The following is a 57,671-nucleotide window of genomic DNA, read 5'->3' as shown; positions in this document are numbered from 1 at the left end:
AAGTGCTAGCAATTTTAAGAAAGAAAAAGCCTGATAGGACAAGGATCCTATGAAATTTGTCGTGTACAGAGAATAGAAAGTATAAAAACCGCGCTTTCGCGCGGTCTTTTGTTAAAGAGACAAATTATTTTTTGTCATCTTTCACCTCTGTGAACTCAGCATCTACAACGCCATCGTCAGCTTTTTGTTGTTGACCCGCATCACCACCTTGGAATGCATTTGGATCAAAACCTTCTGCGCCGCCAGCACCTTGTGCTTGTTCATAAGCACGTTGGGTGATTGGCATCAAGATGTTTTGTAAAGCTTCAGTTTTCGCTTTGATGTTTTCAACATCATTTTCTTTGGTTGCTGCTTCAAGCTCAGACACCGCAGTAGCAATCGCAGTTTTTTCATCTTCAGTGACTTTATCACCAAGATCTTTAACTGCTTTATTCGAGCTAGAGACTAAAGCATCTGCTTCGTTACGCGCTTTCGCTAACTCTTCAAATTTACGGTCTTCTTCAGCATTCGCTTCAGCATCTTTAATCATTGCTTCGATTTCAGCATCAGACAAACCTGAGTTCGCTTTAATCTGGATTGATTGCTCTTTACCCGTGCTCTTATCTTTAGCCGATACTTTTAAGATACCGTCAGCATTGATGTCGAAAGATACTTCAATTTGCGGTACGCCACGTGGAGCAGGTGGGATATCGCCTAATTGGAAGTTACCCAACAATTTGTTTTGTTGAGCCATTTTACGTTCACCTTGGTAAACCGAAATATCTACTGCAGGTTGATTGTCAGCAGCTGTAGAGAACACTTGTGATTTCTTCGCAGGAATCGTGGTGTTCTTCTCAATGATTGGTGTTAATACACCACCCATTGTTTCAATACCTAAAGTTAAAGGTGTTACGTCTAATAAAAGAACGTCAGTTTTGTCACCAGACAATACCGCACCTTGAATCGCAGCACCGATCGCAACTGCTTCGTCAGGGTTCACGTCTTTACGTGGCTCTTTACCAAAGAATTCTTGTACTTTTTGTTGTACAAGTGGCATACGAGACTGACCACCAACCAAGATCACGTCAGAGATGTCAGAAGTCGAAAGACCAGCATCTTTAAGCGCAATACGGCAAGGCTCAATCGTACGAGCTACTAAGTCAGCAACTAAACCTTCAAGTTTTGCACGCGTTACATTGATCACCAAGTGTTTAGGACCAGTTGCATCAGCGGTGATATATGGAAGGTTGATTTCAGTTGCATTTGATGAAGAAAGCTCGATTTTTGCTTTTTCAGCAGCTTCTTTCAAACGTTGTAACGCAAGTGGATCATTTTTCAAGTTCACACTTTGTTCTTTCTTGAACTCTTCAACCAAGAATTCAATCAACGCGTTATCAAAGTCTTCACCACCAAGGAACGTATCACCATTAGTTGATAACACTTCGATTTGTTGGTCGCCATCAAGGTCTGCGATTTCAATGATTGATACGTCGAATGTACCACCACCTAAGTCGTAAACCGCGATTTTACGGTCACCTTCTTTTTTGTCCATACCGAACGCAAGAGCCGCAGCAGTTGGTTCGTTAATGATACGTTTAACATCAAGACCTGCAATTTTACCTGCATCTTTAGTTGCTTGACGTTGCGCATCGTTAAAGTAAGCAGGAACGGTAATAACAGCTTCAGTAACGGTTTCACCTAAATAGTCTTCTGCAGTTTTCTTCATCTTTTTCAAGATTTCAGCAGAGATCTGTTGAGGTGCTAATTTTTTATCGTTTACTTCAACCCAAGCATCACCATTGTCTGCTTTGATGATTTTATAAGGTACAAGACCGATATCTTTTTGTACCGCTTGGTCTTCATAGCGACGACCGATTAAACGCTTAATCGCGAATAATGTATTTTTCGGGTTGGTTACAGCCTGACGCTTAGCACTTTGACCCACTAAGATCTCGCCATCTTTATAAGCGATGATCGATGGAGTTGTACGTGCGCCTTCAGCGTTTTCGATTACTTTTACTTTATCGCCTTCAAGTACAGCAACACATGAGTTGGTAGTACCTAAGTCAATACCAATAATTTTCGCCATTTGGTGTGTTCCTCTAAAATTTTGTTGCAATGTTTTGCTTGTTATTTGATATGAGAGTCAATTGGTTTTTTTCAAGCATTTTTATGAAAAAAAATCAAAAAACTTTCAAAATTCTACATTTTTGAGCAAATAAATACTTTGCTCTGTGGATTATTGACCCACCATCACCATCGCTGGGCGGAGTAAACGTCCATTCAGGGTATACCCTTTCTGCAACACTGTACCAATCTCATTGGCCTTGGCATTTGGATCAATACCTACTGCCTGGTGTAAGTCGGCATTGAAGCCATTTTGGGTATTCGCCTCAACCACGCCAAATTTTTCCAGTGTGGTCAAAAGGGATTTCAGGGTCAGTTTCACGCCTTCGAGTACAGGTGTCTGTTCTTCGCCAGCGGCTTGAATTGCGCGTTCAAGATTATCGACAGAATCCAGTAATTCTTTGGCAAACTTTTCCAGCACCGTATCTTTGTGCTTTTCCGATTCACGCTGGATACGCTCCACACTTTTTTGTGCTTCATACACAGCATTTGCGGTACGCACCTTTTCAAGTTTTAGGCTTTCTTCAAGCTTGCTAATCTGAGCCTGTAAATCTTCAACGCTAAGCTCGTTTGCCTGCTCTACACTTTCAGCTTGAGTTTGTTCAGTTTGTTGCTCATTTTGAATGTCTTGAGCTTGCTCATTGTGCTCATTAGCCATTGATGATCTCCGTTTAAAAAAGTTCTCAAACATGTACAGTCCTTTTGGCATAAGTGCTCATCGGGTTAAACCTGAACTGCCACATATTGGTCATTCATAGATACGGATGAGGTATGGGCAACACGACAAAATTCAAGCGTTCAGGTTCATTTAAATCTTTTAATTATGCTGATTGAAGTAAAAATTTAAGTTTTCGATGACAAAAGCAATAAATTCTTGTGTGATTTTCGGTAAATGTTGCCTTGATGATAGACTAACGACAAGGTTAGGTGCAGAAAAATCTGTAAATACCTGTTGCAAACGTTGTTGTGCAATATGCTGTCGCACCAGCAGGGTGGGCAGCATGGCAACGCCCTGCGCCTTGAAGCAGATCTGATGAAGTGGAATCACATCATTGCTTTTGAACGTAACATTTAATGGATAGTTTTGCGGTTGCTGATCTGTATCAAACAGGGTCCAGTAGTGGTTATGGGTATCATGGCAATCCAGACAAAGACCTGAATGGCTTTTAAGGTATCCGTGTTTATTATGATTGTTGTAAGATGTGCAACATTTTATCTTAATCCAGGGTGTTTATTCAGCAATAATTGCAATTTAAAGTGTTTCCTATTAGAGGAGACAAACAAATCAATACTAAGCCTTAATAGGCAAAACCGCAATGATGTTGCCCTACAGACAAAAAGTTTGTATTCGATGTTATTGAGGGAAAATATATGAAGCAAATCACTTTTATTGACATAAAAAGCAAGTATGGATAAGCAAAATGGTTAATGACTTTTTCAGATATGACCTTTAGTTTACAAGATGTTTTTTAAATGCTTGATCTTGATCTATGACTTTATTCAGGCATATAGTCAAAGAGGATAAGAACAATGGACAGAGCGGAACAGGGGAAAAACGTGTCAGCATTACCTCAGAAAATTCAAACATTTTTAGATAAAAGACAAGGTCCTGCTGCACGAGCGCTTGATAAGCTGCCCAAGATTGTACAAGAGTCGATAGCCAGGATTTTAGGATACCCTTACCAATACCCAGACTTGGACGCATTTACCAAATGTATTGTGGCCGCTCAGATCAAGCAGGGACGTATAGGCTTTATTGGTGATGATCCGATTGAATCAAGACGACAGTTCGATGCACAAATGCTTGCGATCCTAAATAAACCAACCTCTATTGAATCTGTTGAAGATATCCGCCTACCTTTACAAAGCGGAACCGTATTTGCGAGACACTACCATCCCGCACCCAATGAAAAACTCCCAATGATTGTCTATTATCATGGAGGTGGGTTTGTGGTGGGTGGCTTGGATACCCATGATGAAGTCTGTCGCCTTATTGCCAAGTATGCAAAAGTACAAGTGCTCAGTATTGACTATCCCCTTGCCCCTGAGGCATCACCACAACAATTGATTCAATCCTGTGAGGACGCCTTGGCGTGGGCTTACCAGAACCGCCGTCAACTTAAAATTTATAAAAACCGTATTGCTGTGGCGGGCGACAGCGCAGGGGGTAATATCAGTACCGTCGTTGCACAGCACGCTGCTGGAAAATCCTATGCACCACAGGCACAATTACTCATCTATCCTACGGTTGACTTCAAAAGTCGTCACCCATCTTTCTATGCCTATGGTCAGGGCCTGGTCCTTACCAGCAAGGATGTCGATTATGTGACCGAATACTATGCAACCCAGCACAATGTTGCTTTGGATAATCCCCTTGTTTCTCCCACCTATGGCAATCTTAAAAAACTGGCGCCTGCCTATGTCCTTACTGCTGGACATGACTTGCTGCATGATGAAGGTGAGATTTATAGCCACAAACTCAGACAGAATGGCGTCAAGGTCCAGTATGTGGACTACCCAGACCAGAGTCATGGCTTTATCAACATCACGCCAATTTCCAGCAAGGCAAAACGCAACACCATCGAGATTGCGAAAAACTTCAGGAAGTTTTGGGATAAGCATAGTTAATTCATGTATGAACCCATGTTCCACGTGGAACATGGGTGTTTTATTGTAGACAGCAAATAAAAATAGCAAAAATGGATTTGCAAAACATAAGATGATGGGCTACAACAAATCTATTTTACAGGTCGAGAAAAGCAATTATGAAAAAGCTGTTCATTGCAACAAGTCTAATTCTGGCAAGTGGTTCTTTATTTGCAAATACGCTGGTCGATATGAAAACCAGTATGGGGACGATTGAAATAGAGCTATATGATGATCAAGCACCTATATCAGCAAAGAACTTTGAAAATTATGTGAAGAGTAACTTCTATTCAGGAACAATTTTTCATCGCGTTATTCCAGGTTTCATGATTCAGGGTGGCGGCATGGATGTAAACATGATTGAGAAGACCACAAAGGCCCCTATTGTAAATGAAGCGAGTAATGGCCTGAAAAATAATCGTGGTACTTTGGCAATGGCACGTACCAGTGATCCCAATTCTGCAACAAGCCAGTTCTTTATTAATGTCGCTGACAATAACTTCCTCAACCGTTCAACGATGGATGCAGGTTATGCGGTATTTGGTAAAGTCACCAAGGGAATGGACATTGTCGATAAAATTGTAAAAGTACCTACTGGAAACTATGGAATGCACCAGAATGTACCAAAACAACCAATTAAAATTATCAGTGTTCAGATAAAACACAAAAAGTAAAAAGCAAAACAGAAATATAAATAAAATATTTCTGCTTTATTTTCATATAAATGAAATAAAATAGCGGTAAATATAAACATTTTTATGAGTAAAAAAACAACACTCAATAAAACAGTGCTTTGAAAACACTTGCGCACCAAAAAAAATCTCCTATAATGCATACATCCCAACGCAATGAAGCAAAAGAACTTAGCTTTAACGGTTAAGTTGCTAGATATTCATTGCGTTTACTTATCGCTGACGAAGCGGTGAGAAGATCATTAAGAGAATAGAAGAACAACTTGTGTGGATTTTTACTGATTGATTGATCGATATATTATCATTGATTGAATGGTAGAAATTACTCGAAGTTTATTTGAGCGAATTTTTAGTCAGAAAATTGATGAGCCAGATTTGGTGCTTAGAATAAAGCACAAATGATATTAAACTGAAGAGTTTGATCATGGCTCAGATTGAACGCTGGCGGCAGGCTTAACACATGCAAGTCGAGCGGGGATTGGGTGCTTGCACCTAATCTTAGCGGCGGACGGGTGAGTAATGCTTAGGAATCTGCCATTTAGTGGGGGACAACATTCCGAAAGGGATGCTAATACCGCATACGCCCTACGGGGGAAAGCAGGGGATCTTCGGACCTTGCGCTAAATGATGAGCCTAAGTCGGATTAGCTAGTTGGTGGGGTAAAGGCCTACCAAGGCGACGATCTGTAGCGGGTCTGAGAGGATGATCCGCCACACTGGGACTGAGACACGGCCCAGACTCCTACGGGAGGCAGCAGTGGGGAATATTGGACAATGGGCGCAAGCCTGATCCAGCCATGCCGCGTGTGTGAAGAAGGCCTTTTGGTTGTAAAGCACTTTAAGCGAGGAGGAGGCTACTTGGATTAATACTCTGAGATAGTGGACGTTACTCGCAGAATAAGCACCGGCTAACTCTGTGCCAGCAGCCGCGGTAATACAGAGGGTGCGAGCGTTAATCGGATTTACTGGGCGTAAAGCGTGCGTAGGCGGCTTCTTAAGTCGGATGTGAAATCCCTGAGCTTAACTTAGGAATTGCATTCGATACTGGGAAGCTAGAGTATGGGAGAGGATGGTAGAATTCCAGGTGTAGCGGTGAAATGCGTAGAGATCTGGAGGAATACCGATGGCGAAGGCAGCCATCTGGCCTAATACTGACGCTGAGGTACGAAAGCATGGGGAGCAAACAGGATTAGATACCCTGGTAGTCCATGCCGTAAACGATGTCTACTAGCCGTTGGGGCCTTTGAGGCTTTAGTGGCGCAGCTAACGCGATAAGTAGACCGCCTGGGGAGTACGGTCGCAAGACTAAAACTCAAATGAATTGACGGGGGCCCGCACAAGCGGTGGAGCATGTGGTTTAATTCGATGCAACGCGAAGAACCTTACCTGGCCTTGACATAGTAGAAACTTTCCAGAGATGGATTGGTGCCTTCGGGAATCTACATACAGGTGCTGCATGGCTGTCGTCAGCTCGTGTCGTGAGATGTTGGGTTAAGTCCCGCAACGAGCGCAACCCTTTTCCTTACTTGCCAGCATTTCGGATGGGAACTTTAAGGATACTGCCAGTGACAAACTGGAGGAAGGCGGGGACGACGTCAAGTCATCATGGCCCTTACGGCCAGGGCTACACACGTGCTACAATGGTCGGTACAAAGGGTTGCTACCTAGCGATAGGATGCTAATCTCAAAAAGCCGATCGTAGTCCGGATTGGAGTCTGCAACTCGACTCCATGAAGTCGGAATCGCTAGTAATCGCGGATCAGAATGCCGCGGTGAATACGTTCCCGGGCCTTGTACACACCGCCCGTCACACCATGGGAGTTTGTTGCACCAGAAGTAGGTAGTCTAACCTTAGGGAGGACGCTTACCACGGTGTGGCCGATGACTGGGGTGAAGTCGTAACAAGGTAGCCGTAGGGGAACCTGCGGCTGGATCACCTCCTTAACGAAAGATTGACGATCGGTAAGAATCCACAACAAGTTGTTCTTCGAGATATATCGAATGAAAGATAGAAAAAGTATTGTTTCTCTTTTTTAATTTTAGAGATAAGTCGTGCACTACGCGCTGCGCTTGTCTTGCGAAATAAAAGAAGAGATCAACGATCTCTTCTTTTATTTCTCAGGGTCTGTAGCTCAGTTGGTTAGAGCACACGCTTGATAAGCGTGGGGTCACAAGTTCAAGTCTTGTCAGACCCACCACTACTGACGAAGTGATGAATAATCACAAGCTACTAGATGAGAAGATATATCGTTCATTATGATTGTAAGCTGGGGACTTAGCTTAGTTGGTAGAGCGCCTGCTTTGCACGCAGGAGGTCAGGAGTTCGACTCTCCTAGTCTCCACCAGAGCTTCGATCAGCAAAGCAACGCTTTGCCGAAGCGCAAGACAAGCAGCTATGCTGCGCGTAGTATCTGATCTAATATGGTAGTGAAAGATATTTTTAAATTATAGAACTTAATAAATAAGGTGAATCAAGAGATTGATTTAGATTTATTAACTTCTGTGATTTATCACAGTTTACTATTCGCTGACGAGGCGGTAGTTAATCATTAACAGATTAGAATTTGAGTCTGAAATAAATTGTTCACTCATTTGTTCGAAAGAACAAAATGAGAACTAGCAAAAACACTGAATCAAGCGTTTTGGTATATGAATTTAGATTGAAGCTGTACGGTGATTAAATTCACGAAGCAACAAACTGGATGAGAGCGATGTAAGTTGAAAAACGAGCATAGCAATCTGTCCTAACCTTACTTGTAAGGGTTAGCGACTGTTTGGGGTTGTATAGTCAAGTAATTAAGTGCATGTGGTGGATGCCTTGGCAGTCAGAGGCGAAGAAAGACGTGATAGCCTGCGAAAAGCTCCGGGGAGGCGGCAAATATCCTGTGATCCGGAGATATCTGAATGGGGGAACCCACTTACCATAAGGTAGGTATTGCAACATGAATACATAGTGTTGCAAGGCGAACGAGGGGAAGTGAAACATCTCAGTACCCTTAGGAAAAGAAATCAATTGAGATTCCCTTAGTAGCGGCGAGCGAACGGGGAGTAGCCCATTAAGTTATGTGTGTTTTAGTGGAACGCTCTGGGAAGTGCGAACGTAGAGGGTGATATTCCCGTACACGAAAGGGCACACATAATGATGACGAGTAGGGCGAGGCACGTGAAACCTTGTCTGAATATGGGGGGACCATCCTCCAAGGCTAAATACTCCTGACTGACCGATAGTGAACCAGTACCGTGAGGGAAAGGCGAAAAGAACCCCTGTGAGGGGAGTGAAATAGATCCTGAAACCGCATGCATACAAGCAGTGGGAGCCGACATGTTCGGTGACTGCGTACCTTTTGTATAATGGGTCAGCGACTTATATTCAGTAGCGAGGTTAACCGAATAGGGGAGCCGTAGAGAAATCGAGTCTTAATAGGGCGTTTAGTTGCTGGGTATAGACCCGAAACCAGGCGATCTATCCATGAGCAGGTTGAAGGTTGGGTAACACTAACTGGAGGACCGAACCCACTGTCGTTGAAAAGCCAGGGGATGACTTGTGGATAGGGGTGAAAGGCTAATCAAGCCTGGTGATAGCTGGTTCTCCCCGAAAGCTATTTAGGTAGCGCCTCGGACGAATACCATTGGGGGTAGAGCACTGTTTCGGCTAGGGGGTCATCCCGACTTACCAAACCGATGCAAACTCCGAATACCAATGAGTACTATCCGGGAGACAGACTGCGGGTGCTAACGTCCGTAGTCAAGAGGAAAACAATCCAGACCGCCAGCTAAGGCCCCAAAATCATAGTTAAGTGGGAAACGATGTGGGAAGGCATAGACAGCTAGGAGGTTGGCTTAGAAGCAGCCACCCTTTAAAGAAAGCGTAATAGCTCACTAGTCGAGTCGGCCTGCGCGGAAGATGTAACGGGGCTAAAACTATGTGCCGAAGCTGCGGATGTAACTTTTAAGTTACGTGGTAGGGGAGCGTTCTGTAAGCCGAAGAAGGTGTATTGAGAAGTATGCTGGAGGTATCAGAAGTGCGAATGCTGACGTGAGTAACGACAAAACGGGTGAAAAACCCGTTCGCTGAAAGACCAAGGGTTCCAGTCCAACGTTAATCGGGGCTGGGTGAGTCGACCCCTAAGGCGAGGCCGAGAGGCGTAGTCGATGGGAAATTGGTTAATATTCCAATACTTCTGTGTAATGCGATGAGAGGACGGAGAAGGTTAAGTCAGCCTGGCGTTGGTTGTCCAGGTGGAAGACAGTAGGCATGCATCTTAGGCAAATCCGGGGTGCTCTATGCTGAGAGTCGATAGCAAGCTGTACTTGTACAGTGAAGTGGCTGATACCATGCTTCCAGGAAAAGTCTCTAAGCTTCAGTTACACAGGAATCGTACCCGAAACCGACACAGGTGGTCAGGTCGAGTAGACCAAAGCGCTTGAGAGAACTCTGCTGAAGGAACTAGGCAAAATGGTACCGTAACTTCGGGAGAAGGTACGCTGCTGACGGTGATGGGACTTGCTCCCTGAGCGGTTGGCAGCCGCAGAAACCAGGCCGCTGCAACTGTTTATTAAAAACATAGCACTCTGCAAACACGAAAGTGGACGTATAGGGTGTGATGCCTGCCCGGTGCTGGAAGGTTAATTGATGGGGTTAGCGTAAGCGAAGCTCTTGATCGAAGCCCCAGTAAACGGCGGCCGTAACTATAACGGTCCTAAGGTAGCGAAATTCCTTGTCGGGTAAGTTCCGACCTGCACGAATGGCATAATGATGGCGGCGCTGTCTCCAGCAGAGGCTCAGTGAAATCGAAATCGCTGTGAAGATGCAGTGTACCCGCGGCTAGACGGAAAGACCCCGTGAACCTTTACTGCAGCTTGACATTGAACTTTGACCTTACTTGTGTAGGATAGGTGGGAGGCTTTGAAGTTGGAACGCTAGTTCCAATGGAGCCGTCCTTGAAATACCACCCTGGTAATGTTGAGGTTCTAACTCTGCCCCGTAATCCGGGGCGAGGACCATGTCTGGTGGGTAGTTTGACTGGGGCGGTCTCCTCCTAAAGAGTAACGGAGGAGTACGAAGGTGCGCTCAGCGTGGTCGGAAATCACGCGTAGAGTATAAAGGCAAAAGCGCGCTTAACTGCGAGACCCACAAGTCGAGCAGGTACGAAAGTAGGTCTTAGTGATCCGGTGGTTCTGTATGGAAGGGCCATCGCTCAACGGATAAAAGGTACTCTGGGGATAACAGGCTGATACCGCCCAAGAGTTCATATCGACGGCGGTGTTTGGCACCTCGATGTCGGCTCATCTCATCCTGGGGCTGAAGCAGGTCCCAAGGGTATGGCTGTTCGCCATTTAAAGAGGTACGCGAGCTGGGTTTAGAACGTCGTGAGACAGTTCGGTCCCTATCTACCGTGGGCGCTGGAAATTTGAGAGGATCTGCTCCTAGTACGAGAGGACCAGAGTGGACGAACCTCTGGTGTACCGGTTGTGACGCCAGTCGCATCGCCGGGTAGCTATGTTCGGAAGGGATAACCGCTGAAAGCATCTAAGCGGGAAGCCTACCTCAAGATAAGATTTCCCTAGGACTTTATGTCCTCTAAAGAGCCGTTCGAGACCAGGACGTTGATAGGTTGGGTGTGGAAGCACGGTGACGTGTGAAGCTGACCAATACTAATTGCTCGTGAGGCTTGACTATACAACACCCAAACAGTTGTTGTATTCAAGATAAGTTCAATACATAACTTGATTTAGTGTGAAAACTAGTTAAAATGCTGAACACAAAGTTAGACTCAATATCTAATCCGTTAATAACTCTTTGGTTCGTAAGTAAGGCAGACATGAAGTGAAAACACAACATGATCAATAAGACCCCAAAACACCACAACAGTTTGCTGGCGACAATAGCAAGAGTGAACCACCTGATCCCTTCCCGAACTCAGAAGTGAAACCTCTTCGCGCTGATGGTAGTGTGGCGTTTGCCATGTGAGAGTAAGTCATCGCCAGCTTTTAAATACTAAACACCCCCTCCGCAAAAGCAGAGAGGGTGTTTTTTTATGCGAAAAGAAAATACAGAAAAGTATAAACAAAGAAGATTGTGAAATTCCTCAATATTATTTGATTTCTAGGTTAAAAATGCAAAAGCAGGAAAAGTGTAGGGTTTTCATCGGCGAATTGTATCTCGATGGATACCCTGTCAAATTCTGTTACAGGGTGAGAATAATAAAAAAAAGAAGCCCGATCATCCTGACAGGGCTTCTTTTATATTCAGTTTATTGTCGTTTATTTCCTATAAGCAACCACATCCTGTGCATCTTGTTGTTCTGAATGAGACTTCCTGTCTCTCTATGTTTTATATGATAGTGAAAATCTCCAGATGGGTATATTCGCCAATCTCTGCGATTGTTGTAGGTTTCGGCTTACATTGAGGTTTAGGAATCTATATAGCTAAATTCTAAAAATATTAGCACATGGAAACATCTGTAAAACCTCATTTCCTATAGTTTTAGGTGTGATGATAAATTAAGTATTCAGCTATAGTTTTAGATATAAAAAACGGAATCACTTGATTCCGCTTTTTAATCTGGCTTGATATTTAGAAATGGATATCTAAGCCAATATAAGGACCCTTGAAATTAAATTTAAGGTCATTTTTTTCGTAGTCGTCCAATTTAATGTCCAGAATACGGTAACCTGCCTTTAAGCCCACATCAACCAGTAGGTTATCGATAAAGTTGTACTGTAGTTCTGCCTGGGCATCGGTGATCTTAGCATCATTGAAGTTGCTATACAGCACCTCGCCCTTGGCACTTAAACCTGTAAATGGAAGTTTTGCACCTGCTGTTGCATAGATCACAGGAACGGTCTTATCAATATCTGTTTTCCTGAGAGCAAGAGTGGTGACATGACCGTTCAGGGTGGTTGCACCCACACCAACATCTGCATTTACGATATTATCCAGAATTTCATAGTATAGAATGAAGTCTGCATGATCCATGTTAATGTCATAGACTGGTTGTCCAGCAACTTCATTTTCAGTTTGGGTTTTTAAATTTACATAGCGAATTTTGGCATTGGGAATAAGTGGAACAGGATGCTCGATTGCCAGTGATAGTTGGGCTGCACCTTTACGCTCAAGGTCCTGATCACTTGCCGCTGTCTGCGCAGCCATGTTGGCCTGACCATCGTAAGCCCAGTAACTTAGGTCACCCTTGACACCAATGACATCTGCCTGTGCCAAACCGCTTAAGCCCATTCCTAGAGCAAGCAGTGATAATTTTAATACTTTCATTGAATTTTCCTAATTAAGTCGCTAAAAAAGTAATGAATTGTTGTGAATTCATCTAAGATTGGGCGAATCATATAGTGATCCAGAAAAATATGCAGTAATCTAAATTTAATTTTTTAAAAAGGAAATAAAAAGGACAAATGCAAAAGGCGTAGGTGGAAGAGGATTTCACTTGAATATTTTATATGCTGGACGGCAATAATTTGACTATACGGTTAAAATAACATTCAGTTGAAAAATAATCAATTATTTAAAAAACATAATTTTTCAGACAGAAATTACAGTAAAAAGAAATAAAAACAGGTATTGTTCGGCTATTAAAAAGCAGAAAAACAAAATCCAATCTTTAAGGAAGATGGTTTGGTTTTTGCTTGTTTGTTCATGAAAATGAGAGGCCCACAAGGTTGAAATTTCATGCAAGCAAAACAGGATTTTTATGGCACTTTTCATGTCTGTTGGATAATAAAACCTAACGCAGTATGAAAAATGCCAGCGGTATATATTTAGGTGTCATATGGCAGATTCTCGTGAAAACTGGACATCACGATCTGGTTTTATTATTGCAGCCGTTGGTTCGGCTGTAGGTTTGGGTAATATTTGGCGTTTTCCTTATGTTGCCTACGAAAATGGTGGTGGTGCGTTTCTTATCCCCTATTTACTCGCACTGATTACAGCTGGTTTACCTCTTTTATTCTTGGATTATGCAACTGGTCATCGTGCGCGTAATTCACCACCCAAAGCCTACCGTGCCCTGTTTAAAGGCGGCGAGACGCTTGGCTGGTGGCAGGTGTGTGTCTGTATCATTATTGGTTTGTACTATGCCAGCGTCCTGACCTGGGCGGGAAGTTATATCTATTTCTCAGTCGGTCAGGCGTGGGGCAGTGATCCAGAAAGTTTCTTCTTCAATACTTATTTACAGACTTCAAAGGCAACGGGTTTTGATTTTCAGTTTGTCAGTCACCTGTTTTGGCCAATTGTGGGAATCTGGGCGCTGACCTTGGTCATTCTATATGGTGGTGTAAAAAAGGGTGTTGAATTATCCAACAAGATTTTCATGCCGTTGCTGTTCGTACTGTTCACCATTCTTGTGATTCAGTCACTACGTTTGCCTGGTGCGGTTGAGGGCTTAAACGCATTCTTTACTCCGAACTGGTCTGCGATGATGGACTATAAAGTGTGGCTGGCGGCGTATGGCCATACATTCTTCTCGCTATCCGTTGGTTTCGGGATCATGGTGACCTATGCCTCCTATCTCAAGCCTAAAACCAATTTGACAGGTTCTGGCTTAATCGTTGGCTTTGCCAATGCGTCAACTGAAATTCTGGCGGGGATTGGTATTTTTGCGGCATTGGGTTTTATGGCGCATACCGCAGGCAAGGAAGTGCAGGATGTGGTCAGTGGTGGTATTGGCCTTGCATTTATTGCATTCCCAAAAATCATTTCAAGTCTGGGTGCGGGTGCTGACCTATTTGGTCTATTGTTCTTCTCCTCACTGTTTGTGGCGGGTATTTCTTCCATGGTCAGTATTCTGGAAGTGCCAATTGCGGCAATGCAGGACAAGTTGAAATGGGGTCGTAAGAAAGCAGTAACCATCATTGGTGGGGGCAGTGCACTGGTTTCAGTGATCTTATTCTCAAGTGTGAATGCGATTAAACTGGTGGATATCGTCGATCACTTTATCAATAACATCGGGATTATTGGTGGTGCATTGATTTCAATTATCAGTATTGCGTGGTTTAAACGTTCAGCCCTGCTTGAGCTTCGTGACCATGTCAACCGTATTTCAACGATTCAACTCGGCAAGGGATGGGATTTTACCCTCACCGTGATTACCTCACTGATCCTGCTCACCACCTTAAGCATGACGGTATTTAATCTGGTGAAAAATGGTTACGATACCTACAGTATGAGTTTACTGGGCATCTTTGGATGGGGCAGTGTGATTTTCTGTGCTGTGGTTGCAATGGTGCTCAGCAAGATGAAAGATCGCTAGGAGTGTAGAATGAATACTTCCGCTATTATTATGATGATTATTTCAATGGGTTTTATTTGGGGTGGGCTGGTTTTGTCCATTCTGCATCTGATGAAGCATCCAGAAGAAGCAGATGATGTTCTGGAAGATGTAAAAGACCAGCATACGCTTTAGTAAATGAGTAAAAAAACAGCCCTCAATGTAGGGCTGTTTTTTATACGAATTCAAATCAGCTGGAGATTTACAAGGGAATCGGCAGGACACAGCAACAGAAAGCATTCATGGGCTGGGTGGGATATGTAGCAAGGGTTTTTGCAGCCTGATGGCAACTGGAAAATTGTCGGTAGATCGCAGGCAGGCCTGAAATCAGTCCCTGTTTCTGGACAATATTTTTGACTGCACCTGAACAGGTCGTGCCACCATAAAGCTGACCCGCGGCGCATTTAAATCCCTTTATGGGTGAGAGGTGTTGCTGATAGGCTTCAATTGTTTTAATTGCCAGTGTATCAGTGAGTTTAGACAGAATCGCCATTTAAAATACCCATTATAATTGTATTTGAGCTATCCAAATTAACTGATTTTCTGAAATAATTAGGTTAAAGCCTGTTTGCTTTTTATGATGAAAATGCTGCGAAATAGCAGCAATCGTAACCATTTAAATTGTTTGAATTAAATCAATAAAAAAAGCAGGCTTTGAAGCCTGCTTTTTTATTAGCCTAATTTCTTAATCTGACAATAGTAGAAACCATCACCTGATTGTGCAGTTGGTAATAATTGACGACCATAGGTCTGTTCAATGCCCCAATTGGCTTCGATTTTGATTTCCTCTGCATCTGCATGTTCCGCAAAGAATGCAGCCATTTGCTGTTCATTCTCAGCTTTTAGAATGGAGCAGGTGATATACAACAGCGTTCCACCAACTTTGAGCTGTTGCCACATCTGTTGAAGAATCTGTTTTTGTAATTCAACTGTCTGTGCGATATCAGTCGATTGTCTGAGCAGGCGAATATCGGGGTGGCGACGAATCACACCTGTTGCAGAACAAGGCGCATCCAGCACGATACAATCAACGGGTTCTGGTGCCTGCCAAGTGGTTGCATCAGCTGTCACGATCTCAACATTATGTTGATCTAATACAAGACGTTCTAAATTTTCAGAAACTCGCAGTAAACGTTTGGCATCATGATCCAGCGCAATCAGTTTTTTCGGGTTAAATCGCTCAAGAATATGCGCAGCTTTACCGCCTGGCGCAGCACAGGCATCGACAACCACTTGGTTATCTAAATTGGGTAAAAGCATCGCGCACAATTGGGCATGTTCATCTTGAACAGAAAAACCACCTTCTTCAAAACCTGGTAAATGGGTAATATTGCCTGTTTGTTCCAGAACAATACCCACATCTGAAAGCGTGCAAGGACGGGCGTCAATCTGTTCTTCATCTAAAATATCAAGATACTCATCACGACTGATTTGACGTTCATTGACACGCAGGGTCAGAGGGGCCACTTGTTTTAAGGCTTGGCATAGAGTTTCTGCTTGCTCAGGCCAATCTTTTTTAAGTCGCTTGAATAACCAGCTTGGTAAACCATGCGTATTATTCAAAGCGCTTTCAAATTCAGCTGTTTCACGTGAAACACGACGCAGAATTGCATTGACCAAACCACTCATGGGTTCGAAACCGAGTTGCTTAGCTGCATTTACCGTTTCTGAAATCGCAGCATGTAAAGGAATACGCGTACATAAAATTTGATATAAACCTAGATATAAACAACTTTCTAGCGCTTCATTGTCCAATGGCTTCGTAAGTAAGGGTAAGGTAATTGCTTTTAAAGAAAACCATTGGCGTAAACAACCTAAAGTAAGTTCGTGATATAAACCACGGTCACGTTCAGAAACGATATTGATATGTTGATTTAAAACAGAAGCCAAAGATTGCCCGTTTTGAACCGCCAAAAGTGTTTTGACCACTTGTGCGCGCAGATTCAAATTTTTTGCAGATGATTGATTCGATTGGCTCATGGGAGAATTTGTCCAAGATGTAATTTTTGAGTTTGGGCAATTTGTACAGGATTTAGCGCTTTACCACCTGACCACTGTAAACTGGTTAAGCACACGACACTGTTTTCACCACAAGCGACATGTACGCCTTGCTTATCAATTGCAAGAATTTCACCTAATTGAGCATTTGCTTTACTGATCTCGGAGCGCATTGAACTCCAAACACGTAAGGCGTTATTTTCATCCAATTGAATAAAAGCCACAGGCCAAGGGTTGAACGCACGAATATTGCGGTCGATTTGGATTGCAGTTTGTGTCCAATCAATACGTGCTTCTGATTTTACTAATTTATGTGCATAAACCGTCAGGGATTCATCTTGAACTTCACGTTTGGCAATAAATGATTGCAAACTTTGCTCTGACTCAAGCACGGTACAAATGGCTTCAGCACCTTGAGTTGCCAACTTGTCATGCAAGGTTGCAGAGGTATCTTCTGCAGTAATTGGGCAATAGGTTTTGTACATCATATCGCCTGTGTCCAAACCTGCTGCCATTTGCATGATGGTGATACCTGTTTCAGCATCTCCTGTTGCGATTGCACGTTGAATCGGAGCTGCTCCACGCCAACGAGGTAATAGAGAACCGTGAATGTTTAAACAACCATATTTAGGCATATCTAACACTGTTTGTGGCAAGATCAGACCATAAGCGGCGACTACCATGACATCAGCGCCTAGAGCAGCAAGTTCTTGTCGAGCTGCCAAACCTTCTTCAGTAGACGCTTTAAAATTCAAAGGTTGATAGACAGGTAAACTGTGTTCAAGTGCCAATTGTTTAACAGGCGATGGTGTTAATTTTTGTCCACGTCCTGATTTACGGTCAGGCTGGGTATAAACCGCAATGATCTGGTGTGATGTTTTTAATAATGCCGCCAATGCGGTTGCCGCAAATTCAGGCGTACCAGCAAAAATGATTTTCACAAATGGAATCCAAATAAAACTTATCGCAAATTATAAGCGAAAAAGCCACTAGCCCCTAATTAGGTGAAAGGAATTGTCTTTGAACAAAAAAAGATAGGTTCGCTGGTCATCAGTTAAACGATAACTTGTAGTATGATGGGAAAAGCTCAGTATCATTTCGCCAGAGAGAATGTTCTATTCTTCTCGAGCACAAACTTGTTGGGAATAAAAAATGCCTGATTATCGTTCGAAAACATCAACACATGGAAGAAATATGGCTGGCGCGCGCGGTTTATGGCGTGCGACAGGTATGAAAGATGAAGATTTTGGCAAACCAATTATTGCGGTGGTCAATTCATTTACCCAATTTGTTCCTGGACATGTGCATCTTAAAGATTTAGGGCAACTGGTTGCACGAGAAATTGAAGCTTCTGGTGGTGTCGCAAAAGAATTTAATACCATTGCCGTTGATGACGGAATTGCCATGGGTCATGACGGGATGCTGTATTCACTACCATCACGTGATTTAATTGCCGATTCTGTAGAATACATGGTGAATGCACATTGTGCCGATGCAATGGTGTGTATCTCGAACTGTGACAAGATCACACCAGGAATGCTGATGGCTGCAATGCGCTTGAATATCCCAGTGGTGTTCGTATCTGGCGGTCCGATGGAAGCGGGTAAAGTCAAATTCCGTGGTGATGAAAAGGCAATCGACTTAGTTGATGCCATGGTCGTTGCAGCAGATGAAAGCTATACCGATGAAGAAGTTGCAGCATTTGAGCGTTCGGCATGTCCAACGTGTGGTTCATGTTCGGGTATGTTTACTGCAAACTCAATGAACTGTTTAACTGAAGCTTTAGGTTTATCATTGCCGGGTAATGGTTCTATTGTTGCAACTCACGCTAACCGCAAAAAACTATTCCTAAAAGCAGGTCGTTTAGTCGTTGAACTTGCGAAGCGTTATTATGAACAAAATGATGACAGCATTCTGCCACGTTCAATTGCAACCAAAGCCGCTTTTGAAAATGCGATGACTTTGGATATTGCAATGGGTGGTTCTACCAATACCGTATTGCATTTGCTTGCTGCTGCACATGAAGCAGAAGTTGATTTCACTATGGATGATATCGACAATTTATCTCGTAAAGTACCTGTATTGTCTAAAGTTGCACCTGCAAAGTCGGATGTGCATATGGAAGATGTACACCGTGCTGGGGGTATCATGGCGATCTTGGGTGAACTCGATCGTGCTCACTTACTGAACACCTCTTGCCCAACGGTACATGAACCTACTCTCAAAGATGCTTTAGACAAGTGGGATATTATCCGCACTGAAGATGCAGATGTTTATGAGTTTTATCGCTCATCACCAGGTGGTGTTCCAACTCAAGTGGCATTTTCACAAAACCGTTATTATTCAACTTTGGATGGTGACCGTGAGAAAGGTGTGATCCGTAATGCTGAACATGCTTTCTCTAAAGATGGTGGCTTGGCAGTCCTTTACGGCAACATTGCTTTAGATGGTTGTATCGTGAAAACTGCGGGTGTGGATGATTCGATTCTTAAATTCACGGGAACGGCTCGCGTGTTTGAAAGTCAGGATTCAGCGGTTGAAGCGATTCTAGATCATAAGATTGTGGCGGGTGACATCGTTGTCATTCGTTATGAAGGCCCACGTGGTGGTCCAGGCATGCAGGAAATGTTGTACCCAACCAGTTACTTGAAATCAAAAGGTTTGGGTAAGGATTGTGCCTTGATTACCGATGGCCGTTTCTCTGGCGGTTCTTCAGGTCTATCCATTGGTCACGTTTCCCCAGAAGCGGCAGAGGGTGGCGCGATTGGTCTGGTTGAAGATGGTGACACCATTCAGATCGATATTCCGAACCGTAGCATTCACCTTGATGTAGATGATGCAACGATGGCTCACCGTCGTACGGCACAGGAAGCCAAAGGCTGGCATCCAGTGGAAGAGCGTAAACGTAAAGTTTCTAAATCCTTGAAGATTTATGCGATGCATTCAACCAGTGCCGCAAAAGGTGCGGTACGAGTTTTGTAAGCCCATTCAGTCCCTTTTGATAAAAAAGGGACTTTTTTCTCATTTTATAATATAAGATACTGAATACACTTGATTCTCATTTGCCAGTAAACTTGAGAATATAATCTACTTTTCTATAAATTCATTACGCTTAGAGGCGATTGACATGTCTTTGTTACGTCGTTGGTTTGATCCCATCCGATCGAGTTGGTTCTATCAAAAACCCTCTCGTCAGGCGGTGTTACCCACGGAACAGGGTTTAACGATTTACCTCCGTTTGGATGATGTTTATAGCTATCTGGCAGTGCAGCAGCTTGATCAACTCAATGAGATCTTGAGTGATGAACTCAAACCCCTAAAAGTCATTATCTCAAGACAGGATGCAGAACCCCCGAATGGCATGTCCAGACAGGATTGGCAAAGTTACTGTCTAAATGATGCAAAAATCCTCGCCAAACAGCACCGTTTTGGTTTTGATGACACCCCAGAGATTCCTAGTGCAGAAGCTTTACAGCAGGCTGAGACAATTTTAAGAAATACCCCATTACGAGAACAAAATTTCCTGCATTTGCTTGAAGATGTGTTTCATATGCTGTGGCAGCAGCAATATGGAAAGTTGCGTACCCTGTATGCCATGGCAAGCCAGCATCAGGCGCCACAGGATTATCCTGAGCGTATCTTTAAAGATGTACCTGTAGCCGCCAGCTATTTCGAATTTGGCGAACGTAAATATCAGGCTGTAGATGATTTGCTGCGTCTAACCCGCCGTCTTAAACAGCAAAAACTGCTGACGGGCAATCCAATTTTCCTGATCAACCATATTGAATGGCGTGAACATCTGATCAATGATGGTGAGGCACTGGCAGAAGTTCAGGCATTGCAACCAGAGCTGGATTTGTATATTGCGCTTGAAGACCCGATGAGCTGGCTGTTGCTGGCCTATATCAAGGAAGAGCTGGCCAATTATTATAATATTCAATTGAGCGTTTATCCGCTGAGCTATCATGGGCGAGACTGGTTTGACTGGAGTCTCGCGACTCGTGTTTCCAAACGTACACAGGTGGCATTCACCCCATTCTGTCGTCCAACCAAAGAAGCCACCTATGAAATGGCGAAGCTGTTTTACAGTGTTGCAGAGGAACAGCAGGTGGATGTGATCCACCAGATTTTGGAAAGTGTATGGACACGAGGCAAGGATTTATCCTTTAAGGCGCATTTTCAGCGGATGCAAAAGCGCTTGCAGATTGAGCAGGTCACCGAACAGGATGTTGAGGTCTTATTAAAACAGAATGATGAGCTATGCCAGCAGAAGCACCAACCCGACTTTCCTGTACTGGAATTACGGATTGATGGGCAAAGCTATGTGTTTAATAGCCTGTATCGAGTTTGGATGATTGAAAGTATTATCAGTAATGTACTGGAAGAAAAATATAAGCAGGAAAGCCAAGAATAAATAAAAAAGGCAGCCTAAGCTGCCCACGATTTTAGTTTTTATCTTTTAAGCTAAACAACAAATTCAGGAAAATCGCTGCAAACGTTGCTGTGCCAATCCCACCCAGATTAAAGTTGCCAAATAGCAGTTCAAAATTGCCTGCACCTAAAATAATGGTCACTGAAGCCACAATCAAGTTTTTATTGTTGGAGAAGTCAACCTTGTTTTCGATCCAGATTTTCGCTCCAGCAATGGTGATCAAGCCAAACACCACGATGGAGGCACCTGTCAGAACCGCTGTTGGAATGGTGCTAATCACCGCGCCAAACTTTGGTGAAAGCCCCAGAAAAATGGCGAACACACCAGCGATTACAAACACAATGGTTGAATAGACACGGGTAACGGCCATCACTCCAATATTTTCACCATAGGTGGTCATGCCAGGCGCACCGACACTACCTGACAGGGTGGTGGCTAAACCATCGGCAACAAAGGCCTTGCCCAATTGTGGGGTCAGGTTTTCGCCTGTCATCGCTCCCACTGCCTTGATATGGCCTAAATTCTCGGCAACCAGAATCAGTGCCACAGGGGCAATAATCAGAATTGCATTCATGTCAAACGCTGGATGTGAGAAGCTTGGAATACCGAACCATGGTGCGGCTGCAATCTGAGAAAAATCAATGGCTTTACCTAAGCCGAGCACATTGGTTGCAACAGCATAAAGTCCGTATGCAATCAATAAACCCACCAATAAAAGTAAACGCTGTAGCAGGCCTTTGGTAAACACCGCGATAATGCCCATACACAATACTGTGATCAGTGCCATCCACATGTCAAACGGCTGTCCCGCCACACCCTTGATGGTCACAGGGGCAAGGTTGAGACCAATGATCATCACGATTGCGCCTGTCACCACAGGTGGCATCAGTTTTTCAATCCAGCGTGTGCCAGTCAGCATCACGGCAAAGCCAATCAGGGCATAGAAAATACCACAGGCCACAATGCCGCCGAGTGCAACTGCAAGGTTTGGATTTGCCCCCGAACCTGTAACATGACCTGTTGCGGCCGCCACCACACCAATAAAGGCAAAACTTGAACCCAGATAACTTGGTACACGTCCACCCGTGATCAGGAAGAAGATAATGGTACAAATCCCTGACATTAAAATGGCAAGGTTGGGATTGAATCCCATCAGCAATGGGGCAAGTACAGTTGCACCAAACATTGCAAATGCGTGTTGAACCCCGAGCACCGCACTTTGTAAAGGCGGTAAATATTCGTTTGTCGCAACAGGGCGATGATCAATCTTTCCCTGATACGGCTGCCATTTTGGAAACCAACTTGACATAGATAAACTCTTGATCAGATAAATCAGCCGCTATGATACTCTGCCTGATCTGCAACTTTCATCTGGTCATGTTGGGCAATGGCTGCAATATCGTGGTTTTAAATACTTATTTTTATCATTTGGTAAAATAAATTTAAAGCTAAGCACCCATATTCATTGTGGATTTACACAAAGTTGACTATTTCACTCAACAAATAAAAAAGATGGGTTTTTAGCAATAAAAAATGACTGAATAGACATGCGGCATCTGCAAGTGACTTTACAGGTGCCGCGCCAGCTTAAATGATTAACCTGTATTTCTTAACCCTGCCGCAATCCCAGCAATACTGACCATCAAGGCATGATCGACAGGGCTATGTTCAGTTTGGTGCTGTGCCAGATACAGACGACGACGCTTCATCAATTCTGCCTGTAATAAATGCAATGGCAATAAATATGGTTTACGCACCTGCATGGACTGGTCCAGCACTTCATTATTACTTAAAAGCTTAGACTCACCTTTTAGACTCAGCAGGGTATCCACCGCATTTTGCAGGCGTTGGCGTAGCTCAATCCCTAGAACTTTTAAGTCCTGATCTTGGGTGAGATGAGATTCATAGTACAACGCAATATCTGCATCAGATTTGGATAAAACCATTTCCAGCATATCAATTAAAGTTTGGAAATACGGCCACTGTTCAAGCATTTCATTTAAGGTGTTTTGGTGTTGTCCATGTACCTGATTGATCGCCGTGCCTGTACCCAGCCATGCAGGCAGCATCAGGCGAATCTGGGTCCAGGCAAACACCCACGGAATGGCGCGTAGTGATTCAATGCCACCGCTAACCTTGCGCTTGGCTGGACGTGAACCGAGCGGTAACATTTGTAGCTCCAGTTCAGGGGTAACGGTACGCAGGTAGCTGACAAAATTTGGATTTTCACGCACAGTTTGTCGATAAACCTGTACCGATAAATCAGTCATTTGATTCATTAAGTCTCGCCATTCTTTCTTTGGCTCTGGCGGTGGTAGTAGTGTTGCTTCTAATGTTGCCGCTGTATAGATTTCCAAATTTTGTAGCGCGATGCCTTCTAAACCAAATTTAAAGCGAATCATTTCACCCTGTTCAGTAACACGAATTGCTCCAGAGATTGAACCTGGTGGCTGGGAAAATAAGGCTTGCTGGGTCGGTGCGCCGCCACGGCTGATCGAACCACCACGTCCGTGGAACAGGGTCAGTTGTACGCCATGATTTTTGGCAATCGCGGTCAGTTCCTCCTGAGCGCGATATTGCGCCCAGTTGGCCGACATAAAGCCCGCGTCCTTGGCTGAGTCTGAATAGCCAATCATCACTTCATGTTTACCCTGAATATGCTGTTTGTACCAATGCACATTAAACAGGGTGTTCATGGTTTTGGCTGCGCCATCCAGGTCCTTTAATGTTTCAAATAAAGGCACCACACGAAGCGGATGCTGAATCCCAGCTTCTTTTTGTAAGAGTAAAACAGCTAAGACGTCGCTTGGATATTCTGCCATCGAAATAATATAGGCACCCAAGCTCTCAGCTGGTTGTTCAGCCAGGGTACGCATGGTGGCAAACACTTCCAGCACATCTGGATGCCGAATCAGGCTGCCCTCTGGTTCATTCAGATATTTAGGGAGTAAAGGACGTTTGCTCTGCAGCTCTTGGATCAGGAAATTTTGACGAGCCTGTTCAGTCCACGATTCAAAATTGCCTAGACCTAGATATTCAGTAATCGCTGAAATGGCTTGACGATGTCGACCTGATTCCTGGCGGATATCCAGTTTCAGCAGTTCTATGCCAAAGCAATTGACACGGTAAATGAAATCAAGCAACTGGCCATTGGCAATTTCGGCTAGATTACTGTCAATCAGGGAGCGATAGCACAGCAATAAAGGCTGTAATAGTTCATCTTTAGTTTTGATGATTTGACTGTCATCCGCATCCAGTCCATGTAAACGTTGTGTCAGCCAGTGACGGGTGGCTTTCAGGCGTTCACGGGTTTCACGTAAATATTCACGATAGGGTTCAGGGTGTTCATAACCTAATGCTTGAGTGAGTTCATCTGAACAGGTTTGAATCGACAGTTCCCAACGCAGGTTTTCAATATCACGTAGATAGAGGTCGGCCGCCTGCCAGCGCGACAGCCACAACACCTCCTGTGTCACCTGATGGGTAACATTGGGGTTGCCATCACGGTCGCCACCCATCCATGAGGCAAAACGAATCGGGGCAATATCCAGAGGCAGGGATTGCTGGCAATGTTGCTGGGTCAGTTCATTCAGTTCACGGATAAATTTTGGAACTGCATTCCATAAACTCTGTTCAATGGTGGCAAAGCCCCATTTCGCTTCATCCACAGGAGTAGGGCGATGCTGGCGAATCTCATCGGTTTGCCAGGCTGAACTCACCAGTTGCTTGAGTGTGGCAATGGTCTGCTGGCGTTCTCTCGGTGTGAGTTTCTGTTGATCAAGCTGTGATAGGCAGTCGGTAATATCATCATATTTCTGGATCAGGGTACGGCGGCTGACTTCGGTCGGATGTGCGGTGAGCACCAGCTCGATGTTGAGGTCGCAGATCTGCTGGAACAGGTGCTGTTCACTAATCTGTTGGGTTTTGAATTTTTCAAAGAGATGCGTCAGTGGGTTTGGACTGGATGTCTGCTCGTCAAACTCAGCCTGACGGCGGTTACGCACCACATGGTACTGCTCAGCGATGTTGGCAAAGTTGAGAAAATATGAAAATGCACGGGTCAGGGGCAAAATTTCTTCATCTTTTAGGCCGAGGAAAAGTTGTTCGAGCTGTTTTTCCGCCTCGATTTGACCATCACGGGCACCCTTGGCCAGGGCACGAATCTGCTCAACCTGATTAAACAAATCCTGTCCTGCATGCTGCTTTAAGGTTTCGCCCAGTAAATTACCCAGTAAACGAACATCTTCTCGTAATGGCGCAGTGATTTGTTGTGTCATTATGCTTCTCCTCTGCTCATGTCTTGACTATAACCTGATTGTCAGACATTCCAAGTGGAGAACGTAAGGAAATGTGAAATTTCTTTAAAATTTAGGTTGATATTTAAGCAAAAAAAGTTCAATGGCCTGTTCAATCATCTGCTCAATTTCAACCGTGGTTGGCACCGAATCCAGACCCAGTAAAACCTTGTGATGACGTGTGCCGAGCATCAGCGCCACGATCAGTTCGGTCTGTTTGAGGGGATCATCTGCCTGAATAAAGTTGAGTGTGATGGCCTGCTCAAAAAAACCACACCAGACATTACACATACGTGTGTGTGAGGCATCAAAAAACTGCTGGGTGAGGGGGCTTTGTTCAGCAGCAAGTTCAAACAGCACCCGATCCAGCTTCAGCGCTTCAGGCAGGTAAATAATGCCCAGGGCGCGCTGGCACATTAAATACAATGCCTGCCTAAAGTCGGACTCAGGTGTGAGTTCAAACTGTTTCGCCCGAATGGGCTCTTCACAGCTTTCCTCGATCGCACAGATAAACAGGTTAGCCTTGTCCTGAAAATGGTTGTACACCGTGAGCTTGGTGACACCCGCCTCTTTGGCAATCTGGTCCATGCTGGTGGCATGATAACCCATTTTTAGAAAAATAGATTTTGCAGCCTGCAAAATTCTGGCTCTTTTTTCTAAATCTTTGGGACGACCACTGGTTGTCTGCACGTTATCGTTCTCTTTTAATTCAATTAAAAAATCAGGTTGCTAGATTTAATTTTTATTTAATGTACTCATGAGTATATTAATTAAAAATTAAACAATTTATGATAATGCCCATATCACGCCCTAAAAATCAATTTGAATAAGAGCGCAAAATAGATGAATCAGATCAATCGTATCATATTGGGGTTAGTCATTGTCAGTAGTGTCATCCTCAGCGCATGTCAGAAAGAGGTGCCCAGAACTGAGGAAATTCCTTATGTCATGGTGACGCAGCCGAGTAGCAACCATATTGACCAGAAAAGCTATGCAGGTGATGTGCAGGCCAGACAGCAGACCGCACTGGCATTCCGTGTCGGGGGCCAGATTACCGAACGTTATGCCGATGTTGGAGATCGGGTTAAGGTTGGGCAGGTGTTGGCAAAACTGGATGTGAAAGATGCCCAGTTGCAAATGAATGCGGCCAAAGCCCAACTAGACAGTGCACAGGCCGCCGCAAAAATTGCATTGGAAGAATATAAGCGTTATCAACAACTTTTGCCTGTCAATGCGGTCAGCCGTTCACAATTTGATGCTATTAAAAACCAGTATGAGTCGGCACAGGCAACACTGCAACAGGCCCGTTCAAACTATGAGGTTTCCTCCAACCAAACAAGCTATAACCAGTTGGTCTCCAATAAAAATGGCGTGATTACCCAGCGCAACATTGAAACAGGACAGGTGGTGGCGGCAGGACAGGCAGCCTATCAACTGGCGATTGATGGCGAGCGTGAGGTGGTATTTGGTGTGCCTGAACAGGCGGTCAGTACCCTCAAGGTGGGGCAGCCTGCCTGGGTCACCTTATGGTCACAGCCAGATACACGTTTTGCCGCAAAAGTCCGCGAGGTGTCACCCGCTGCAGACCAATCGCGAACATTCACCGTGAAAGTTTCATTGCTTGAGGGGCAGTCCACGATTCAACTTGGACAAAGCGCACGAGTGTTCTTTGTGGCAAATGAAAACAATGTCCTGAGCGTGCCTTTATCCAGCGTCACTGCCAATGATCAACAAGCTTATGTCTGGGTGGTCAATGCCAATCAAACCTTACGTAAAGTTCCTGTGACTTTGGGAACTTATGGCCGTGACAGTGTGCCTATTCTTTCAGGTCTAAAAGCTTCAGATTGGGTTGTGGTCGGTGGTGTGCACCTGTTGCGTGATCAGCAAAAAATTCATCCTGTAGACCGTGATAATCGTGAAGTCACGGTAAAAGCGGGAGGTTAAGCATGAAATTTAACCTTTCAGAATGGGCGCTGAAGAATAAGGGCATTGTTCTGTATTTTATGCTGTTACTTGGCATTGTTGGGGTGATGTCCTATTCCAAGCTGTCACAGAGCGAAGACCCACCTTTTACCTTTAAAGTGATGGTGGTGCAGACCTATTGGCCAGGAGCAACGGCTCAGGAGGTTGCAACCCTGGTGACAGATCGCATTGAAAAAGAACTGATGACCACAGGGCAATATGAAAATATTCGGGCATATTCACGGCCTGGGGAATCTATGGTCACGTTTATTGCTAAGGATTCCTATCGTTCTGAGCAGATTCCTGACGTTTGGTACAACGTGCGTAAAAAGGTCAATGACATTCGCTCGCAACTGCCAAGCGGTGTGCAGGGGCCGTTCTTTAATGATGAGTTCGGCGATACCTTCGGCAATATCTATGTCCTGACGGGCAAAGATTTTGACTATGCGGTAATGAAAGAATATGCCGATCGTTTGCAACTACAATTGCAACGGGTCAAGGATGTCAGCAAGGTGAATCTTGTTGGTCTACAAGACCAGAAAATCTGGATTGAGCTGTCCAATACCAAGGCGGTGCAGCTTGGCGTCCCTGTCACAGCCATTCAGGAAGCGATTCAAAAGCAGAATGACATGGCAGGTGCGGGCTTCTTTGAAACAGGCACAGACCGTATTCAAATCCGAGTTAGCGGACACTTACATAGTGTCGATGACCTTAAAAAAATGCCGTTATTGGTGGGTGATAAAACCATTCAACTTGGTGATGTTGCTGAGGTCTATCGCGGCTTTAGTGAGCCTGCGCAGCCACGTATGCGTTTTATGGGCGAAAATGGGATTGGCATTGCGGTGTCCATGCGTAAAGGTGGGGACATCATTGCATTGGGCAAAAATTTAGAAACCGAATTTAACAGTCTACAAAAAAGCTTACCTTTGGGCATGAAACTGCAAAAAGTTTCAGACCAACCTGTTGCAGTACAACGTAGTATTCAAGAGTTTTTAAAAGTTTTAGCTGAAGCGGTCATCATCGTATTATTGGTCAGTTTCTTCTCGCTTGGTTTCCGTACTGGCTTGGTGGTGGCGTTTTCGATTCCATTGGTTTTAGCAATGACCTTTGCTGGGATGAGTTTATTTGACGTTGGCTTACATAAAATCTCATTAGGCGCATTGATTCTTGCGCTGGGTTTGTTGGTTGATGATGCCATTATCGCCGTGGAAATGATGGCGATCAAAATGGAGCAAGGCTACAGTCGACTCAAGGCCGCAGGCTTTGCTTGGCAAACCACCGCCTTTCCAATGTTGACAGGAACCTTGATCACCGCGGCAGGCTTCCTGCCGATTGCCACGGCCCAATCAGGTACAGGTGAATATACTCGTTCCATTTTCCAGGTAGTCACCATTGCCCTGATTGTGTCGTGGATTGCGGCGGTATTGTTTGTACCTTATCTGGGTGAGAAGCTACTGCCTGACTTCACCAAACAACAGCAGAAAGCGGCATGGTATCTACGCCTATGGGCGCGACTGCGTAAGCAACCTGAGCCTGTGGTTGAGGCACATGGAACGCATCACGATCCTTATCAATCCAGGTTTTACCAGTCTTTCCGTAATGTGGTGGAAATCTGTATTACCTATCGTAAAACGGTAATTGCTATTACGGTGGGTATCTTTGTGTTGTCTGTTGCGATGTTTAAGTTGGTACCGCAACAATTCTTCCCCCCATCGAATCGTGCTGAAATTTTAGTGGATTTAAAGCTGGAAGAAGGGGCTTCCCTAACAGCGACAGAACAAGCAGTACATAAGGTAGAACAATTCCTATCCAAACAAAAAGGGATTGATAACTATGTGGCTTATGTCGGCACAGGTTCACCACGTTTCTATCTGCCTTTAGATCAACAATTGCCACAAGCCAGTTTTGCCCAGTTTGTGGTGCTTGCTTCTTCTCTGGATGACCGTGATGAAATCCGCCGTTCTTTAGAGACACAAATTAAGCAGTTGTTGCCTCAGGTGCGTACTCGTGTGTCTTTACTCGAAAATGGTCCACCTGTGGGTTATCCATTGCAGTATCGGGTCTCAGGTGAAGATTTGGCAACGGTTCGGGCAGAGGCTCAGAAAGTGGCTAAAGTGCTGAGCGAAGACCCAAACACCACTAATGTACATCTGGACTGGGGTGAACCAAGCAAGATTATTGCCATTGAGATTGATCAGGACCGTGCGCGTCAAATGGGCGTTTCCAGTGTTGATCTGGCCAATTTCCTCAATGCCTCAGTGACAGGCGCGGTGATGAATCAATATCGTGAAAAACGTGAACTCATTGAAATTCGTTTACGTGGTGATAAGTCAGAACGTGTCGAAGTGGCTTCGTTAGCAAATTTAGCCGTGCCAACCACCAAAGGAACCACTGTACCTCTAGCACAAATAGCAAAAATTGAGTCACGTTTTGAAGAAGGTTTAATTTGGCATCGTAATCGTTTACCGACGATTACCGTTCGCGCGGATATTCGTACCCATTTACAACCTGCAACAGTGGTTCAGCAATTGGCGGAAAAGATGCAGACTCTACGTGCCGATTTACCAAATGGCTATTTACTTGAGGTGGGTGGTACAGTTGAGGAGTCGGCCAAAGGTCAAAATTCTGTGAATGCAGGTATGCCACTGTTCCTTGCGGTGGTCATGACCCTGTTGATGATTCAGTTGCGTAGCATGTCTCGCGCGACCATCGTCTTGCTGACCGCACCGCTTGGCCTGATTGGGGTGGTGGCGTTCCTGTTGTTGTTCAATAAACCGTTTGGTTTCGTGGCCATGCTCGGAACCATTGCCCTGTCTGGCATGATCATGCGTAACTCGCTGATCCTGATTGACCAGATTGAGCAGGACATTCAGGCAGGGCATGAACCGTGGGACGCGGTGATTGGTGCCACCATGCGCCGCTTCCGTCCGATTGTGTTAACCGCACTTGCCGCAGTACTTGCGATGATTCCATTATCACGCAGTATTTTCTTTGGTCCGATGGCGGTTGCGATTATGGGTGGCTTGATTGTTGCGACCTTATTAACCTTATTTTTCTTACCTGCACTCTATGCCGCTTGGTTTAAGGTCAAGAAAGCAACACATCTATCGTAATTATTTTGTGAATAAAGGTGCGAAATATTGAAAATTTTAATATAGTAGCACCTATATTTTAAGACCAAAAAATAATTGAATTTCATTGCATGACTGTTTTGGCAAAATGCGGTGAATGAGGTGATCTAGAGCATGGGGCAAGACAGTATTGAGCAGCATCGCCGCTATGTGGCGATATCTTATGTGTTCATGTTTCTTGCATTATTTACAATCGTGTTTGCAGTGTTTGCGTATCTGCTGGCACGAAAAGTTGCGACTGCGAATAATGCTGAAGTATGGATACACGCGCATGCACTGTGGATTATGCGTAATGTGCTGCTGTTTATTCTGATGGCTTTCTTTGCTGCCCTGTGGTTTATTCCACTGTTCTTTTTTGTCTGGAACAGCGCCCTCTGGGTGACCGCCATGACGGTTGTGGGTGTGGTGTTTAGCTCGATTGCATGGCTATTTCTGTTGAATGCATGGCTGAAAGGTATTGCCAGATACTTTAGAAATAAAGCGGTTTTCTAAATTTATCGCTTTTTTTATCACAATCACTCTTGTAAACGTATTGTACAGGCCCTATTAAGGCTTTGTTGACTTTAGAAATAAAATGTCAGCAGAGCCTATTTGTTTTTTCAAGTTTGAATAAATTCCGTGAGGAGCATCGCCAACCATGGCTAAACGTGATTATTATGAGGTTTTAGGCGTTTCGAAAACCGCAAGTGATGATGAGATTAAAAAAGCCTATCGTAAGTTGGCGATGAAGTATCATCCAGATCGTAACCCAGATAACGCTCAGGCGGAAGAAAAGTTTAAAGAAGCAGCAGAGGCTTACGAAGTACTTTCTGATGGCGAAAAACGCAGCATGTATGATCGTGCTGGTCATAGTGCCTTTGAGGGTGGTTTCGGTGGCGGTGGTGGTTTTAGTGCGGAAGACATCTTTAGCCAGTTTGGTGATATTTTTGGTGGTGCTTTCGGTGGTGGTGGTCGCCAGCAACAACGCCAGCGCCGTGGTTCAGACCTCCGCTATGTGATGGAATTGACGCTTGAAGAAGCAGTCAAAGGCGTGAAAAAAACGATTACTTTTACTGCACCAGCGCCGTGTGAAACATGTGATGGTAAAGGTTCTAAGAATCCAAATGATGTGGAAACCTGTCGTACCTGTCATGGTGCTGGTCAAGTACGTATGCAGCAAGGTTTCTTCTCGGTTCAACAAACTTGTAGTACTTGCCGCGGTCAAGGCAAAATCATCAAGAATCCATGTAACACCTGTCATGGTTCAGGCGTTGCAGACCGCCAGCAAACGCTTGAAGTCACTATTCCTGCAGGTGTGGACAATGGCGATCGTGTTCGCTTAACAGGTAAAGGTGAAGCGATTCGTGATGGTCAGGCGGGTGATTTATACGTTGAAGTCGTAGTTCGTGAACATGAAGTCTTCCAACGTGACGGTGCAGACCTGTATATGGATGTGCCTGTCAGTATTGCAGATGCTGCATTAGGTAAAGAAATCGAAATCCCGACGCTGGATGGTCGTGTCAGCTTAAAAATCCCAGAAGGTACTCAAACAGGTAAGCTATTCCGCTTACGTGGTAAAGGTGTTCGTCCTGTACGTAGCAGCATGGTCGGTGACTTATTGTGCCGTATCGTGGTAGAAACCCCTGTGAATTTAAACAGTCGCCAACGTGAATTGTTGAAAGAGCTGCAAGCGTCTTTTGATGGTGATGGTCATGCTTCATCGCCAAAGAAAAAATCATTCTTTGATCGCTTATTTGATTAATAGACGGCAACAGAAAAACCTGCTGCGGCAGGTTTTTTTATGGGAAATTTTTAGCGTAGGCACAGAGTTTTGCTATAGTAGCGGAATTGTTTAAATAAAAGACTGGGAAAAAATTATGTCAACTTCTCCACGCATTGGAATCTTGGGTGCAGGCGGACGCATGGGGCGTATTCTGATTCAAGCAGTACAACAAGCAGGCTACCAACTGGCAGCAGCTGTTGAACGTCCAGAAAGCAGTTTGGTGGGTGCAGATGCAGGGGAACTTGCGGGTGTGGGAAGTCTGGGCATCAAGGTGGTGGGAAGTTTAAGTGAAGTTTTAAAAGACTGTGATGTGGTGATTGACTTTACTGCACCAGCCGCCACCGAACAGCACTTGAAACTGTGCCGTGAAGCGGGTGTGGCCATGGTGATTGGCACCACAGGCATGAATGATGAACAGAAAGCATTTCTGGATGAAACGGCGACACAAACACCAGTCGTGTATGCCGCGAACTATTCTGTGGGTGTAAACGTTTCCATTAAATTACTGGAACTGGCGGCAAAAGTGTTTGGTGATACCGTTGATATTGAAATCATTGAGGCACATCACCGTCATAAGGTGGACGCGCCGTCTGGCACCGCGTTTATGATGGGTGAGGCAATTGCTGATACCTTGGGTCGTAACCTCAAGGAAGTGGCGGTGTATGGTCGTGAGGGCTATACAGGTCCACGTGATCGCCAGACCATTGGTTTTGAAACCATTCGTGGAGGTGACATCGTCGGTGAGCATACGGTGATGTTTATTGGTGAAGGGGAGCGTGTGGAAGTCACCCATAAAGCCACCAACCGTATGAACTTTGCTTCAGGCGCAGTACGTGCAGCCGCCTGGGTAGTGGGCCGTGAAGCTCGTAAATATGACATGAAAGATGTTCTGGGCTTTAACGATATTCAGGTATAACACATCAATTTTCGCACTATCCAGCGCCTGGCGAGCCTCCATTTGTAGGGGTGAAACAGGCACTCACGACCATTAAAATAAATTGAGCATGACATGAAAAAAAAACATCTTGTTGCCGCACTTCTCAGTATCACCAGCCTGACAGCCACGGCTGCAACAGACGCAGCCAAACTCAGCCTAAACCGCAATAACATTAAAGTCTGGACCTATCAGACAGAGAATAATCCTGTCTTTCAGTACAAAGCAGAAACGACTTTTGATGTACCTTTGGAACGGGCAGTTGCAGTAGTACTTGATGTTGAACGCACACCACAATGGGTACCTTATGTTGCTAAGGCACAGCTTTTGTCTCGGGATGAAAAGAAAGGGGAATTTACCCTGTATATGCTGTTAGATTTCCCATTTCCTTTGAAAGACCGTGACTTGGTCATTAAAGGCAAAATGAATAAAAATGCTGATGGGAGTATTAGTATTAAGAATAACGCGATTAAAAATAGTTACCCTGAACAACCTGATGTGATTCGTTTGAATCAATATACAGGAGATTGGACGTTCCAAAGACTTACCAATAATAAGGTTAAAGTCATGACTACTGGTTATGCCGACCCAGCAGGTTCGATTCCATTGAGTTTTGTGAATATGTTTGTGCAGCAGCAACCGTATCAAATGCTGATGAAGATGAAGAAAGAAATTTACAATCCATTATATGCGCAGCCACATCTACCTGATTTGCTTAAATAAATAAAAAAGCCTGATTCAATCAGGCTTTTTTTATTGGCATTTAACTCTGAGGACATTGCTGTAATGTTGAATCTGCCTTGGAGGATAATTTGATCTGGATAAACACCAAGATTAAACCAATCGCTGCCAACACCGCCCCAATCCCTGGATGCTTTTGATAGTGCAGTATTAAGAAAACGAGGAACGATTGCAGCTCCATTTCATCTGATGAAAAGCCAGTTTGATCTTGAACATACTCGCCACAGATCAAAAATAGGGCTACTGACTACAATATTTGCTGCTTTAACATTATATGCTTTGATGCTTGTAAATGGATATAAGTCTGGGATTCAGCAGATTTTAAAACCGATTGAATTAAAATCTGCTTAAACCGAATTCACTTTAATCAAAGTCTGCTTTAAGTACAATACGATAACGTGCTTGACCTGAATGGAGTCGTTCAATGGCTTCATTGAGTTGAGACATTGGAAATAGCTCAATTTGTGGCGCAATATTTTTACGTGCGGCAAATTGTAGTAATTGGCGCAGTGCTAAAGGTGACCCAGTTGGTGAAGCTGTAACAGATTTCGCTCCACTCATGATAGTACCTACAGAAACTGGAATAGGCTCTAAGGTAATACCCAAGAAATGCATACTACCATTCGGTGCCAAGGTATTGAGATAGGCTTGCCAATTCAGGGTTACATTGACGGTGCTAAGCAATAGATCAAATTTGCCACGTTGCGCTTTGATCGCTTGAGCATCACGACTATTTACCACATGGTCAGCGCCCATGGCTTTGAGCTCTTCAGTTTTGTCTGGATTTGAACTAAAGGCGGTAATCTCACAACCCCAAGCCTTAAGTAACTTGATGGCCATATGCCCTAAACCACCAATCCCAATCACACCGACATGATGTGTTGCTTGGATCTGATGTTTAAGTAAAGGATCAAACACGGTAATGCCGCCACAAAGCAATGGTCCTGCACTTTCAGGATCCAAACCCTCTGGTAGAGGAATGACCCATTGCCAACCTGCGCGAACTTTTTCTGCAAAGCCACCCGCATGACCAACGATAGTCGCAACGCTGCCACCCGTACATAAAACTTGATGACCACCAATACATGGATCGCATGCTTGGCAACTTTCAGCTGTCCAACCAATGCCAACACGTTGACCAAGTTTCAGTCCTTTGGCTTCTGAACCGAGTGCGATAATTGTGCCAATAATTTCATGTCCAGCGACAGCAGGATAAACGGATGAACGCCATTCATTATTGATCACAGACAAATCAGAATGACATAAACCGCAGTATTCAACTTTAACTTCAACCTGATGTGGCTTTAATTCACCTGCATCAAATTGATAAGGAACCAATTGCTCGCCTGCCTGCATGGCAGCATAAGCACGAATTTGGTTATTACTCATTATTATTTTCCTTTTATAAAGAATGGATTATTTAAACTCACAATGATTTTCGTGATCGTTAACCATTCCCACTGCCTGCATAAACGCATAACAAGTTGTGGGACCAACAAACTTAAAACCACGTTTTTTTAAGGATTTGGACAATTTCTGGCTCATTTCGGTTTGTGCAGGTGCATCACGGTAATTCAGCACATCATTATTTGGTGTTTGATGATCGACAAAACTCCAAAGCCAAGAGGAGACATCATCTACCTCATCCTTAAGCTTGAGCCATGCAATCGCATTATCCCGAATGGCTTTTAATTTACCTAAATGGCGGATAAGGCCTGCATGACTAAGCTTATTTTCCAGTTGCTCATCGCTGAGGGTGGCAATCTGCGTGATGGGATATTGAAAGAAATGTGTGCGGTAGTTTTCACGTTTTTTCAATACGGTAATCCATGACAATCCCGCCTGCTGCCCCTCAAGGCACAGCATCTCAAACAGCTGTGCTTCATTATGCTCGGGCTTGCCCCATTCTTTATCGTGGTAGGCGATATAGAGCGGATCAGAGGAACACCAGCCACAGCGTTGAATTGTCATATTGGATGCTTCCTATTGTTATTATCAGGGAAAAATTTAGAGTTTGAATGTGACCCAGTCATCTTGACGGGTATCCCAATAATACAATTCCGCTGTGGTTAAATCAGTAAATTTAAGCCAAAAGTCCTTGCCTGATTTATCTGCAAAACCTGTGCTAATCAGCAGAGCATCTTCGGTAATTTCCATAATCCAGCCTTGATAGCTTGCACCATTGATGATGATTTTCTGTTGATTTCCAGACTCTGCAAATTTAACCAGTCGTTCAATCAATGCTTCTGACATGCTGTGTTCCTAACGTAAATATGAGTATGGATTGACTGCACCACGCCCTTTGCCATTTAAATAAATACCATAATGTAAATGTGGGGCAGTGTGGCGGGCATTGCCTGTATTGCCCACATAACCAATGAGGTCGCCCTTATGAACATAATCCCCCACATTAAGCCCCCGTTTATGACCATCTAAATGGGCATAGTAGTGCCAAGAACCAGATGGCCCAAGAATCCAGATGACCTTACCACCTAAATTATTATTACGTAAATCAGCCACTAAGCCCTCAGTGGCACTATACACTTTCGTGCCACGCTCCGCCATGATGTCAATGCCTTCATGGCTGCGACCATGACTGCGTGCCGAACCCCAGGTATCACGCAATTGATTGCGACTGATCCCCTTGACAGGAACAGGCAGGCGGCTGTCCAGACGCATCATTTTAAGTTTGTTCACCTGTGCATTTGGCAAGGATGCAGGCTTCTTTGGTGCAGTGGTACATGCTGAAAAGATTAGCATCAGCATGGCAAGAACCGTATAGCAAATCGGGTAACGCACACAAACTCCTTGCGTTCGAATTTACAGCATGCAGGTTTTAGGCCTTTTGTTTGGCTGTAATCAGTTTTTTCATGGCCGTTGGAATGCCTTTGGCAATCGCGGCTTCTGGACAGAGCCATATTCCATTCAGTTCAATGCTGAGCTGTTCTTTTTGGTCATGTTCCACGTGGAACAGTTTTTCATTGAGCACCCATGTGAAATGAGTGAAACTATGGCTAATCTGCAAAGATGATACTTGAGCTTGCAGCTTAAATTGTTGTTCAATCTGTTGTAATTCAGTTGCCTGCTCAATGATCGGCAGGCAATACAATCCGCCCCATAGACCATGAGCTTCACGTTGTTGCCAAAACCATTCATCACCCGACTGGATCACAACCACATCAGCCGTTCTGACAGGAACGGGTTTCTTGGCCTTTTTGAATGGCAGTTCCTGTTCAAGCCCTTGTTGATAGGCCTGACAATGTTGCTGCATTGGGCAGTATAAACATAAAGGCTTTTTAGGTGTGCAGACGGTAGCACCCAAATCCATGATTGCTTGGGTGTAATCATGGTTACGTTCTTTCGGACACAGCTGTTCCGCAATTTGCCATAAAGCACGCTCATGCTGTGGCTTGGATAAATCATCTTCGATGGCAAGGAAACGGGCCAATACCCGTTTCACGTTGCCGTCCATAATCACGCCATATTGTCTTAAACCCAGCGACATCAGTGCGCCCGCAGTAGAGCGGCCAATGCCTGGCAGCTCAATCCATTGTTCCAGTGTTTCAGGAAGTTTGCCTTGCTGACTGACGATGGCTGCGGCTTTGTGCAGATTGCGTGCACGGGCATAGTAGCCTAAACCAGCCCAATAAGGGGCAACCTCATCCCAACTGGCCTGACCAAGATCGTCTACGGTTGGAAACCTTTCGATAAAGCGATCAAAATATCGCAGAACAGTTTTAACTTGAGTTTGTTGCAGCATGATTTCTGAGACCCAGACCTTGTAGGGATTATCGGCAATTTGCCAGGGCAGGTTATGGCGACCATGTTGGTCGTACCATGTCAGGAGTGCGTCAGAAAATGAAAAATCAGGCATGAATCAGAACAATCAAAAGCAGAGGGGTAGTATAGCGGAAATGGGGAGAGGGGTTTTGTTACTTTTGACCCGTCAAAAATAAGGCATCGCTTACGCAAATTATATTTGATTTCGTATGGCTTATGAGGCTGTATAGTTTCTTCTAAATGGAGTCATGCCGAGTACTCCTCCAATTTTAGGATAAGCTTTCAGCTGGACTTACTTTTCAAGGATGAAAAGTAAGCAAAAATCCTTTGTTTGGCTGACGGCACATCCTTGATGCCGCAGCCAAACAGGCGGCATCCATGCCGCCTTTGCACGAGCAAATATTTTCAAAATTTTAGATCTCAGATTTGCACTAGCAGCTATTTCCGAGAACCTAAATTTTGTATTTACCGATTACTTCAAATGCTTATCTAACAACTCATACATGGCTTCAAGACCCTGACGTTCAGCCTCGGCGTTATAGCCTAAGTCAACATTATTGGCTTTGGCCCGTTCATCAGCAAGCGGATTACTAAAACCGTGTTTGGCATCCTCAAAAATAATCACTTCATGATCCACTTCTGCGTCATGCATTTCCTGACGGAAGCTTGCCACATCGTCCAGTGTCACCATGCTGTCGAGTTCGCCATGCAGTACCAGAATCTCAGCTTTCACCTTACCTTTCTCTGCTGGAGTGCCAGTCGCCAACACGGCATGGAACGTTGCCACTGCCTTGAGATCAGCACCAGAACGTACCAGATCAAGTACCACCTTGCCGCCATAACAGAAACCAATTGCAGCCAGCTTTTCCGCATTGACTCCTGGTTGTGCTGCTAAAGCATTCAGGCCTGCCTGAGCGCGGTTGACAATGGTGTCTGGTTGTTCAAAAGTCTGGTTCATCCATGCTGAGGCTTGTGGTACATCCGTAGTAACTTTCTTGTCGCCATACATGTCAATCGCCAGCGCAGCAAAGCCATGCTCCGCCAACTCACGGGCGCGCTGTTCTGTATAGTCATTACGACCCCACCATTCAGGTGCAACAATCACACCTGCAACAGGTTCATCTGTAACAGGTGCAGCAAAATAGCCAATAAGGCGTTCGCCATCTGGAGCGCTATATTCAATTTCACGGGTATGGATGGCAAAGTTCATTCTATTGTCCTGATCTGTATTGTTAGAATGCATTGATTAAAACATAAAAATAATGGTTTGCTGGAGAAGAAATAAATAGAAACATGATTTTTATCAATAAAAAAAGAAGAATATTAAATTCTTCTTTTTTATTCTCTCTAAAATTTTTTTAGACTCGACCTCTGGAAATAAAACCAACAATTGCCAAAATTACGGCAACCACGAGTAAAATCACAGCAAAGTCTTTAGATAAACCTGCAACACCACCAAAACCCAACAAGCTGGCGATTAATGCAATAACTGCAAAAATAATAGCCCAACGGAACATATTAATATCTCCTCAATTTTTCGTTATGTTTAAAATATATCTTGACTTTTCTGAATAAAATGTACTGTTTCTGTGGTATGAGTGTGTAATAGTTAAAGAATTGTTAATGAACAGATCACTGCGCTGGCCCATCAGAAGTCTGGTCAATGTTATAATCAGCTCAAACTGAAACTGAAAAACGGCCTATGTCATCTGAACTCCGTCCAAACTTCTGGAAACACTACCCACTTGAGCAGCTTAGCCTGACTGAATGGGAAGCCTTGTGCGATGGTTGTGGTTTGTGCTGTCTGGTCAAGCTTGAGGATGAGGACACTGCTGAGGTGGCCTATACCAAGGTGGCATGTAAATTACTGGACTGTAAAACGGCACGCTGTTCAGATTATCCAAACCGCCAGCAACGGGTGCCTGACTGTATCCAACTCACGCCAGAACGCTTGCAGACCATTTCATGGCTGCCTCCAAGCTGTGCTTACCGTCGCTTAAAGGATGGGAAAAACCTGCCCTCCTGGCATTACCTGAACACAGGCTCACGCCAGAGTGTGATCAAGGCGAAGAAATCGGCCGCTGGACGTTGTATTTCAGAAGATGAGGTCGATCAGGAACAGATTGAGGACTATATTGTGCGCTGGGTGCGTTAAGCACAAATTTAACGGTTGGTATTTGATAAAGCAACATTTCTACAGCATTGTTATTGGCTGATCTCCGTAAAATAAATCGTATAAACAGGGAGATAGACAGTGATTAAATGGATGGCAACCCCTTTTCTGTGCAGCAGTTTTTTATTTTTGCTGGCCTGTGGTTCCAGTGAAACCAATTCAGGAACTCCTAAACAGGACGCGGCACAAACAAGTGCCCAAAACAATATCGCACAAAGCTATCGTGTTGAAACGATTGCCCAGTTCAATGAACCGTGGGCCATCACCAGCTTGCCTGACCAGCATCTACTGATCACAGAACGTAAGGGACAATTAAAGTTATTCGATCCAAAAACCAAAAGTATTGTCAATGTCAGTGGTGTTCCTGCGGTGAGTTATGGTGGACAAGGCGGCTTGGGCGATGTCATTTTACATCCTGATTTTCAGAATAATCACTGGCTGTATTTAAGTTATGCCAGCAAAGGACAGGGTGGCTATGGAGCGGAAATTTCACGGGCAAAGCTGGATTTATCCAATCCTGCACAGCCAAAACTGACCGATTTAAAAACCATCTGGCAACAAGTGCCGAAAGTCTCAGGGCAGGGGCATTACGGCCATCGGATGATGTTTGGGCCTGATGGAAAATTATGGGTCAGTTCAGGCGAGCGACAAAAATTTGATCCTGCTCAGGATATGCAAAGCAATCTAGGTAAGGTTCTGCGTCTAAATGACGATGCTACGCCAGTCAAAGATAATCCATTTATCCAGCAAGGCGGTGTCACGGCGCAAATTTGGTCACTGGGTCATCGTAATCCACTGGGCATGGCCTTTGATCCGCAGGGGCAGCTTTGGGTGGTGGAGATGGGGCCAAAAGGCGGTGATGAGCTAAATCGTATCGTTAAAGGAGAAAATTATGGCTATCCGATTGTCTCCAATGGTGATCATTATTCAGGCTTGCCGATTCCTGATCATCATACCCGACCAGAGTTTAAGGCACCTGAGATTGACTGGACACCTGTCATCTCTCCATCCAGTCTGATGATTTATACAGGCAATCAATTTCCCTTATGGCAACAGAAAGCCCTGATTGGTGGCTTATCATCCGAGGCGATTATTGTGGTTGACCTAAATGCTAAACCCGTTAAGGAAGTGCAGCGACTGGACATGAAACAGCGTATTCGTGGCCTGCATCAGGCACAGGATGGTTCAATCTGGGTGATTGAAGATGGCCCTAAAGCAAAATTACTTAAACTGAGTGCCAAATAAACTTAATTACTGATGTTACTCAGTAAGTGCATTTTTGGGCACTTTCACCACAATATGTTGTGGTTGAATTTTTGAAAATTTACAACATATAGGCTAGGTGCGTGACATCAGTTATTTATGTACCTGAACAGCAGATGCCACAATACGCATGAGGCTATAAAAATGATCAGCCGATTCGAGTGTCAGCAGGCATGTTTGATGCTGAAGCTGATGGCATAAAAAGCACCAGCTCGGATATGCTGAAATTTCTGGATGTCCATATCAATGTGTAGCAGCTCATTGAAGCAAGCAGTGCGCAATAGAATGACGCAGTGCATGCAGATTCAAATTGTAGATTTGCGCCAGACGCAATAGACTAGGATAAAACAGCAGAAAGCCCTTGATGATGTCAGCTACGCATATTCCACTCCCTGAACGCTTACGTCCCCGTGATTTATCCGAAATCATCGGGCAGGATCATTTGCTGGGTGAACATGCACCCTTGCGTCAGATGATTGATCAGGGACATTTGCCATCGATTATTTTCTGGGGGCCGCCAGGCGTGGGTAAAACCACGATTGCCTTGTTATTGGCGCAGGCGGTGGACCGTCCTTTTATTAGCCTGTCTGCATTGAATACAGGCGTGAAAGAGCTGCGTGAAGTGATTGCTGAAAGTGGTGATCTGCTCACGCCTGTGGTGTTTATTGACGAGATTCACCGTTTTAATAAGTCGCAGCAGGATGCCTTACTGGGTGCGGTGGAGAAAGGTAAAATTACCTTGATTGGGGCCACCACTGAAAATCCATCCTTTGAGGTCAATAGCGCATTGTTGTCCCGTTGTCAGGTTTATACCTTAAATAGTTTGGATGCAGAGGCGATTCAAACCCTGATCAATAGGGCGATTCAAACTGATTCATTTTTAAAAAAACGACATATCCAGATTGAGGAATATGATGCCTTGGTTCAGTTTGCCGCAGGAGATGCCCGCAAAGCACTCAACCTGATTGACCTGATTGCCAGTACCTTTGAGCCCGATATTGAAAATATCGTGACCAATGCCATCGTGGTCAGGGTGGCACAGCAGAATATTGCGCGTTATGACAAGTCAGGCGAGCAGCACTACGACATTATCTCAGCATTTATCAAGTCGATTCGGGGCAGTGATCCAGATGCAACATTGTACTGGATGGCTCGCATGCTCAAGGGGGGCGAAGACCCTGTGTTTATCGCCCGTCGCATGTTGATTGCCGCTTCAGAAGATATTGGTAATTCCAATCCCAATGCCTTGTTGCTGGCAGGCGAATGTTTCCGTTCAGTACAGGCGGTGGGTATGCCAGAAGCTCGGATTATTCTGGGGCAATGTGCGGTGTATTTGGCCACCAGCCCGAAAAGTAACAGTACCTATTTAGCCATCAATCGCGCGCTGGAACTGGCAGATAAAACAGCGAATTTGCCTGTGCCTTTGCATTTACGCAATGCACCGACCAAGTTGATGAAACAGCAGGGCTATGGCGTGGATTATCTGTATCCACACAATTTCCCAGAGCATTTTGTGATGCAGGAATATCTGCCGCCTGAGTTAAAAGGCACTAAGCTGTATGAATCTGCCAGAAACAAGCGTGAAGTTGAGGGCGAACGTTTGCAGCAACGTCGTTGGCAGCAGGAACAGCAGCAGCAATAACTCTGAGCTGGTCTGGGTCTATAATGTAGCAGGCAAATGGACAGATATTTTTATAGTGATACTAGACACTTCATATAAAACAACGCATCATCGCCGTTTATCACGGATGATAAAGTTCCATCAATGTCCACCCAAAAAATTAATGCTGCGGAAAGTATACGGGGCCTTGCCTGTCTTGCGGTGGTGTTGTCACACCTGTCGCTGACATTCTTTCCACAACTTCATAATTTTGGTGAAAGTGCGGTTCCGCAATATGCTCTTTTCGCCCAGTTGCACAACTCGCCGCTGGCATTTTTCTATTCAGGAACAGGCGCGGTTTTTGTGTTCTTTGTCCTGAGTGGTGCGGGACTATGGGCAAGTCTTTTTACCGTGATCATGAGTATTATGCTGGCATATCCGTATAGCCGTTATGTGGATGATGCAGCAATCAAGATTTCAAACCAATTGGCGAGTCGGTTCTAGGTTCAATTGACCGATAATAAAAAAACCAGCCTAAATGGCTGGTTTTTTATATGAAAACTTAAGCTCTATAAAAGCTTAGATATCATCTAGGTTGATGCCCAAACGTGCAGCAACTTCTTCATAGGCCTCAACTACACCACCTAAACCCTGACGGAAACGGTCTTTATCCAGTTTTTTCTTGGTGTCTTTATCCCATAAACGGCAACCGTCTGGAGAGAACTCATCACCTAGTACAATACGGTCATGGAACACACCAAACTCAAGTTTAAAGTCAACCAGAATCATGTTGCCTGCGTCGAACAATGCCTTAAGCACATCATTCACCTGATAAGTCAGCTCTTTCATTTTTTCAAGCTGTTCAGCATTCGCCCAACCCAACGCAATCGCCTGAGACTCGTTCACCATTGGATCGCCAAGCGCATCGTCCTTAAAGAACAATTCGAAAGTTGGTGGCGTCAGTTCCTTGCCTTCCTCAACACCCAAGCGACGGCACAGTGAACCCGCAGCATAGTTACGAATCACACATTCAACTGGAATCATCTGGAGTTTCTTAACCAGCACTTCAGTTGGAGAAAGCAGTTTTTCAAAATGCGTCTCAATGCCAGCTTCAGCCAGTTTTTCCATGATAAAGGCGTTAAAACGGTTGTTGACCTTGCCTTTACGATCTAGTTGTTCGATTTTTTCGCCATTGAACGCAGAGGCATCATCACGAAAGACTAAAATCAGGTGGTCAGCATGATCTGTTTCATAGACAGATTTTGCTTTACCAGTATAGAGCAAGGTTTGTTTTAACATGGGGGAACCTTTATTTAGAAAATGCCTAGTCAACCACTAGGCTGGCCAATTTTGGTAAATCTGGGTTAACACTTCCGTTGCCGTGGCTTGGTCTGCAAAGGTGGTGTCAAGTTTAAACAGGGCAACAGTGTTGCTTGTGCCTACGGCAGAGAGCTTGAGCAGGTAGTTCTGGTCGCCTACCTTGATGGTTGCCTCATAACCATTCTCCGCCTGTGAAACCACCTTGTAGTTGAGGCTGCTCAAGGTTGCAAAGGTATACTGCCAGGCGGTTGCGGTTGGTCCATCTACCTTAAGCAGTGGATTCTTGTTGCCATCCATCACCAGTTGTGGACGACCTAAAGTCGCAGTTGTGCTTGCAGCAGGATTGCCTGAACTCTGCATTGCCTCTGGACGGGGAAGCGCATAACGGTTGCCCGTCTTGTTTACAAAATTTGGCGCATGCTCGATGGCAAGCGCGTCAACCGTAGGAGCTGGATACAATGGTGTAAATGGTCTGACCGTTGCATTGTCAGGGAATTTGAGGGGTTCAAGTGCCTGCGCCTTTTTATAATCCAGAGAATGGTTATTCAGGGCAAAACGACCACAACCAGCCAAACTTAAAGCTGAAATGACCAGGACAACACCAAGACGTAATTGCATCATAAATTGCTCGTATTAGATAATTCCCGCAACTTTTAAACCATTGCGAAGAGGTTCACGATATTGTTCCGCAAGCGGGGTCAAAGGCAGGCGAATGCCTGTACCTATGTAGCCCATCTCATGCAACGCCCATTTCACAGGAATTGGGTTTGATTCGCAAAACAAAATATTGTGTAGATTTGCAATTTGCTGATTCAGGTCTTGCGCTTTCGCCTGTTCTCCCGCCAGTGCGGCCTCACACACTTCACTCATTTGCTTAGGTGCAACATTTGCGGTGACGGAAATATTGCCTTTGGCACCCAGCAGAATCAGTTCCCATGCGGTTGCGTCATCACCTGAATAAACGGCGATCTTGCCATTTAGACCGTTAATGAGTGCCTTGCCACGAGGAATGTCACCCGTTGCATCCTTAATGCCGACGATGTTCTTGACATCAGCAAGGCGGATCACTGTCTCATTTTGCATGTCGACACCAGTACGGCCTGGAACATTGTAAAGAATCTGTGGAATTTCAACCGCTTCAGCAATGGCTTTATAGTGCTGGTATAAGCCTTCCTGTGTCGGTTTATTATAGTAAGGCGTGACCAAAAGCGCTGCATCAGCGCCAACATCTTTGGCTGCCTGAGTCAGTTCAATCGCTTCACGTGTCGAATTCGCACCTGTTCCAGCAATGATCGGAATGCGTTTATTGGCAACACGGATCACTTCCTGAATGACCTTGATATGTTCTTCCATACTCAAAGTTGAGGCTTCGCCTGTTGTGCCGACAGCGACAATGCTATGTGTGCCTTGCTGGATGTGCCACTCAACAAGCTTCTCAAGACTCTTCCAATCCACACCACCATCTTCAAACATAGGGGTAACGATTGCGACAATTGAGCCTTGAATATTCTGTGCTAGCTGAGTCATTTTAAAAAAATATCCTATTTTCCCATCCGAATTTGAAGTGAATAAAAAACGAAATAATGGATGGTTGCAGTATTTTGATTGGTCATTCAGCAATGAGCTTGGTTGAATGACAATTATGCAAATTATGACTGATCGAGCGCATAAGAACAATATGCTTTAGTCAAACTGTGGAAAACTTTAATTCATCTCGATAAAAATTCAGGAAACAGTGGCGGTAAAGTCAGCAGCAGGGTAAGGTAAAAACAGCAGCTTAAGGTTGAATTATAAAATGCAGAAACATTCCAGACATAGCGCATTGATCGTGGTCGATGTCCAAAATGGCTTTACGCCTGGCGGTAATCTGGCGGTCGCCGATGCGGACCAGATTATTCCATTGATTAATCAGTTGGCGCAGCAGTTCGATACGGTTGTGCTGACACAGGACTGGCATCCTGAACAGCATATTTCCTTTGCGGAAAACCATAAGGATAAAGTGCCCTTTGAAACGGTTGAACTGGCTTATGGTACGCAGGTGCTATGGCCAAAACACTGTGTGCAGGGCAGCCATGATGCTGAATTTCATCCGAGCCTCAATATTCCAGCCGCGCAGTTGATTATCCGTAAGGGCTTTCATCCAGATATTGATAGCTATTCCGCCTTTATGGAGGCTGATCGCAAGACACCCACAGGTCTCAATGGCTATTTAAAGGAACATCAGGTGGATACCGTTTATATTGTTGGAATTGCCACGGACTTCTGTGTGGCATGGACGGCTTTGGATGCTGTACATTTTGGCTTTAAAACCTATGTGGTTGAGGATGCCTGTAAGGCGATTGACTTGAATGGCTCACTGCAAAAGGCCTGGCAGGAAATGTCTGGGCAGGGGGTTCAGCGGATACAGTCATCCAACCTGCTTGCCTAGGCTTGTGACGGCCATGCTAAAAACGTAAACTTTTGTTCACGAGTAAATGCCTTATTGTATTTGCGGACTAGAATAGTAATAGAGGGTGTTATGACTGAAGAAATAGATAATTTTGACCGCAAAATTATTCATCACCTCCAGCTTAATGGACGTTTGGCCAATCAGCAACTCGCTGAGTTGGTGGGCTTGTCTACTTCCCAGTGTTCACGCCGTCGGATTAACCTCGAACAGAAGAAAATTATCACAGGCTATTATGCGCAGATTGCCCTGGATGCTGACCCAACGCCGATTATGGGGATTATTGAGGTGAAATTGCAGAATTATAATGATGCAACCCATGATCGTTTTGTTGAGTTTCTTTTGCATGAGCCCGCAGTTAAAGATATTCATAAACTCACAGGCAGTTATGATTTTGTACTTAAAGTTGCGGTCAAGAGTTTGGATGAAATGGTGAAATTAATTGGTACTTTGTCATCCAGTAACTTTGGAGTCAGTAATTTAAATACATCTATTGTTTTAGAAAAATTAAAGGAAAATGGCATTGCGATTAAATAATAAATACTTTGCTACCCTTATAATGCCAGTCAAGATAACGTTATCACAGCGCAAACTTTTTGTATTTTAATGTGTTATTTTAATTATAAATTGCATTTATGATAAAAATATAATAATAAATTGCGTAAAAACTATAAAAATGATCAAATATATCAATCCGCATCCACATTCAGGATGCTCTCCCTGCTGTTGTCTTCTTTCTTGAGTTATACCGTTATGAGTACTGATCAACATGTATCTTTGCTAAGCCCAGCCGTGCCTGTGGTAGACCAACACTCAAGAGTGGAGGACGCTCTGGCGATGTTGATTGGAACATTTATTTTATCGTTTGCCATGACCCTGTTGCAGCAGGCAGGCATTATGACAGGTGGAACGGCAGGATTGTCGTTGTTGATTCACTACATCACTGACATCAAGTTTGGCATCTTATTTTTCTTGATCAACATTCCATTTTACTATTTTGCCTATAAAAAGATGGGTATTGCCCTTGTGGTGAAAACCTTTGTCGCGGTGGCATTACTGGCTGGGTTTACAGAAACCATTCCCCATTTCTTTCAGTTGTCAGAGGTCAATCCAATCTATGCCACGATTTTTGCCAATGTGCTAATGGGGGTAAGTTTCCTGATCCTGTTTCGGCATCGTTCAAGTCTGGGTGGCATCAACCTGCTTGCGCTGTATTTGCAGGAACATTTCAAGATTCCAGCTGGAAAGGTACAGATGGGAATTGATGTGGCGATCTTATTAACATCACTGTTTTTTGTGGACTGGAAACTGGTTTTAATTTCTATTTTAGGTGCGGTAATCCTGAATTCAATTATTTTGCTAAATCATAAAAATAGTCGTTATGTGGCATAAAATAAATTTTTTAAATTCTTAATTTATAGTTGAAAATGATGGTAAAGGGTAGAAGAAAGGCGAACTGTACGAGAGTAATAAAGTTTCATACTGATCCGGTCGTATCTCATTGATATTTCGAATTCGCATTAAAGGGAAGAAAAAATAAAGTTTCATACTCAGCTTTATCTTTTCTTCTACTTTAACTTTTTTATCGAGTAATAAAGTTTCATACTGAAATGAAACCTTAGGCTCGTTAAATCTACTTTCATATCATATTAGTGATGTTAAAAAATCATTGTATGCTTTCATTTTTTCGATATCTTGAAGTAATTGGTTTTTTCTTCTCAAGATTTCAGTTTTTAGTTCAGGAAAGTCTATCAGAGCTTGTTCAGAAGCTTTGATTTGGTTTTCATATATCTTTTGCTTTTCTTTTAATTGTTTGGTCTTGAATTCAAGTTTTCCTAAATCATGTTTAACGGTTTGAATTTCAAATTGCTTTCTAAATGTAGCCATACTTTTTGTTTCAGCAAATGTTGAAAGTCTTGGATTGTCTGAATGGATGCTTTTGACCAGATGACCTTGTTTTACAAGCTTTCTGAGAAGTCTATAAAGGTGTTGTTGATCGATTTGTTGCTTTTCTTCTTTAGAAAAATTCAAAGTGTTCCAAATTTTGTTTGATGTCCATCCATCAATTTGGTTTTTGTCTAGAAGAACAAGAAAAGATTGAAAGATAGGAGAAGTTATTTGTTTCATGGCAGAAAACTAGAAAATTTAAAAAGAGGATTATAATCCGTGGATATATAGTCCTCAAATAGTGATAGTTCTGTTTTTTAAGCATTTGAATGTTTATGTCAGAACTTACTATTCAATTTGGTCAATTAGTCCGCAAATATAGAAAAGAAAGAAACATGTCACAAGAACAATTGGCATTGCTCTGTAATATTGATAGAAGTTATTTAGGACGGATTGAAAGAGGTGAGGTTAATCTAACTTTGGAAAAAATCTATGAACTGGCAAATGCTTTAGAAACTTTACCCTCTAAATTACTGCCTTGATTTTCAGCTATTATCTTTCTGATAATTAAGTAACTCTATTTTTAGTTCATGACAAATATTATTAAATTCATTTAATAAAAATAACCCAATACCCTCTGCCATTAATGGAGGAATGGCGTTGCCGACTTGAGTGTACTTGGGACAGCTTACTTTTCTTCTTTCTCCACCAGTTGTGTAAGGGCCATGAAATTCGAACCAATCGGGAAATGATTGTAAACGAGCACATTCCCGAACAGTTAAGATACGAGGTTCGTCATAGTGTAATAAATCATCTGGTAATGTTGTTATAGTTGGAGCACATTCTGATGGATCTAAAACTTTGGTAATCTGCTTTTTAGTATTGAAAGTATCTAATACATAATCTTTTGGCAGAGTTCGCATTCTTCTTAATTGATATTTTTCAGATAGTTTAGGGTTATTTAAATCACTTAAAATTCTTTTAAATTTATTCTTTATAATAGGAGTATGGTTAGCTAAGCGTAAACCTGTTGGTAAAAAATCTTCAGTAAGTCCATCCCTCATTAAATCAATATAACTTCTATTTAAATTTTCAGGACAATGCGTACTAGATATTTGTAAGAACCTATCACTTGGAATATCAGTGACATTTTTTAATTTATAAGCACGGTTATATTTGCTTAACGTTTTTAAATCAGCAATAGCTTCTTGAGCAGAAACTTTGATCGGCAAATTTTTCTTAGCTTTAAAGTTTTTAGCAAATAGATTAAATTTCTCTTCAAATAAGGGAGTTACATTTTTGCTGAAATCTAATATTTGTTTTTTAGATAAAGATGGATTGACTCCAATTATCTCTTCAATATTAATACCAAATAATATGAATCGAATCCGATGTTGAGGGACTCCCCATACAGAACAGTCTTCAATAAATGTTATTGGCAGATAGCCCAATTCTGCTAAGTTACTTTTGATGCTATTAGCCGTGGCTGGTTGATCTTTAATTTTATATGTTATTCCTTTAACATTTTCCATTAAAATAATCTTGGGGCGGACTAAAGAGACAACTTTTAAATAGTCGTATACCAGTTTGCTTCTAGGATCATTTGGATCTCGTCTTCCAGCTGTTGAAAACCCTTGACATGGTGGACCACCTACTACCAAATCAACAATTTTATCTTTCCCTAATTGAGCTAAATAATCCTTTTTTTCTTCTAAGACTTCATGAATATCATGGTGTTGTATAGAAATTTGAGAAGAATCCCAATTGAAAGTATTTTTCAAATTTGGATTAGGTATAACAAGATTGTTTTTTAAACTAAGAAAGGCATCTGTATTCTTTTCAATGGCAAAAAGACCTGTCAAACCAGCATTTAGTAGTCCTAACGAGAGTCCGCCACAGCCAGAAAACAAGTCTATAAAGTGCATAATAGGTTCTTATATTAGAATTTCAAGAGAAGTGTAATGGATTTATGATTCAAGCACCAGGACTATTCACGTTGGACTTCTTCAAGGTTACCATTAATAAGCAAATTTTTAAGATCGTTAAAATTATCTCGGTGATTTAATAAGTTTTGACGTAACAATTTAAATTCATTTTCGCCATACAGCTTATCACCTACCTTAAAAACAGTTTTTCCATTTTCTTCTGTTGGTTTTACATGCGCCAGCTCATTTCTTGGTACTATAACGTCTTCACTGTATTTTTTTAAGACTTCTAATATATTCGTTATATTATATTTGTCTTCTAAATCTTCCAACATTTTTTTTAAAACTTCGTATTTTATGAAACTGCTGCATGCTCTATGATTCATAAGAGCTTCGAAATTACAACCAGATTCATTATTAATGATATTACTTATTTGAGTATCATTTTTTACACTTAAAGTTGAAATCCTCTCTTGGATGAATGAGTAAATGAGTTTTCTTTTTTCACTGCAATCAATTTTAGATTCAAGATTTTTTGTTAAATCACTAATTGATTCATCAAATTCACTTACAACCTCCATTACAATTCCGCGCATATGATTAATATCAAGAATTTTACGTATTCTATTTTGTATGATCTCGAATGATTCACCTTGTAAATTATTTCTATTAATACAAAAGACACCATCCACGTGATAGTCAAACATGAACTGGCGTAAATTATGAGGTGAGGCTGAACTGTAAAAAATAATATCTGTTAGTAAATTTGAACGTCTAAGCTTTTTTGCAATATCAGCACCATTGAAGCTATCTTTACCTAAATCATAATCAAGTAAGATGAGATCAAAGTTATTAACTATATTCTTTATATTGCCGAAAGTATTATTGAGGTCGCTTCCAGGTTTAATCCATTGTACTTTTAAATTAAAGCCTAGACGACTTAATCTAGTAGATAGACCTTTTGCTACTTCCTCAACATTATTTTGCTGATCTTCAAACCACAATATCTGGTAATCTAAACGCATCTTATACTAGCCTAATTATAAATTGACAACCATTATGGTAGTCTTCGTTTAAAGAAATACTTCCACCCATTTGCTCTATAATAAATTTCACATGATAGAGACCAAGCCCAGAACCATCAGTAGTACTGAAGCCTTTCTCAAATATTCTATTTTTTTCATATGAGTCTATGCCTTGACCATCATCGGTTATAGAAATTTCAATTTGTTTTGAGCCTATTTTTTTAAAGCTAAAATTAACAGTAGTTGCTCTAGCCTTACGTGAATTATGTACAAGATTGTCAATGACCATTGAAAGTTCAATCGGTAGAAATGTTCTTTCAAATGAGTCAATATCAGTATCAAAAGTAATCTTTAATGTATCGCCAGTATATATACTACAAATTGCTAACAAGTATTCTTCAAAAAAATTAACTAAGTTGGCAGTAATTTGTTCTGATTGAATTCTAAAATTAGCCTGCGTTGCAAATCTGGAGACCGATAATGTTTGTTGGTTTTTGAATGTTAGTCTTTCAAATATATTAATTAATTCTTCTTTAGTGAATTTTTCATCATGATTTAGTTTATCAATTTGGTTTGTAAGAATAGTATGAATAGTTGAAGCGTAAATTCCAATTTGGTGCATGAGATTAACAATATTATCTTTATCTAATGATGAATTAGCTGTTAGAAATAGATTTCTTTTCTTCTCTTCTTCATATGCTAGAGAAACTTTTTCTTTTTCAGATAAAGCTTCTTGTTTCTCTTCTTCAGCCTGTTTTGTTGCCTCTTCAGCCGCCTGCTTCTGTTTTTCAGCTTCCTGGCGTTCTTTATTTGCTTTTCTTGCTTCTTCTTCAGCTAGTCTTCTGGCTTCTACAGCTTCTACAGCCTCCTTTTTAGCTTGTATTTCGGCTTGTTTAAGCTCTAAATATCTCTGTTCAGCTTTATTAACTTTTTCCCATAGTTCTCTATTATTAGATTTGCGGGCAACTGCTTTTAAGCCTTCAATAGACTCTTCAAATTCTTTTGATTTCTCATTAAGTATCGTAATTAAATTTTCACTATATTCTAATAATTCTATTTTTTTTGAATTAGCTAGTTTCGAAACAATTTGTATAATGCGTGCTTTAGCAAGATCTGTATTTAATCTTTCAGGAGTATCTAATTCTCTATCAAGACTATCTTTCCAAGTAACATCAACGATATAGCTTTCTAATCGTTTAATACATTTTTCCATAAAGCATTCTTCTAATTGAAGATATGCTGGCGTTTCAATTAGTCCTTGATCTCTGCTGGTTGCTTCCTTAAATTGTTCTTCAGTACCTTTTACATCAATTTTTCCTATAACATCACGTGTACCTAAATATCTGGCATAACCTTGTTGCTTTCTTCTATCCAGATGAAAAGTATCATCCCCCTCATTACCAATAGGGTAGACGCGAAAGCCATTACGAAACACAAAAATTGATCCAAACGATACTGATGCTAGGCCCATTCGTCGTTTAAATGTTTGTTTTGCTGCTGTATTTAAATAGTAAATACTAGATGAAAATTCTGAATTTTTTATATTTGTGTAATCATTAGGTTCTTTAATTTTATATATTAATTCCCCACGATCTCTAAGGGTCGAAGTAATGGTTTCACCATTATCGGTAAAGTTAACATCCAAGTAAGTTGATTTAGATTGTAATGTATCAAAAATAAAATTTTGGATCGAGCCATTTACTAAAGGTATATATTCATCTGAGTTTTTTTTATCTTGGTATTCTTTATTATCCTTATCTATTTCGTCAGGAGCATAAATAATAATTTCGAAATCACTTTCTTGCTTAAATGGGTTAATAAGTTTCGCTAAAGAATTTTTAAGATCTAGTAGTTTTTTTCTATCCCAAACTTCACGTAAATTTTTTATTTCGATAATTGTTCCATGTTCTGGAATTTTTAAAGACTTATTTAATGAGAATTTATTGAATAAATCATAGGAGTAATCAATATTTTCTAGATGAAATCTAGAATCAGAGCTATTATAGACCTTTATTGATTCGAATCGCTTGAGATCATCCGATTCAAACATATCCCATTCAATATCCAAAATCTCACTATGGTCTAAAGCATCTTTATGTATTGTTTGAAGCTTTAGACTTGTTCCTAATCTATCACAAGAAAACCTTCCTACCCCTTTACTACCAGCGAAACTTTTATTCGTAACAATATGACGATAGTCAGTATGATTTAGCTGATTTTCTTTTTTCTTTTCCGAATAAGCAACAAATAACCACTTGTTGACCAAATCATCGTATGTCATGCCATGACCATCATCAATGATCATGATTCGTTCTTTATCGAAATAGAGTTGAACTTTTTTAGCATCAGCATCAAATGAATTTTTTACTAATTCAAAAATAGCTACGGTATCGTTAATAATTAAATCACGACCAATAATATTTTTTAACCCCGAACTAACCTTAAAATTTAATTGATTAGTCATAAAATTTCCTTAACTTCCAAATCGGCAGTTAGCCAAATAGTCTTTTTATCAATCGATTATCAGTGTTTAGTATAACAGTAATTTTGCCCTACGATAAAATATTAGATTCTAAACGTTCCATCCATCCTTTTAATTCTTGTTCGGATATTTCCTGTTTTTTTGCATTCATCCGAGGATGATTAAGCGTCTTATTTTTATAGCAAATATTTTTAAAAATTCCTTTTGGCCAGCGTAAGCATTGAGTGACTATCAGCTCAAGTACTTTTGCACGATCAATTTGATTCCATTGATTCAAGTCTTTAAGTGATAAAACCCGAGTTGAAAGTGGTTTCTTATTGTCAGAAGTATCAACCTCTAAGATCACAATATTTTGATTATTAAGCTGGAAACTGACTTCTGCGACACATCTAGGATTACCATCAGTCTTTATATGTTTGGAGTGGCCTTGAATGTTAGGTAATTTGTGAAGTTGAAAGCTAAAATTTTTAACCGATTTTTCTTTGCAAAATAAATCAATCATTTGTTGAAATGCAGAGAAACGATCAAGATACAAATGAAGATCTTCAGTTTCATCTTCAACACCATTAAATTCAGCAGAGGGGACAGAGCCTTCAGAAATAGTTTCGTTGGTACTAACTTCAGATGATGGATTTGTAGATAGGAAATCTTGATCTTTTGCACCATGATTTCTATGCCTAGTTTTTTTAGAAGTTTTCCTTGTTTCAATGGCTTCTAGGAAGTCGAAGTGTGTCGGTACAACATCTATGATTTGAACATCATCGCTATTACCATCTTCCTCATCTTTGATGGTCGGTTCCTTTCCATTATTTTTAGTTCCTGAAGAGTTTTCACTTTTCCCCCCTGATTTAGACTCAATGAATTTATCGCTATAGAACTCAACTTCTTTAGAAATTCGACTTGAGATTTTTTCAAAACCTGATATTTCATTGACAAAAAACTCTGAAGTTTCAGCCTTGTAATAGCCATATGAATCAAAAATCACTCCATTCAGTTGAGGCGGATTAAAACAAAAACTCCATATACGGTATTGGTCAACGTCATAGCCATATTTGGTACAAAACTGACTGATACTTTCAAAAGATTGTCGAATATCAGGATCAAGAAGAATCCAAGATAAGATGCGTCGAATACCTGAATCATTGAAATGAGAAATAGGGTATGAGCAAGCTGGTAAAATATTGATGAGGTAGTGATCTCGATTTGAAACAATATCGAAATCGATACTCAAACTATTCTCTATAATTGCTGATCTTGCTAAATATGGAGTGTAGAAAAACAGAGATCGAGCAAGTTCAAATTGTGGAAGTTTAATTTTGATCTTTTCAGACATTGGCTGACCGAATTGATCCACACGGACTGCATCAAACAAGAAATAATGCTCTACAAACTTTCCTTTTGATAAGTTTGTATTATTGACAGAGGATAGCCAATCTTGAGTTGAACTAATTTTAAAGCGTAAATTGTAGCCTTTGGGATATTCTTGAGTGGGATTGATGTGACTATTTTTTCTTAATAATTTTGCATTAGAAAAATTAGTGAAAGTCGTCTCACATATTTTATTTTCATTTTCCAAAGCTAGATTTATTGCCCAACTGCCTGAGTTATGTTTTTTAAATAAAGAACTAATCTTTTTTATTTTCATGTTCTTAGCAATGTGACTTATCTTAGCCATGATTAATCCTTTTCATTTGATTTAGGAATTTGAGAGCTTCATCTGTTAATCGTTCTTCACTTAATCCTGAATATCGTAATAATTGCCAACTCGCTTGGTGTTGATTATTTTTTTGAAATTGAATAATTGTTCGAGTGATTCTTCGGATTTGATAAGAGCTAATATCTTCTGAAAAAGTACTCAAAAATTTATGTGTTAAGGGCAGCTGATATAGGTTTTTCTCTACGGTAGAGTGTTGCGGTAGTTGTTTGAGATACCAGTTTCTAGATTGCCTAGGTAAACTCAAATCGTCTAATGATTGATAGAATATTTTGAATAATCGCCTCACCATGTCCCAATCCCTCAGAGGCCAATCTACTTTCTTTGGAATACTTGTGGGCAAAGCGTGAAAGCTTTTATTTTTTGTGAGTAACCAAGTTCTATCATTGCGATAAAGCCATGCATATAAGGCTGCATTTTTGACTCTAGATGGCTTTATTCCAAAATTTTTAATCAAAGACATCCATTCATTACGTTTTTCTTTGAGTATCAATATGTCTTTGTATTTAGTTCTTTCACTAGGTGTATCAGTATTCGAGTGCTTAGCAGGTAATTGATGAATTTCATCCAGAATGGCTACCCATGTCCAGCATTTAGGTAAAAACGTCTCTAAGACAATAATATGTTCAAGATAACTGAATGACTTACGATGCTTTCTAAAAATAGCTCTAAGCCAACATGTTTCAGACTCCAGTTCATCTAGGTGATGTTGCTGTAACCATTTTAAATCCCATGTTTTTATAACTGCTACATGAATTTTTGAATGATCAATGTGTTTAAAACCTCTGTTGAAACCTAATCGTTTTGCAGTACGCTGATAGAATTGACTCCATTGATGAAAGGTAGGTGATGTTGTTGGAGGAAGGTTTAACAGCTCATCAACACGCCTACTCACGATTAGATCTAACTCATGAGCAGGGGTATAAGGTTGCTTGCGATCCAAGATAAAACTTGCAGGAATAAATTGATGTCGTCCATTCAAATGGGCTGGTGGTAAAAATTCTGACAATGTAACTTTATGTTTGCTACAGCAATTCGCGCCTTGAATGTACCAAAGTCTTGACCAAAAAAATTCTCCATATTGGTGATATTGTTCTTCTAAGCAATGATGACAATAGCGATGAGTTGTTATCTGCTTAACTTTGGATGCCGCAACTCCTAATGCTAAATGGATAGAACCTTTTGATTGACTCCCCATCCAGTGAAGGCATTTTAACCGTGTATTTTCAGGAGAAAATAGAGCGTGGATTGGAAAAAGAGTATGTTCATAAACAATCTTTTCAAGTGTGTAGTTCGGTGATAAATGCGTTAACAGGCATATGAGATGGCTAGGTAAATCAATCGTGGCAATAACCTTACGATTAGCAAATACTTCTTCAAGTAATTGCTTAGGGCTTGTAATAGCATGATGAATTCCAGCTCTAGCTATCGTGCTATAAATTAATTCATTGGGATATGGTGTAGGAAAATTCAACATGCCAATTTCACTATTACATTGATTGCACCCAAGTTTGAGTATCAAAAATTAAATCGCTCGATTGAAGAACGTCATAAAAATTTTGGGATTTTTGCTTTTGAGAAAACTTAAACCTTAAATCATCTGACGGTAAGCTTATCCATTCACTTTGTTTTATTTTTCTGAGATTCATTTTTTCTGGTTTTGTTTCTTTATTCGCCTCAACTTCAGTGAGCCAATTCGAAACGATAGGCATGAGCTCTTGCATATTGAGATGAGGGAAATCGACAAAGGCTTTTTTGATTACAGAAATTACTTTAGATTCTGGATATCCAGTGGCAATCAGTAGATTATGCAATCTTTGTGCATGTACATTTCCATTATATTGTTCAACGTTTTCTTGTTCTTCTTCTATTTTTTTCTGAAGTAGAAGTAATGTTTTGTCCACATATGGAATAGTTAAGTCAGAATAAAGTGCAATGCGATTAGGATCCCCAGACTTAAGCGCTTCTATCATTGGATGGACAAATTTAAGTTCATCCTCATAGACTTGTCTAAGCAAACTCGGCGTTATTCTTTCTAGTCCTGTCATGATCGCTCGGCATTGAGCCAAAACAAAAA

At 42.4% G+C, this 57,671-nt stretch carries 47 protein-coding genes, 2 tRNA genes, 3 rRNA genes and 4 pseudogenes (2 of these 56 only partly in view); 28 read left to right on the top strand and 28 right to left on the bottom strand.

Annotation, left to right across the window (positions count from 1 at the left end; translation table 11 throughout):
• Nucleotides 1–53 (top strand): IS4-like element ISAba33 family transposase gene (locus F967_RS14030; RefSeq protein ID WP_155756395.1); it begins 1,038 nt to the left of the window's first position. Within the gene, nt 1–53 belong to an annotated coding region that runs on past the window's edge; the region does not span the whole gene.
• Between the two features lie 71 nt (nt 54–124).
• Here F967_RS14030 and dnaK read toward each other — a convergent pair.
• The 3 genes and pseudogenes from dnaK to F967_RS13485 all read right to left on the bottom strand — a co-directional run.
• Nucleotides 125–2,068 (bottom strand): molecular chaperone DnaK, encoded by a 1,944-nt coding sequence (gene dnaK / locus F967_RS02225; RefSeq protein ID WP_004797890.1) that lies wholly within the window; start codon nt 2,066–2,068, stop codon nt 125–127.
• 150 nt (nt 2,069–2,218) lie between these two features.
• A complete protein-coding gene (grpE, locus tag F967_RS02220; protein WP_004797888.1) occupies nt 2,219–2,764 on the bottom strand; it encodes a nucleotide exchange factor GrpE in 546 nt (181 codons plus the stop codon).
• 159 nt (nt 2,765–2,923) lie between these two features.
• Nucleotides 2,924–3,280: pseudogene (locus F967_RS13485) on the bottom strand (LysR substrate-binding domain-containing protein); the annotation flags it as partial.
• 383 nt (nt 3,281–3,663) lie between these two features.
• Between F967_RS13485 and F967_RS02210 the strand changes: the two are divergent.
• The 7 genes from F967_RS02210 to rrf all read left to right on the top strand — a co-directional run bounded on the left by F967_RS02210 (nt 3,664) and on the right by rrf (nt 11,433).
• A complete protein-coding gene (locus F967_RS02210) occupies nt 3,664–4,734 on the top strand; it encodes an alpha/beta hydrolase (protein WP_212749254.1) in 1,071 nt (356 codons plus the stop codon).
• Nucleotides 4,735–4,871: 137 nt separating this feature from the next.
• Nucleotides 4,872–5,426: a peptidylprolyl isomerase gene (locus F967_RS02205; protein WP_004760300.1), complete on the top strand. Its 555-nt coding sequence runs from the start codon at nt 4,872–4,874 to the stop codon at nt 5,424–5,426.
• Between the two features lie 424 nt (nt 5,427–5,850).
• Nucleotides 5,851–7,387, top strand: a 16S ribosomal RNA gene (locus F967_RS02200).
• Between the two features lie 177 nt (nt 7,388–7,564).
• Nucleotides 7,565–7,641, top strand: a tRNA-Ile gene (locus F967_RS02195).
• Between the two features lie 71 nt (nt 7,642–7,712).
• Nucleotides 7,713–7,788 (top strand) — tRNA-Ala (locus tag F967_RS02190).
• 441 nt (nt 7,789–8,229) lie between these two features.
• Nucleotides 8,230–11,123: ribosomal RNA gene (locus F967_RS02185) — 23S ribosomal RNA — on the top strand.
• A gap of 195 nt (nt 11,124–11,318) precedes the next feature.
• Nucleotides 11,319–11,433: ribosomal RNA gene (gene rrf / locus F967_RS02180) — 5S ribosomal RNA — on the top strand.
• The 16S, 23S and 5S rRNA genes sit together here with 2 tRNA genes alongside, the layout of an rRNA operon.
• A gap of 587 nt (nt 11,434–12,020) precedes the next feature.
• Here rrf and F967_RS02175 read toward each other — a convergent pair.
• A complete protein-coding gene (locus tag F967_RS02175) occupies nt 12,021–12,716 on the bottom strand; it encodes a TIGR04219 family outer membrane beta-barrel protein (protein WP_004797884.1) in 696 nt (231 codons plus the stop codon).
• 511 nt (nt 12,717–13,227) lie between these two features.
• On the opposite strand from F967_RS02175, the gene F967_RS02170 reads away from it, so the two are divergent.
• Both F967_RS02170 and F967_RS13480 read left to right on the top strand, forming a co-directional pair.
• Entirely contained in the window at nt 13,228–14,706 is a 1,479-nt protein-coding gene (locus F967_RS02170) for a sodium-dependent transporter (protein ID WP_004756837.1), read from the top strand.
• A gap of 9 nt (nt 14,707–14,715) precedes the next feature.
• Nucleotides 14,716–14,859: a methionine/alanine import family NSS transporter small subunit gene (locus tag F967_RS13480; RefSeq protein ID WP_004797881.1), complete on the top strand. Its 144-nt coding sequence runs from the start codon at nt 14,716–14,718 to the stop codon at nt 14,857–14,859.
• A 67-nt stretch (nt 14,860–14,926) separates the two neighbouring features.
• Here F967_RS13480 and yidD read toward each other — a convergent pair whose 3' ends face one another.
• The 3 genes from yidD to fmt all read right to left on the bottom strand — a co-directional run bounded on the left by yidD (nt 14,927) and on the right by fmt (nt 17,663).
• Entirely contained in the window at nt 14,927–15,217 is a 291-nt protein-coding gene (yidD, locus tag F967_RS02165; protein WP_004679216.1) for a membrane protein insertion efficiency factor YidD, read from the bottom strand.
• A gap of 179 nt (nt 15,218–15,396) precedes the next feature.
• Nucleotides 15,397–16,704, bottom strand: coding sequence for a 16S rRNA (cytosine(967)-C(5))-methyltransferase RsmB (gene rsmB, locus F967_RS02160; protein ID WP_004797879.1), 1,308 nt, complete (start codon nt 16,702–16,704; stop codon nt 15,397–15,399).
• The gene (gene fmt / locus F967_RS02155) at nt 16,701–17,663 is read right to left on the bottom strand and encodes a methionyl-tRNA formyltransferase (protein WP_004797878.1); all 963 of its coding nucleotides are present in this window, start codon (nt 17,661–17,663) and stop codon (nt 16,701–16,703) included. The genes rsmB and fmt overlap by 4 nt, the downstream gene beginning before the upstream one ends.
• Before the next feature lie 211 nt (nt 17,664–17,874).
• Here fmt and ilvD point away from each other — a divergent pair, with 211 nt between their 5' ends.
• Together ilvD and F967_RS02145 are read left to right on the top strand one after the other, a co-directional pair.
• Complete coding sequence (ilvD, locus tag F967_RS02150; RefSeq protein ID WP_034428198.1) at nt 17,875–19,704, top strand: dihydroxy-acid dehydratase; 1,830 nt, start codon at nt 17,875–17,877, stop codon at nt 19,702–19,704.
• 145 nt (nt 19,705–19,849) lie between these two features.
• Nucleotides 19,850–21,136, top strand: a complete 1,287-nt coding sequence (locus F967_RS02145; RefSeq protein WP_004760305.1) for a hypothetical protein — start codon at nt 19,850–19,852, stop codon at nt 21,134–21,136.
• A gap of 31 nt (nt 21,137–21,167) precedes the next feature.
• On the opposite strand, the gene F967_RS02140 is transcribed toward F967_RS02145, so the two are convergent.
• The 3 genes from F967_RS02140 to F967_RS02130 form a co-directional block, all read right to left on the bottom strand.
• The gene (locus F967_RS02140) at nt 21,168–22,463 is read right to left on the bottom strand and encodes a solute carrier family 23 protein (protein WP_004797873.1); all 1,296 of its coding nucleotides are present in this window, start codon (nt 22,461–22,463) and stop codon (nt 21,168–21,170) included.
• Nucleotides 22,464–22,749: 286 nt separating this feature from the next.
• Nucleotides 22,750–25,431: a phosphoenolpyruvate carboxylase gene (ppc, locus tag F967_RS02135; protein ID WP_004797870.1), complete on the bottom strand. Its 2,682-nt coding sequence runs from the start codon at nt 25,429–25,431 to the stop codon at nt 22,750–22,752.
• Between the two features lie 84 nt (nt 25,432–25,515).
• Nucleotides 25,516–26,139: a TetR/AcrR family transcriptional regulator gene (locus F967_RS02130; protein WP_004797869.1), complete on the bottom strand. Its 624-nt coding sequence runs from the start codon at nt 26,137–26,139 to the stop codon at nt 25,516–25,518.
• A gap of 153 nt (nt 26,140–26,292) precedes the next feature.
• Here F967_RS02130 and F967_RS02125 point away from each other — a divergent pair, with 153 nt between their 5' ends.
• The 6 genes from F967_RS02125 to F967_RS02100 all read left to right on the top strand — a co-directional run bounded on the left by F967_RS02125 (nt 26,293) and on the right by F967_RS02100 (nt 33,961).
• A complete protein-coding gene (locus F967_RS02125) occupies nt 26,293–27,393 on the top strand; it encodes an efflux RND transporter periplasmic adaptor subunit (protein WP_004756845.1) in 1,101 nt (366 codons plus the stop codon).
• Nucleotides 27,394–27,395: 2 nt separating this feature from the next.
• Complete coding sequence (locus F967_RS02120) at nt 27,396–30,524, top strand: efflux RND transporter permease subunit (protein WP_004797865.1); 3,129 nt, start codon at nt 27,396–27,398, stop codon at nt 30,522–30,524.
• Nucleotides 30,525–30,656: 132 nt separating this feature from the next.
• On the top strand, nt 30,657–31,034 hold the full coding sequence (locus tag F967_RS02115) for a hypothetical protein (RefSeq protein WP_004679195.1): 378 nt from the start codon (nt 30,657–30,659) through the stop codon (nt 31,032–31,034).
• A 145-nt stretch (nt 31,035–31,179) separates the two neighbouring features.
• Nucleotides 31,180–32,283, top strand: a complete 1,104-nt coding sequence (dnaJ, locus tag F967_RS02110; RefSeq protein WP_004760314.1) for a molecular chaperone DnaJ — start codon at nt 31,180–31,182, stop codon at nt 32,281–32,283.
• A gap of 115 nt (nt 32,284–32,398) precedes the next feature.
• Entirely contained in the window at nt 32,399–33,220 is an 822-nt protein-coding gene (gene dapB / locus F967_RS02105) for a 4-hydroxy-tetrahydrodipicolinate reductase (RefSeq protein WP_004679191.1), read from the top strand.
• Nucleotides 33,221–33,313: 93 nt separating this feature from the next.
• Nucleotides 33,314–33,961 (top strand): START domain-containing protein, encoded by a 648-nt coding sequence (locus tag F967_RS02100; RefSeq protein ID WP_004797863.1) that lies wholly within the window; start codon nt 33,314–33,316, stop codon nt 33,959–33,961.
• Between the two features lie 40 nt (nt 33,962–34,001).
• Here the strand turns inward: F967_RS02100 and F967_RS14695 are convergent, their stop codons facing one another.
• On the bottom strand, nt 34,002–34,160 hold the full coding sequence (locus F967_RS14695) for a hypothetical protein (RefSeq protein ID WP_409723782.1): 159 nt from the start codon (nt 34,158–34,160) through the stop codon (nt 34,002–34,004).
• Between F967_RS14695 and F967_RS13475 the strand changes: the two are divergent.
• Nucleotides 34,097–34,330, top strand: a pseudogene (locus tag F967_RS13475) (IS982 family transposase); the annotation flags it as partial. The gene F967_RS14695 and the pseudogene F967_RS13475 overlap by 64 nt on opposite strands.
• Before the next feature lie 12 nt (nt 34,331–34,342).
• Here F967_RS13475 and ahr read toward each other — a convergent pair.
• The 7 genes from ahr to F967_RS13470 all read right to left on the bottom strand — a co-directional run bounded on the left by ahr (nt 34,343) and on the right by F967_RS13470 (nt 39,276).
• Complete coding sequence (gene ahr / locus F967_RS02090; protein ID WP_004797861.1) at nt 34,343–35,368, bottom strand: NADPH-dependent aldehyde reductase Ahr; 1,026 nt, start codon at nt 35,366–35,368, stop codon at nt 34,343–34,345.
• 27 nt (nt 35,369–35,395) lie between these two features.
• Nucleotides 35,396–35,950, bottom strand: a complete 555-nt coding sequence (locus F967_RS02085; RefSeq protein WP_004797859.1) for a DNA-3-methyladenine glycosylase I — start codon at nt 35,948–35,950, stop codon at nt 35,396–35,398.
• A 36-nt stretch (nt 35,951–35,986) separates the two neighbouring features.
• Nucleotides 35,987–36,232 (bottom strand): hypothetical protein, encoded by a 246-nt coding sequence (locus F967_RS02080; RefSeq protein ID WP_004777603.1) that lies wholly within the window; start codon nt 36,230–36,232, stop codon nt 35,987–35,989.
• Between the two features lie 9 nt (nt 36,233–36,241).
• The gene (locus tag F967_RS02075) at nt 36,242–36,745 is read right to left on the bottom strand and encodes a M23 family metallopeptidase (RefSeq protein WP_171062713.1); all 504 of its coding nucleotides are present in this window, start codon (nt 36,743–36,745) and stop codon (nt 36,242–36,244) included.
• A 70-nt stretch (nt 36,746–36,815) separates the two neighbouring features.
• Entirely contained in the window at nt 36,816–37,853 is a 1,038-nt protein-coding gene (gene mutY / locus F967_RS02070) for an A/G-specific adenine glycosylase (protein WP_004797858.1), read from the bottom strand.
• A gap of 378 nt (nt 37,854–38,231) precedes the next feature.
• Entirely contained in the window at nt 38,232–39,002 is a 771-nt protein-coding gene (locus tag F967_RS02065; RefSeq protein ID WP_228127263.1) for a dienelactone hydrolase family protein, read from the bottom strand.
• 115 nt (nt 39,003–39,117) lie between these two features.
• Nucleotides 39,118–39,276, bottom strand: a complete 159-nt coding sequence (locus tag F967_RS13470; protein ID WP_004679179.1) for a DUF1328 domain-containing protein — start codon at nt 39,274–39,276, stop codon at nt 39,118–39,120.
• 185 nt (nt 39,277–39,461) lie between these two features.
• Between F967_RS13470 and F967_RS02055 the strand changes: the two genes are divergently transcribed.
• From F967_RS02055 to F967_RS14425, 5 genes and pseudogenes are all read left to right on the top strand, one after another.
• The gene (locus tag F967_RS02055; RefSeq protein ID WP_004683652.1) at nt 39,462–39,914 is read left to right on the top strand and encodes a YcgN family cysteine cluster protein; all 453 of its coding nucleotides are present in this window, start codon (nt 39,462–39,464) and stop codon (nt 39,912–39,914) included.
• Nucleotides 39,915–40,025: 111 nt separating this feature from the next.
• Nucleotides 40,026–41,177 (top strand): PQQ-dependent sugar dehydrogenase, encoded by a 1,152-nt coding sequence (locus F967_RS02050; protein WP_416201994.1) that lies wholly within the window; start codon nt 40,026–40,028, stop codon nt 41,175–41,177.
• A gap of 107 nt (nt 41,178–41,284) precedes the next feature.
• A pseudogene (locus F967_RS14430) lies at nt 41,285–41,443 on the top strand (serine hydrolase); the annotation flags it as partial.
• Nucleotides 41,444–41,562: 119 nt separating this feature from the next.
• The gene (locus F967_RS02045; RefSeq protein ID WP_171063063.1) at nt 41,563–42,837 is read left to right on the top strand and encodes a replication-associated recombination protein A; all 1,275 of its coding nucleotides are present in this window, start codon (nt 41,563–41,565) and stop codon (nt 42,835–42,837) included.
• A 123-nt stretch (nt 42,838–42,960) separates the two neighbouring features.
• A pseudogene (locus F967_RS14425) lies at nt 42,961–43,203 on the top strand (hypothetical protein); the annotation flags it as partial.
• 171 nt (nt 43,204–43,374) lie between these two features.
• Here F967_RS14425 and purC read toward each other — a convergent pair.
• From purC to dapA, 3 genes are read right to left on the bottom strand one after another with little or no spacing between them, the layout of a single operon-like run.
• Complete coding sequence (gene purC, locus F967_RS02035; protein WP_004679174.1) at nt 43,375–44,094, bottom strand: phosphoribosylaminoimidazolesuccinocarboxamide synthase; 720 nt, start codon at nt 44,092–44,094, stop codon at nt 43,375–43,377.
• 36 nt (nt 44,095–44,130) lie between these two features.
• Nucleotides 44,131–44,733, bottom strand: a complete 603-nt coding sequence (locus F967_RS02030; RefSeq protein WP_004679173.1) for a hypothetical protein — start codon at nt 44,731–44,733, stop codon at nt 44,131–44,133.
• Between the two features lie 15 nt (nt 44,734–44,748).
• Nucleotides 44,749–45,642, bottom strand: coding sequence for a 4-hydroxy-tetrahydrodipicolinate synthase (gene dapA, locus F967_RS02025; protein WP_004760333.1), 894 nt, complete (start codon nt 45,640–45,642; stop codon nt 44,749–44,751).
• 268 nt (nt 45,643–45,910) lie between these two features.
• On the opposite strand from dapA, the gene pncA reads away from it, so the two are divergent.
• The 3 genes from pncA to F967_RS02010 all read left to right on the top strand — a co-directional run bounded on the left by pncA (nt 45,911) and on the right by F967_RS02010 (nt 47,953).
• Nucleotides 45,911–46,543 (top strand): bifunctional nicotinamidase/pyrazinamidase, encoded by a 633-nt coding sequence (gene pncA, locus F967_RS02020; protein WP_004679171.1) that lies wholly within the window; start codon nt 45,911–45,913, stop codon nt 46,541–46,543.
• A gap of 90 nt (nt 46,544–46,633) precedes the next feature.
• Entirely contained in the window at nt 46,634–47,098 is a 465-nt protein-coding gene (locus F967_RS02015) for an Lrp/AsnC family transcriptional regulator (protein ID WP_004683644.1), read from the top strand.
• 216 nt (nt 47,099–47,314) lie between these two features.
• Entirely contained in the window at nt 47,315–47,953 is a 639-nt protein-coding gene (locus tag F967_RS02010) for a YitT family protein (protein ID WP_004683641.1), read from the top strand.
• A 252-nt stretch (nt 47,954–48,205) separates the two neighbouring features.
• Here the strand turns inward: F967_RS02010 and F967_RS02005 are convergent, their stop codons facing one another.
• On the bottom strand, nt 48,206–48,688 hold the full coding sequence (locus tag F967_RS02005; protein ID WP_004797846.1) for a hypothetical protein: 483 nt from the start codon (nt 48,686–48,688) through the stop codon (nt 48,206–48,208).
• An 89-nt stretch (nt 48,689–48,777) separates the two neighbouring features.
• Here F967_RS02005 and F967_RS02000 point away from each other — a divergent pair, with 89 nt between their 5' ends.
• The gene (locus F967_RS02000) at nt 48,778–48,990 is read left to right on the top strand and encodes a helix-turn-helix domain-containing protein (protein ID WP_004797844.1); all 213 of its coding nucleotides are present in this window, start codon (nt 48,778–48,780) and stop codon (nt 48,988–48,990) included.
• 3 nt (nt 48,991–48,993) lie between these two features.
• Here F967_RS02000 and F967_RS01995 read toward each other — a convergent pair whose 3' ends face one another.
• The 6 genes from F967_RS01995 to F967_RS01970 all read right to left on the bottom strand — a co-directional run.
• Complete coding sequence (locus tag F967_RS01995; protein WP_004797842.1) at nt 48,994–50,373, bottom strand: DNA cytosine methyltransferase; 1,380 nt, start codon at nt 50,371–50,373, stop codon at nt 48,994–48,996.
• A gap of 62 nt (nt 50,374–50,435) precedes the next feature.
• Nucleotides 50,436–51,398, bottom strand: coding sequence for a response regulator (locus tag F967_RS01990; RefSeq protein WP_004797839.1), 963 nt, complete (start codon nt 51,396–51,398; stop codon nt 50,436–50,438).
• A gap of 1 nt (nt 51,399) precedes the next feature.
• Nucleotides 51,400–53,862, bottom strand: coding sequence for a sensor histidine kinase (locus tag F967_RS01985; protein ID WP_004797838.1), 2,463 nt, complete (start codon nt 53,860–53,862; stop codon nt 51,400–51,402).
• Between the two features lie 88 nt (nt 53,863–53,950).
• Nucleotides 53,951–55,555: a Tn7-like element transposition protein TnsE gene (locus F967_RS01980; protein WP_004797836.1), complete on the bottom strand. Its 1,605-nt coding sequence runs from the start codon at nt 55,553–55,555 to the stop codon at nt 53,951–53,953.
• The gene (locus F967_RS01975) at nt 55,548–57,071 is read right to left on the bottom strand and encodes a TnsD family Tn7-like transposition protein (protein ID WP_034430948.1); all 1,524 of its coding nucleotides are present in this window, start codon (nt 57,069–57,071) and stop codon (nt 55,548–55,550) included. The genes F967_RS01980 and F967_RS01975 overlap by 8 nt, the downstream gene beginning before the upstream one ends.
• 13 nt (nt 57,072–57,084) lie before the next feature.
• Nucleotides 57,085–57,671, bottom strand: partial view of an AAA family ATPase gene (locus F967_RS01970; protein ID WP_004797832.1) — the 3' portion only. Its footprint extends 1,060 nt past the window's final position; only the last 587 of its 1,647 coding nucleotides appear in the window; the start codon falls outside the window, past its right edge — the gene reads right to left on this strand; the stop codon is at nt 57,085–57,087.

It is taken from the genome of Acinetobacter sp. CIP 102637, assembly GCF_000368425.1.
GTDB lineage: Bacteria > Pseudomonadota > Gammaproteobacteria > Pseudomonadales > Moraxellaceae > Acinetobacter > Acinetobacter parvus.
The sequence above is the reverse complement of the archived record's forward strand: the minus strand, read 5'-3'. Positions and strand labels throughout refer to the sequence as shown.

Excerpts from the sequence above, each read along its gene's own strand:
- F967_RS02010 (WP_004683641.1), top strand. The coding sequence starts at position 47,315 with ATGAGTACTGATCAACATGTATCTTTGCTAAGCCCAGCCGTGCCTGTG.
- F967_RS02050 (WP_416201994.1), top strand. The coding sequence starts at position 40,026 with ATGGCAACCCCTTTTCTGTGCAGCAGTTTTTTATTTTTGCTGGCCTGT.
- ahr (WP_004797861.1), bottom strand. The coding sequence starts at position 35,368 with ATGAGTAATAACCAAATTCGTGCTTATGCTGCCATGCAGGCAGGCGAG.
- F967_RS02030 (WP_004679173.1), bottom strand. The coding sequence starts at position 44,733 with ATGCAATTACGTCTTGGTGTTGTCCTGGTCATTTCAGCTTTAAGTTTG.
- F967_RS01985 (WP_004797838.1), bottom strand. The coding sequence starts at position 53,862 with ATGACTAATCAATTAAATTTTAAGGTTAGTTCGGGGTTAAAAAATATT.
- mutY (WP_004797858.1), bottom strand. The coding sequence starts at position 37,853 with ATGCCTGATTTTTCATTTTCTGACGCACTCCTGACATGGTACGACCAA.
- F967_RS02005 (WP_004797846.1), bottom strand. The coding sequence starts at position 48,688 with ATGAAACAAATAACTTCTCCTATCTTTCAATCTTTTCTTGTTCTTCTA.
- F967_RS02145 (WP_004760305.1), top strand. The coding sequence starts at position 19,850 with ATGTCTTTGTTACGTCGTTGGTTTGATCCCATCCGATCGAGTTGGTTC.
- dapA (WP_004760333.1), bottom strand. The coding sequence starts at position 45,642 with ATGACTCAGCTAGCACAGAATATTCAAGGCTCAATTGTCGCAATCGTT.
- F967_RS02125 (WP_004756845.1), top strand. The coding sequence starts at position 26,293 with ATGAATCAGATCAATCGTATCATATTGGGGTTAGTCATTGTCAGTAGT.
- F967_RS02100 (WP_004797863.1), top strand. The coding sequence starts at position 33,314 with ATGAAAAAAAAACATCTTGTTGCCGCACTTCTCAGTATCACCAGCCTG.
- F967_RS02120 (WP_004797865.1), top strand. The coding sequence starts at position 27,396 with ATGAAATTTAACCTTTCAGAATGGGCGCTGAAGAATAAGGGCATTGTT.
- F967_RS14695 (WP_409723782.1), bottom strand. The coding sequence starts at position 34,160 with ATGGAGCTGCAATCGTTCCTCGTTTTCTTAATACTGCACTATCAAAAG.
- F967_RS02065 (WP_228127263.1), bottom strand. The coding sequence starts at position 39,002 with ATGCATTCTAACAATACAGATCAGGACAATAGAATGAACTTTGCCATC.
- F967_RS13480 (WP_004797881.1), top strand. The coding sequence starts at position 14,716 with ATGAATACTTCCGCTATTATTATGATGATTATTTCAATGGGTTTTATT.
- F967_RS02140 (WP_004797873.1), bottom strand. The coding sequence starts at position 22,463 with ATGTCAAGTTGGTTTCCAAAATGGCAGCCGTATCAGGGAAAGATTGAT.
- F967_RS02055 (WP_004683652.1), top strand. The coding sequence starts at position 39,462 with ATGTCATCTGAACTCCGTCCAAACTTCTGGAAACACTACCCACTTGAG.
- ilvD (WP_034428198.1), top strand. The coding sequence starts at position 17,875 with ATGCCTGATTATCGTTCGAAAACATCAACACATGGAAGAAATATGGCT.
- F967_RS02080 (WP_004777603.1), bottom strand. The coding sequence starts at position 36,232 with ATGTCAGAAGCATTGATTGAACGACTGGTTAAATTTGCAGAGTCTGGA.
- F967_RS02205 (WP_004760300.1), top strand. The coding sequence starts at position 4,872 with ATGAAAAAGCTGTTCATTGCAACAAGTCTAATTCTGGCAAGTGGTTCT.
- F967_RS02115 (WP_004679195.1), top strand. The coding sequence starts at position 30,657 with ATGGGGCAAGACAGTATTGAGCAGCATCGCCGCTATGTGGCGATATCT.
- F967_RS01995 (WP_004797842.1), bottom strand. The coding sequence starts at position 50,373 with ATGCACTTTATAGACTTGTTTTCTGGCTGTGGCGGACTCTCGTTAGGA.
- yidD (WP_004679216.1), bottom strand. The coding sequence starts at position 15,217 with ATGGCGATTCTGTCTAAACTCACTGATACACTGGCAATTAAAACAATT.
- F967_RS02085 (WP_004797859.1), bottom strand. The coding sequence starts at position 35,950 with ATGACAATTCAACGCTGTGGCTGGTGTTCCTCTGATCCGCTCTATATC.
- F967_RS02045 (WP_171063063.1), top strand. The coding sequence starts at position 41,563 with ATGTCAGCTACGCATATTCCACTCCCTGAACGCTTACGTCCCCGTGAT.
- ppc (WP_004797870.1), bottom strand. The coding sequence starts at position 25,431 with ATGACACAACAAATCACTGCGCCATTACGAGAAGATGTTCGTTTACTG.
- F967_RS02170 (WP_004756837.1), top strand. The coding sequence starts at position 13,228 with ATGGCAGATTCTCGTGAAAACTGGACATCACGATCTGGTTTTATTATT.
- purC (WP_004679174.1), bottom strand. The coding sequence starts at position 44,094 with ATGTTAAAACAAACCTTGCTCTATACTGGTAAAGCAAAATCTGTCTAT.
- F967_RS01980 (WP_004797836.1), bottom strand. The coding sequence starts at position 55,555 with ATGGCTAAGATAAGTCACATTGCTAAGAACATGAAAATAAAAAAGATT.
- dapB (WP_004679191.1), top strand. The coding sequence starts at position 32,399 with ATGTCAACTTCTCCACGCATTGGAATCTTGGGTGCAGGCGGACGCATG.
- F967_RS01975 (WP_034430948.1), bottom strand. The coding sequence starts at position 57,071 with ATGTTGAATTTTCCTACACCATATCCCAATGAATTAATTTATAGCACG.
- F967_RS01990 (WP_004797839.1), bottom strand. The coding sequence starts at position 51,398 with ATGCGTTTAGATTACCAGATATTGTGGTTTGAAGATCAGCAAAATAAT.
- F967_RS02015 (WP_004683644.1), top strand. The coding sequence starts at position 46,634 with ATGACTGAAGAAATAGATAATTTTGACCGCAAAATTATTCATCACCTC.
- grpE (WP_004797888.1), bottom strand. The coding sequence starts at position 2,764 with ATGGCTAATGAGCACAATGAGCAAGCTCAAGACATTCAAAATGAGCAA.
- F967_RS02000 (WP_004797844.1), top strand. The coding sequence starts at position 48,778 with ATGTTTATGTCAGAACTTACTATTCAATTTGGTCAATTAGTCCGCAAA.
- F967_RS13470 (WP_004679179.1), bottom strand. The coding sequence starts at position 39,276 with ATGTTCCGTTGGGCTATTATTTTTGCAGTTATTGCATTAATCGCCAGC.
- F967_RS02175 (WP_004797884.1), bottom strand. The coding sequence starts at position 12,716 with ATGAAAGTATTAAAATTATCACTGCTTGCTCTAGGAATGGGCTTAAGC.
- dnaJ (WP_004760314.1), top strand. The coding sequence starts at position 31,180 with ATGGCTAAACGTGATTATTATGAGGTTTTAGGCGTTTCGAAAACCGCA.
- pncA (WP_004679171.1), top strand. The coding sequence starts at position 45,911 with ATGCAGAAACATTCCAGACATAGCGCATTGATCGTGGTCGATGTCCAA.
- dnaK (WP_004797890.1), bottom strand. The coding sequence starts at position 2,068 with ATGGCGAAAATTATTGGTATTGACTTAGGTACTACCAACTCATGTGTT.
- rsmB (WP_004797879.1), bottom strand. The coding sequence starts at position 16,704 with ATGAGCCAATCGAATCAATCATCTGCAAAAAATTTGAATCTGCGCGCA.
- F967_RS02075 (WP_171062713.1), bottom strand. The coding sequence starts at position 36,745 with ATGCTGATGCTAATCTTTTCAGCATGTACCACTGCACCAAAGAAGCCT.